49 protein-coding genes and 1 pseudogene (1 of these 50 only partly in view) are annotated in these 52,422 nt (G+C 62.7%); 29 read left to right on the top strand and 21 right to left on the bottom strand.

Annotated features, from left to right (window positions below; all coding sequences use genetic code 11):
* The 4 genes in view from ASG84_RS21530 to ASG84_RS21545 are tightly spaced (at most 35 nt apart) and all read left to right on the top strand, a layout consistent with a single transcriptional unit that may run on beyond the window.
* Positions 1-687, top strand: partial view of an MFS transporter gene (locus ASG84_RS21530; RefSeq protein WP_057479085.1) — the 3' portion only. It extends 519 nt beyond the left edge of the window; 687 of the gene's 1,206 nt are visible here — the last part of the coding sequence; its start codon lies beyond the left edge, outside the window; its stop codon occupies positions 685-687.
* A gap of 14 nt (positions 688-701) precedes the next feature.
* Positions 702-1,058 carry an ArsR/SmtB family transcription factor gene (locus tag ASG84_RS21535; RefSeq protein ID WP_057479010.1) on the top strand — a complete coding sequence of 119 codons (357 nt, stop codon included), beginning with the start codon at positions 702-704 and terminating at the stop codon, positions 1,056-1,058.
* Positions 1,059-1,089: 31 nt separating this feature from the next.
* Complete coding sequence (locus ASG84_RS21540) at positions 1,090-1,629, top strand: copper resistance CopC family protein (protein WP_082521127.1); 540 nt, start codon at positions 1,090-1,092, stop codon at positions 1,627-1,629.
* Between the two features lie 35 nt (positions 1,630-1,664).
* Positions 1,665-2,375 carry a TetR/AcrR family transcriptional regulator gene (locus tag ASG84_RS21545; RefSeq protein WP_057479012.1) on the top strand — a complete coding sequence of 237 codons (711 nt, stop codon included), beginning with the start codon at positions 1,665-1,667 and terminating at the stop codon, positions 2,373-2,375.
* A gap of 5 nt (positions 2,376-2,380) precedes the next feature.
* Here ASG84_RS21545 and ASG84_RS21550 read toward each other — a convergent pair whose 3' ends face one another.
* Both ASG84_RS21550 and ASG84_RS21555 read right to left on the bottom strand, forming a co-directional pair.
* On the bottom strand, positions 2,381-3,349 hold the full coding sequence (locus ASG84_RS21550) for an AurF N-oxygenase family protein (protein WP_057479013.1): 969 nt from the start codon (positions 3,347-3,349) through the stop codon (positions 2,381-2,383).
* A gap of 234 nt (positions 3,350-3,583) precedes the next feature.
* A complete protein-coding gene (locus ASG84_RS21555) occupies positions 3,584-3,901 on the bottom strand; it encodes a hypothetical protein (RefSeq protein ID WP_057479014.1) in 318 nt (105 codons plus the stop codon).
* A 127-nt stretch (positions 3,902-4,028) separates the two neighbouring features.
* Here ASG84_RS21555 and ASG84_RS21560 point away from each other — a divergent pair, with 127 nt between their 5' ends.
* Both ASG84_RS21560 and ASG84_RS21565 read left to right on the top strand, forming a co-directional pair.
* Positions 4,029-4,262 (top strand): type II toxin-antitoxin system Phd/YefM family antitoxin, encoded by a 234-nt coding sequence (locus ASG84_RS21560; RefSeq protein WP_057479086.1) that lies wholly within the window; start codon positions 4,029-4,031, stop codon positions 4,260-4,262.
* On the top strand, positions 4,259-4,657 hold the full coding sequence (locus ASG84_RS21565) for a type II toxin-antitoxin system VapC family toxin (RefSeq protein ID WP_200936651.1): 399 nt from the start codon (positions 4,259-4,261) through the stop codon (positions 4,655-4,657). Before ASG84_RS21560 ends, ASG84_RS21565 begins: the two co-directional genes overlap by 4 nt.
* 5 nt (positions 4,658-4,662) lie before the next feature.
* Here ASG84_RS21565 and ASG84_RS27175 read toward each other — a convergent pair whose 3' ends face one another.
* On the bottom strand, positions 4,663-5,067 hold the full coding sequence (locus ASG84_RS27175) for a hypothetical protein (protein WP_156399648.1): 405 nt from the start codon (positions 5,065-5,067) through the stop codon (positions 4,663-4,665).
* Between the two features lie 210 nt (positions 5,068-5,277).
* On the opposite strand from ASG84_RS27175, the gene ASG84_RS21575 reads away from it, so the two are divergent.
* From ASG84_RS21575 to ASG84_RS21590, 4 genes are all read left to right on the top strand, one after another.
* Positions 5,278-6,126 (top strand): GGDEF domain-containing protein, encoded by an 849-nt coding sequence (locus ASG84_RS21575; RefSeq protein WP_057479016.1) that lies wholly within the window; start codon positions 5,278-5,280, stop codon positions 6,124-6,126.
* A 94-nt stretch (positions 6,127-6,220) separates the two neighbouring features.
* Entirely contained in the window at positions 6,221-6,862 is a 642-nt protein-coding gene (locus ASG84_RS21580; RefSeq protein ID WP_057479017.1) for a class I SAM-dependent methyltransferase, read from the top strand.
* Positions 6,863-6,923: 61 nt separating this feature from the next.
* Positions 6,924-7,262, top strand: coding sequence for a VOC family protein (locus tag ASG84_RS21585; protein WP_268793501.1), 339 nt, complete (start codon positions 6,924-6,926; stop codon positions 7,260-7,262).
* Positions 7,263-7,356: 94 nt separating this feature from the next.
* Positions 7,357-7,995 carry a hypothetical protein gene (locus ASG84_RS21590; RefSeq protein ID WP_057479019.1) on the top strand — a complete coding sequence of 213 codons (639 nt, stop codon included), beginning with the start codon at positions 7,357-7,359 and terminating at the stop codon, positions 7,993-7,995.
* 42 nt (positions 7,996-8,037) lie between these two features.
* On the opposite strand, the gene ASG84_RS21595 is transcribed toward ASG84_RS21590, so the two are convergent.
* A complete protein-coding gene (locus ASG84_RS21595) occupies positions 8,038-8,652 on the bottom strand; it encodes a hypothetical protein (protein WP_082521131.1) in 615 nt (204 codons plus the stop codon).
* A 50-nt stretch (positions 8,653-8,702) separates the two neighbouring features.
* The gene (locus ASG84_RS21600) at positions 8,703-9,164 is read right to left on the bottom strand and encodes a GNAT family N-acetyltransferase (protein WP_057479020.1); all 462 of its coding nucleotides are present in this window, start codon (positions 9,162-9,164) and stop codon (positions 8,703-8,705) included.
* 122 nt (positions 9,165-9,286) lie between these two features.
* Between ASG84_RS21600 and ASG84_RS21605 the strand changes: the two genes are divergently transcribed.
* From ASG84_RS21605 to ASG84_RS21620, 4 genes are all read left to right on the top strand, one after another.
* Entirely contained in the window at positions 9,287-9,592 is a 306-nt protein-coding gene (locus ASG84_RS21605) for a hypothetical protein (protein WP_156399650.1), read from the top strand.
* Entirely contained in the window at positions 9,589-10,608 is a 1,020-nt protein-coding gene (locus tag ASG84_RS21610; protein WP_057479022.1) for a hypothetical protein, read from the top strand. Before ASG84_RS21605 ends, ASG84_RS21610 begins: the two co-directional genes overlap by 4 nt.
* Before the next feature lie 142 nt (positions 10,609-10,750).
* Positions 10,751-11,101: a hypothetical protein gene (locus tag ASG84_RS21615; protein ID WP_057479023.1), complete on the top strand. Its 351-nt coding sequence runs from the start codon at positions 10,751-10,753 to the stop codon at positions 11,099-11,101.
* A gap of 35 nt (positions 11,102-11,136) precedes the next feature.
* Positions 11,137-11,598 carry a hypothetical protein gene (locus ASG84_RS21620; RefSeq protein ID WP_057479024.1) on the top strand — a complete coding sequence of 154 codons (462 nt, stop codon included), beginning with the start codon at positions 11,137-11,139 and terminating at the stop codon, positions 11,596-11,598.
* Between the two features lie 34 nt (positions 11,599-11,632).
* Here ASG84_RS21620 and ASG84_RS21625 read toward each other — a convergent pair whose 3' ends face one another.
* Positions 11,633-12,661 carry an ABC transporter substrate-binding protein gene (locus ASG84_RS21625; RefSeq protein ID WP_057479025.1) on the bottom strand — a complete coding sequence of 343 codons (1,029 nt, stop codon included), beginning with the start codon at positions 12,659-12,661 and terminating at the stop codon, positions 11,633-11,635.
* Positions 12,662-12,836: 175 nt separating this feature from the next.
* On the opposite strand from ASG84_RS21625, the gene ASG84_RS21630 reads away from it, so the two are divergent.
* The 5 genes from ASG84_RS21630 to ASG84_RS21650 are packed head-to-tail and all read left to right on the top strand — an operon-like array spanning position 12,837 to position 16,292.
* Positions 12,837-13,808: a dioxygenase family protein gene (locus ASG84_RS21630; protein ID WP_057479026.1), complete on the top strand. Its 972-nt coding sequence runs from the start codon at positions 12,837-12,839 to the stop codon at positions 13,806-13,808.
* A 32-nt stretch (positions 13,809-13,840) separates the two neighbouring features.
* Positions 13,841-14,035: a twin-arginine translocase TatA/TatE family subunit gene (locus ASG84_RS21635; RefSeq protein ID WP_057479027.1), complete on the top strand. Its 195-nt coding sequence runs from the start codon at positions 13,841-13,843 to the stop codon at positions 14,033-14,035.
* Entirely contained in the window at positions 14,032-14,808 is a 777-nt protein-coding gene (tatC, locus tag ASG84_RS21640; protein WP_057479028.1) for a twin-arginine translocase subunit TatC, read from the top strand. The genes ASG84_RS21635 and tatC overlap by 4 nt, the downstream gene beginning before the upstream one ends.
* Positions 14,796-15,221: a hypothetical protein gene (locus ASG84_RS21645; protein ID WP_057479029.1), complete on the top strand. Its 426-nt coding sequence runs from the start codon at positions 14,796-14,798 to the stop codon at positions 15,219-15,221. Before tatC ends, ASG84_RS21645 begins: the two co-directional genes overlap by 13 nt.
* Before the next feature lie 48 nt (positions 15,222-15,269).
* A complete protein-coding gene (locus ASG84_RS21650; protein WP_057479030.1) occupies positions 15,270-16,292 on the top strand; it encodes a hypothetical protein in 1,023 nt (340 codons plus the stop codon).
* 216 nt (positions 16,293-16,508) lie between these two features.
* On the opposite strand, the gene ASG84_RS21655 is transcribed toward ASG84_RS21650, so the two are convergent.
* The 3 genes from ASG84_RS21655 to ASG84_RS21665 all read right to left on the bottom strand — a co-directional run bounded on the left by ASG84_RS21655 (position 16,509) and on the right by ASG84_RS21665 (position 23,247).
* The gene (locus ASG84_RS21655) at positions 16,509-20,486 is read right to left on the bottom strand and encodes an Ig-like domain-containing protein (protein ID WP_057479031.1); all 3,978 of its coding nucleotides are present in this window, start codon (positions 20,484-20,486) and stop codon (positions 16,509-16,511) included.
* Positions 20,487-20,962: 476 nt separating this feature from the next.
* Positions 20,963-21,526, bottom strand: coding sequence for an LppA family lipoprotein (locus ASG84_RS21660; RefSeq protein ID WP_057479032.1), 564 nt, complete (start codon positions 21,524-21,526; stop codon positions 20,963-20,965).
* Positions 21,523-23,247: an alpha/beta hydrolase gene (locus ASG84_RS21665; RefSeq protein ID WP_057479033.1), complete on the bottom strand. Its 1,725-nt coding sequence runs from the start codon at positions 23,245-23,247 to the stop codon at positions 21,523-21,525. The genes ASG84_RS21660 and ASG84_RS21665 overlap by 4 nt, the downstream gene beginning before the upstream one ends.
* Positions 23,248-23,335: 88 nt before the next feature.
* Between ASG84_RS21665 and ASG84_RS27180 the strand changes: the two genes are divergently transcribed.
* Positions 23,336-23,635 carry a WXG100 family type VII secretion target gene (locus ASG84_RS27180; RefSeq protein WP_057479034.1) on the top strand — a complete coding sequence of 100 codons (300 nt, stop codon included), beginning with the start codon at positions 23,336-23,338 and terminating at the stop codon, positions 23,633-23,635.
* A 1-nt stretch (position 23,636) separates the two neighbouring features.
* Here ASG84_RS27180 and ASG84_RS21675 read toward each other — a convergent pair whose 3' ends face one another.
* From ASG84_RS21675 to ASG84_RS21690, 4 genes are all read right to left on the bottom strand, one after another.
* The gene (locus ASG84_RS21675) at positions 23,637-24,248 is read right to left on the bottom strand and encodes a YveK family protein (protein ID WP_057479035.1); all 612 of its coding nucleotides are present in this window, start codon (positions 24,246-24,248) and stop codon (positions 23,637-23,639) included.
* 18 nt (positions 24,249-24,266) lie between these two features.
* Entirely contained in the window at positions 24,267-24,941 is a 675-nt protein-coding gene (locus ASG84_RS21680) for a hypothetical protein (RefSeq protein ID WP_057479036.1), read from the bottom strand.
* A gap of 116 nt (positions 24,942-25,057) precedes the next feature.
* Complete coding sequence (locus tag ASG84_RS21685) at positions 25,058-25,723, bottom strand: RES family NAD+ phosphorylase (RefSeq protein WP_442971013.1); 666 nt, start codon at positions 25,721-25,723, stop codon at positions 25,058-25,060.
* A complete protein-coding gene (locus tag ASG84_RS21690) occupies positions 25,708-26,307 on the bottom strand; it encodes a hypothetical protein (RefSeq protein ID WP_057479037.1) in 600 nt (199 codons plus the stop codon). The genes ASG84_RS21685 and ASG84_RS21690 overlap by 16 nt, the downstream gene beginning before the upstream one ends.
* 185 nt (positions 26,308-26,492) lie before the next feature.
* Between ASG84_RS21690 and ASG84_RS27630 the strand changes: the two genes are divergently transcribed.
* Together ASG84_RS27630 and ASG84_RS21695 are read left to right on the top strand one after the other, a co-directional pair.
* Positions 26,493-26,663 carry a hypothetical protein gene (locus tag ASG84_RS27630; protein WP_156399652.1) on the top strand — a complete coding sequence of 57 codons (171 nt, stop codon included), beginning with the start codon at positions 26,493-26,495 and terminating at the stop codon, positions 26,661-26,663.
* A 245-nt stretch (positions 26,664-26,908) separates the two neighbouring features.
* A complete protein-coding gene (locus ASG84_RS21695) occupies positions 26,909-27,904 on the top strand; it encodes a fumarylacetoacetate hydrolase family protein (protein ID WP_057479038.1) in 996 nt (331 codons plus the stop codon).
* Between the two features lie 18 nt (positions 27,905-27,922).
* Here the strand turns inward: ASG84_RS21695 and ASG84_RS21700 are convergent, their stop codons facing one another.
* From ASG84_RS21700 to ASG84_RS21710, 3 genes are all read right to left on the bottom strand, one after another.
* Positions 27,923-29,104 carry a PucR family transcriptional regulator gene (locus ASG84_RS21700; protein ID WP_057479039.1) on the bottom strand — a complete coding sequence of 394 codons (1,182 nt, stop codon included), beginning with the start codon at positions 29,102-29,104 and terminating at the stop codon, positions 27,923-27,925.
* Between the two features lie 101 nt (positions 29,105-29,205).
* Entirely contained in the window at positions 29,206-30,759 is a 1,554-nt protein-coding gene (locus ASG84_RS21705) for a class I adenylate-forming enzyme family protein (protein WP_057479040.1), read from the bottom strand.
* A gap of 5 nt (positions 30,760-30,764) precedes the next feature.
* On the bottom strand, positions 30,765-31,997 hold the full coding sequence (locus tag ASG84_RS21710; RefSeq protein ID WP_082521135.1) for a thiolase family protein: 1,233 nt from the start codon (positions 31,995-31,997) through the stop codon (positions 30,765-30,767).
* 389 nt (positions 31,998-32,386) lie between these two features.
* On the opposite strand from ASG84_RS21710, the gene ASG84_RS21720 reads away from it, so the two are divergent.
* The 3 genes from ASG84_RS21720 (at position 32,387) to ASG84_RS27635 (ending at position 34,424) form a co-directional block, all read left to right on the top strand.
* Positions 32,387-33,439, top strand: coding sequence for an alpha/beta fold hydrolase (locus tag ASG84_RS21720; protein WP_057479042.1), 1,053 nt, complete (start codon positions 32,387-32,389; stop codon positions 33,437-33,439).
* Between the two features lie 71 nt (positions 33,440-33,510).
* On the top strand, positions 33,511-34,137 hold the full coding sequence (locus ASG84_RS21725) for a nuclear transport factor 2 family protein (RefSeq protein WP_057479043.1): 627 nt from the start codon (positions 33,511-33,513) through the stop codon (positions 34,135-34,137).
* 125 nt (positions 34,138-34,262) lie between these two features.
* A complete protein-coding gene (locus ASG84_RS27635) occupies positions 34,263-34,424 on the top strand; it encodes a hypothetical protein (protein ID WP_156399653.1) in 162 nt (53 codons plus the stop codon).
* 10 nt (positions 34,425-34,434) lie between these two features.
* Here ASG84_RS27635 and ASG84_RS21730 read toward each other — a convergent pair whose 3' ends face one another.
* Both ASG84_RS21730 and ASG84_RS21735 read right to left on the bottom strand, forming a co-directional pair.
* The gene (locus tag ASG84_RS21730; RefSeq protein ID WP_057479044.1) at positions 34,435-35,313 is read right to left on the bottom strand and encodes a cyclopropane mycolic acid synthase family methyltransferase; all 879 of its coding nucleotides are present in this window, start codon (positions 35,311-35,313) and stop codon (positions 34,435-34,437) included.
* Positions 35,313-45,170 (bottom strand): non-ribosomal peptide synthetase, encoded by a 9,858-nt coding sequence (locus tag ASG84_RS21735; RefSeq protein WP_082521136.1) that lies wholly within the window; start codon positions 45,168-45,170, stop codon positions 35,313-35,315. Before ASG84_RS21735 ends, ASG84_RS21730 begins: the two co-directional genes overlap by 1 nt.
* Before the next feature lie 196 nt (positions 45,171-45,366).
* Here ASG84_RS21735 and ASG84_RS21740 point away from each other — a divergent pair, with 196 nt between their 5' ends.
* From ASG84_RS21740 to ASG84_RS28570, 4 genes are all read left to right on the top strand, one after another.
* Complete coding sequence (locus ASG84_RS21740; protein ID WP_057479045.1) at positions 45,367-47,142, top strand: DUF4012 domain-containing protein; 1,776 nt, start codon at positions 45,367-45,369, stop codon at positions 47,140-47,142.
* Positions 47,143-47,396: 254 nt separating this feature from the next.
* Positions 47,397-47,600, top strand: coding sequence for a hypothetical protein (locus ASG84_RS21745; RefSeq protein ID WP_156399654.1), 204 nt, complete (start codon positions 47,397-47,399; stop codon positions 47,598-47,600).
* Position 47,601: 1 nt separating this feature from the next.
* Entirely contained in the window at positions 47,602-49,029 is a 1,428-nt protein-coding gene (locus tag ASG84_RS21750; protein WP_057479047.1) for an O-antigen ligase family protein, read from the top strand.
* Between the two features lie 448 nt (positions 49,030-49,477).
* Positions 49,478-49,603: a hypothetical protein gene (locus ASG84_RS28570; protein WP_268793500.1), complete on the top strand. Its 126-nt coding sequence runs from the start codon at positions 49,478-49,480 to the stop codon at positions 49,601-49,603.
* Between the two features lie 87 nt (positions 49,604-49,690).
* On the opposite strand, the gene ASG84_RS21755 is transcribed toward ASG84_RS28570, so the two are convergent.
* The 3 genes and pseudogenes from ASG84_RS21755 to ASG84_RS27645 form a co-directional block, all read right to left on the bottom strand.
* Complete coding sequence (locus tag ASG84_RS21755) at positions 49,691-51,313, bottom strand: polysaccharide biosynthesis tyrosine autokinase (protein ID WP_057479048.1); 1,623 nt, start codon at positions 51,311-51,313, stop codon at positions 49,691-49,693.
* 340 nt (positions 51,314-51,653) lie between these two features.
* Positions 51,654-51,932, bottom strand: a 279-nt coding sequence (locus ASG84_RS27640; protein WP_162248367.1) for a dTDP-4-dehydrorhamnose 3,5-epimerase family protein, incomplete at its 5' end; no start/stop codon positions are given.
* Position 51,933: 1 nt separating this feature from the next.
* A pseudogene (locus ASG84_RS27645) lies at positions 51,934-52,338 on the bottom strand (dTDP-4-dehydrorhamnose 3,5-epimerase family protein); the annotation flags it as partial.
* Positions 52,339-52,422 lie beyond the last annotated feature (84 nt).

The raw sequence follows: 52,422 nt of genomic DNA on the forward strand, positions 1-52,422 counted from the left end.
GTCGTCTCCGCGGCGATGGTGATCGGAACTTGTCTGCCGAAATACGGCGCGGCCGAGCGCACCAGGCCGACCGACGGCATCACCACGTTCGTGAAAAACCATGAGCTGCAGGGACTTCTGGCACTGAACACCGTCGTCGCCGCAGCTACGGCGCTGGTGATCGTCAACTCCGTGGTCTATGTTCGCGATCTGTTCGGTGGTGGCAGCAGCTCTTTGGCCGTCGCGCTGGGTTTCTACGGTGCCGGTTCGATGGTCGCAGCACTGTTCATCCCGCGAGCTCTCGGATCCATCGACGACCACCGCCTCATGCTCACCGGAGCCGCGGTAGCCGTCGTGGGAACCGGCGCAGCAACAGGGGTCTCGACGCTGAGCGGAGGACTGCCGGCCTGGGTTGCTCTCGCCGTGACGTGGTCGATTCTGGGCATCGGAACCTCGATGATCAACACGCCGTCGGCCAGAATTCTGCGTCGTGAATCCGACGAGACCACTCGACAGTCGATCTTCACCGCGCAGTTCTCGCTGTCCCACGCCGCGTTTCTGATCACGTATCCGGTCGCGGGATGGGTGGGGGCGCAATTCGGACAGTTCACCGCAGCGGCGGTGCTCACCGGCTTGGCTACACTAGCGGGACTGTCCGCAGCACGCCTGTGGAGTCGCACCCGAGATCCGGTCGTCGCCTCCGCGTAGGGAGAAGACGTTCGATGCCACCGAAGAAGGAACCGCGCATCAGTCTCGACCATGCCGTCCACCCCGACACCGCCCGCCTGGCCACTGCCAGCGACACCTTCCGGATGCTGTCCGATCCCACCCGACTCCACATCCTCTGGCTGCTCGATCGCGGCCCCGCCGACGTCAGTGCACTCACCACCGCCACCGGAACGTCGCGTACCGCCGTCAGCCAACACCTGGCCAAGCTCCGATTCACCGGACTCGTGGAGACCCGACGCGAGGGCCGGAACGTCATCTACCGCTTGGCCGACGGCCACCTCGCCCGTCTCGTGCGGGAGGGCCTGAATTTCGCAGACCACAAGGTCACCGGCGAACCTCCGCACGAATGACCGGAAAGCACCGATGAAACGCCTCGCCACAATGACAGCCACGCTCCTCACCGCAACGGCACTGTCGATCGCTCCGGCGTCCGCGCACGCGTCTCTGCAGTCGAGCAATCCTGCCGAGAATGCCGTGCTCGACGCCGCACCGGACGAGGTGACCTTGACGTTCAACCAGTCCGTGCAACAGACCTTCGCCACCGTCACCGTTGTCGGATCCGACCAAAGCCAATGGGCAGCATCGGATCCCGTTGTCGACGGCAGCACGGTGACCGTCGATCTCGACGGGCTCGGCGCCGCGGGCGAGTACACCATCGGCTACCGAGTGGTCTCCGGCGACGGGCATCCGATCACCGGCAGCATTCCGTTCCAACTCTCCCAGGCGGCGGCCGCACCGCCGGTCGCAGAGCTCGAGTTCACCAACGAAGCGGTAGCACCCACTACTCAGGACACAGAAGCCCGAAGCGCAGAGAACATCGAGGACACCGACAGCGGCTTCCCATTGTGGACGATCGGGGCGGTAGTGGCCGTGGTCGGTGCGGCGGGTGTGCTGTTCGCGCTGCGTAAACGCAGCAACTGACGGCCTCGGCCGATGCGGACGTGAGAACATGCAGCATGAGTGACGGTGGCCCACGCCCGAAGTCCGATGGCCGTAAGCGGCGTTGGGAGCAGCACAACACCGATCGTCGACGCCACATCATCGAGGCCGCCATGACGGTGCTGGCCCGCGATATCGCCCCTGGTGAGCGGCTCACCACCGCCCAGATCTCCGCCGAAGCAGGCGTCCATCGCACTGGGCTCTACCGTCATTTCCGTGATCGCACCGACTTGGACACCGCCATTCAGCGGGCCATCTGCGAACAGTTGACGGCTGCTCTGGTCGCCTCGTTCGAGTTGACCGGTACTCCTCGCGATGTGGTGCACCGCGTGGTGAGCACCTACGTGCGGTGGGTTGCCGAGCATCCCGCGTGGACGCGATTCGTCGAGCATGACGTCAGCGCCGAATCGCCCACTCCCCTCGAAGAGACCAACGCGATGCTCGCCGAGCAGCTGGAAGTGAGCGTTGCCGCGTTCCTTGCGATCGTGAACGCGGATCTCTCGCCCGAGGACTGGTCGCTGGTGCGGCCGTGGGTGGCCGGACTGGTCTCCGGATGCATGGGCGCGGTACGCAGTTGGAGCGGACAAACCGAATCACGCACCGGCCTGGATCATTTCGCGACGTTCCTGGCCGACACCATCTGGCTTCAGGTCAAGGGACTCGGGGCATCCCGCGGCATCGCGATTCCCCAGGTCCCCCTCGAAACCGTCCCGCTCGATACTGCCTAGGAATCTCAGCCGAACGACGGCTCACTGCGGTAGCGCGACGGCCGTCCGTCGATACCGAGAGCGCGCCACACTCGCTTCGAGACTCGGTTCATCAGTCCCAGTTCGCCGGCGAGCATGCGGACGTCACCGAAGGTGTCGCGCAATGCTTTTCGTGACGGTTCGCTGTTCCACCAGACGGCGTCCACTACCTCGTCGGGGATATCGAGCTCGCGTCGCATCTGCTTGCTCGGCTTCATGATGACGTCGCACAGCAGTCGCATGATGACGGGCGTCAGGATCGAGATCGACGCCTTCTCGAAGCGGCCGAGGCGAGGGGCCTTGTACCGCAGGTACTGATGCGCGAAGCCGATGTGGCGAGCTTCCTCGGCGATGTGGATCTGCATCACGCGCTGAACCAGCGGATGACCGACGGCACCGGCGCGCAGCACGCCCTTCTGCATGTGGTCTATCGGCTCTTCTCCGGCAAGGACGCCGACGAAGAATCCGAACGGTGCCGACCGGCTGGCGAACACTGTCAGCATCGGAACGATCTTGCGGAACCAGGTGGGTCCGCCGGGCACGTCGATGCCGATGCGATTGACCAGTTCCTGGAACATCTGGGTGTGGTGGCACTCTTCAGTGGCCTCGTGCGTCGAGTACCGGAATTCCGGTGAGTTGTTGGGCAGCGTCAGGGCGTACTGCATGAGGCCGCTGATGAGGATCTGCTCGAACTGCAATCCCACCTTGACCATGCTGGCCTGGCGATACATACCGATGTGGATCTGCCGGTCCAGGGGAAGTGACTTGTACCAGTCGGTGTGTCCGAGTGGGTCGGCGTCGGGCAGCACCCAGCGCGGATCGTTGGGAACGATCGCGTACTCGGGCTCGTCCCACGGAATGTCGAGGAAGGCGTCGAAGTGCTGGTGCACCGATGCCGTCGACAGCGCATGCAAAGTGTCTCGGTAGAGCGTTCGTGAGTCGTCGACTGCAGTCATGGTGGTCCTTCCGCCTGCGTCCCAGCAACATGTACGAAGAATGTGTACGCAACACAGCGTCACACATAAAACTGGTTAGTGCAACGGACCGTCGCAGATACTTGAAGAAATTGTTTCGAAACGACGAAACCGGTCGACCATCCTTCGGTCGACCGGCCGTTCGACAGGCGCTCTGGTCGTGAATGAAACTTCGTAGAGGGCTACGAAGTTCCGTGCACGTGCGACGAAGTCGCTCTACAACACCATCGCAAGGAAGCCCACACCGACGACGATGCCGAGAATTCCGGTACCGATGGCCAGTGCCGCGTCGGTGCGTTCGGCGCGCTCCCCGGTGAGGTCGGGGGTGCGGTCGGCCCACAGCGCCGCGGCGACGGCAATGATGCCGGCGGCGATGCCGAGCCCGGCGGCCCAGAACGAGACGATCGAGAGGGCACCGAACATCACGGCGATTTCGGTCACCTGAGCGCGAGTACGGATGCGCCGATTCCACCACTTGGGCGGCATGTTTTCGTCCAACTCACGGGCCTCGAAGTTGGAAGAGGTGACGGTCACTGTCTGCTCCTTTCGAACAAGAATGTGCCTCCATTTTGGCACTCGGCAGCCGAGAGTGCCAAAACGCAGAGGGCTGACCACGAAGAAAAGACTATTCGGACCAGTCGTACTGGTCTAATCTGTGGTGGTGAAGACGATCACCAGTACAGAAGCCAAGACGCGGCTCAACGCGATCTTGGCCGAGGTCGAGCACACTGGCATCTCGGTCACGATCACCAACCACGGTCGACCGGTTGCTGTACTGACGCCCGCTCGACCGACACCGCGCGTGTTCGGCCAACTGCGAGATCTCGTCGTGCCGGATTCTTTCGACGAACCTCTCCCCCCGTTGGAACTGGCCGCGTGGGGGTCGCCGGAGTGACGTCATTCCTTCTCGACACCAATGCTCTGCTGCGGCTCGTCGCCGATCCGGACAGCATGCCCGGGGACATTCGCAAGACCCTCGCCGATCAAGGAAACGAGTTGATGGTCTCGGCTGCTTCGGCGTGGGAGATCGCAATCAAGACTCGAATAGGCCGACTGGACGGGGGGACCCTGCTGTCGACGTGGACCGAGGTGTTGACGGGAATGAACGCGACCGACCTTGCAATCGACTCCGCAGACACGTCGGCGGCCGGGCGGCTCGACTGGGACCACCAGGATCCGTTCGACAGAATAATCGTTGCCCAAGCCCTCCGTCGACACCTGACGATCGTCACGAGCGACCGAATCGTCATCGACGGGGCGTTGACGCCGACTCTCGACACCCGCGGGTGACCGCTTCAACCCCACAGAAGCTGCTGTCCCACAACTGCTTTCATCGGTCCGAGATCGAATGTCTTCGCATCGGAGATCACGTACGGGACGTGAATCTGCATCGCATACTCGCGATGTTCGAGAAGAACCTCGAGATGTGTGTTCGACGCCCCGTCGGCAGCCCCGTCGGACACGATGGCGTACGACCGCACATCGTCGGCGACGGCGCGCAACCGTCCGACGAGTTGTTCGTACACCGTCATGGTGGACGACGTATCCACCTCCACCGGGAGGATCATCTGCCCGAGAGAGACGTGGTTGACGACAGCTACCGGCTCTAGCCCCCAATTTTCACCGATGCGTTCGGCGGCGATCTCGACGCAGACGTCGAGCAGATCGTCGAAATCTTCTTGGCACTCGGCGCTGGTCACTTCTCGCCACTTCGTCATCATCGAAAACCCCCATCGTCGGCCGGCTACCCACCTCTTCGACGGCACCCGACGGCGATCGGTTCCCGAAAGTCGTACATTCGTACCAGTTTGTTATCTATCGTGGTGCGTCGACGTCGCGACGGCTCTGGGATCGACCCGACCTCGACTAGACTCCCGTTGAAGGAAGGGGAGAAAGCAGGTCGTTGCGTCGTGGAGGAACACCGGTACAGGCGCATCTTCGCCTCGAGCCCCGTGGCGCAAGCTCTCTCCGACGCCGAAGGATTGTTCGTCGACGTCAATGCTGCCTACTGCGAACTCGTCGGCCTGTCCTCCTCTGAACTGATAGGTCGGTCCGCAACGGTGCACACTCACCCGGACGACCTTGCACTTCATGGCAGCGTCGAGGATCTGATGGCCGCGGGCACGGCAGCTGGAAAGTCCGTGAAGCTCGAGGTGCGTTTCGTTCGACCGAACGACGAGATTCGCTGGGTTCTGCTCACCCTGGTTCCTTTTGTCGGCCCGTCCAACGCCGACTGGACACTCGCTGCCGTTCTGGACATCACCGAACGAAAAGAGATCGAGGACGGCGTCCTGCGTGCATCCCGAACAGATCAACTGACCGGGGCCCTCAACCGTCGCGGCTGGTCGGACTACGCGGTGTCCGTCGTAGACGACCATTCGGTCGACACGGTCGTTGCGGTTCTCGATCTGGATCACTTCAAACAGTTCAACGACAACTTCGGCCACGCTGCCGGCGACGCGTTGCTTCGCGACTTCGTATCGACTGCGCGCAGCTGCATCGGCGACAACGGACTCCTGGCACGTTGGGGTGGAGAGGAATTCGTGATCACTCTGCGTAACTGCGATCGTCGAGACGCTCTTCGATCACTCGAAGCTCTCGCAGCCGCGATCGCATCTTCGGGGGTAACGTTCTCGGCCGGATACACACTTCAGCGACTGGACGAAGGTCTTCGCAACACTCTCGACAGAGCCGACGCACTGATGTTCCAGGCGAAGCGCGCCGGTCGCAACCGAATGGTCACTGACGCACCTCACTGAGCCTTCACCCATTTGCCAATGCAGCAACATTACTTGCCAATCGCTTATCGGGGCTGCCATTCTGACGTCACACACCGCGACGAAAGGCCATGACATGACGCACGCTTTCGACAAGAACTACTGGGAGCAGCACTGGGATGACAGAACATCCCACTTCGTCGCGGCGAATCCGTATCTCGTAGACGAAACAGCCGCGATGACGCCCGGCACCGCGCTGGACGTCGGCTGCGGCGCTGGAGCGGAGGCAATCTGGCTTGCCGAGCAGGGTTGGCGGGTCACCGGTGCGGACATCTCCGCGGCCGCTCTCACTACCGCCGCAGGGCAATCCGAAGCGGCGGGCGTCGACGTCACCTGGATGGAAGCCGACCTGACCACCTGGAATCCCGACGAGCGATGGGATCTGGTGATGACCCACTACGCGCATCCGACGATTCCGCAACTGGACTTCTATCGACAGATCGCGCAGTGGGTGGCACCGGGCGGTTCGTTGCTCATCGTCGGTCACCTACATGATGGCGCGCAACATCATTCACACATGGGCACGCCGCCGGACGATGCCACCGTCACCGCGAAAGACATCACTGCCCTGTTCGACGCCTCCTGGCGCATCGAGACGGCGGCCGAACGTTCCAGGACCGTCGTTGGTACAGGTGTGCACTCGAAAACGTTGCGCGACGCGGTCGTTCGCGTGACCCGTCAGATCCGATCAGGCACCATTCTCGAGTCTCGGCAGTGAGGCGACCGGATCGTGGGTCACTTGGGAGGTCGGCGCATACGATGACGTCAGGATCGGACGCATAGACGAGGTCGTATTCGACTGCACGGAGCCGGCAGTGTTGGCGCAGTTCTGGGCAGGTGTACTCGGTGGGCAACCTGCGATGCGAGACGACTCATGGCATTTCGTCGATGTTCCAGGGTTCACTCGGCTGGCGTTTCAGCGAGTTCCGGAGGACAAATCTGGCAAGAACCGGCTTCATCTCGACGTCGACGTGCCGAGCATCGACGTGGCCGTCGAACAGGCCGTTGGCCTCGGTGCGACGGTGGTAGGGAATCGGCACTCCGATGCGGCCGGGTCCTTTCAGGTTCTTCGGGACCCCGAGGGCAACGAGTGGTGTCTGGTGACGCCGCCCAGCTGACCAGAAAGCGCGCGAAAGCCTACGCGGCGCTCCGCAGCCTCTGTTCATCGCTTTTCGGGCCGTCACCAACAGTGTGGGCCGATACGCTGACTCGATGGCGAGAATGACATCGCTCGACAGGTGGGTGCATCAGCAGCTCACGGGCGAGCAGACACAATCGAAGCCACCCGGTCCAATTTTGCTGACCTTCGTGACGGCTGCCGTCGGGGTGTGGGTCTGCGTCAAACGAAATTGGTGGCCATCGCCGTTCGGCGCACACACCTGGGCCGACCCGCTGCTTGCCCATCTGGTCGTGCTTGCGATTTTGGCCGTCACCGGCCTGGTGTGGGCAATCCGAACCCTCTACGTGCTCGGCCGCGACCAGCGTTGGTCCTGGTGGATACTCCCCGCGCCCGTCGTCGTCTCTGCCGCCTTCGCGTTCGTGGTGTGGGGGCCGAGCACGACCTTCCTCGACAAGCGCAGCGAGTTCGAGGCCATCGCCGTCGACATCCGGGAGAACCCGAACACGTCCCGCGAGAAGTTCGAGATCGGTCCTTTCGATATCAGTCGCGCCCTAGGCGGCGGCCCGTCGGGAGAGGTCTACTTCGTCGACAATTCGACCATCTTTTTCGGCTTCACGAGCGGGTGGGTGTACTCACCTGATCATGAAACGGGCGGCCGGGACGATGCCGATTCAACCTGGACTCACCTCGACGGCCCCTGGTACCGATACGAATCGGTGTACCGAGATTGATCTGCCGAACTCCGCGCTAGTGAGCGGGTACGAAAAGACTCCTCACGACCAGGTCCCAGCGTGGAACGCGTCCATCATGTCCTGCTCGATCTCGTCTCGCCGGCTGCGATCGTCCTTCCACGAGTCGAACAGTCGCTTGGTGGTGCCGATCATCGCAATACCGGGTACATCCGGCTGGTTCAACGGTCCGGGAATCGGCCACCCGCAGATCGAATTTGCAGCGAGAACAGGATGAATCAACCCATCCACGGCCCGCGAACTGATCACGCGGGTGAAAACGTTGATGGCCGCCTGCCATCGATCAGTAGAAGGTGAACCCAGGGGCAACAACATGTCCCAGCGAGCCTGCTCTCGGGACTCGCGTGTGACGGTCCGTCCGACGGCAATCATGTGCCGACCGACCCTGTCATCCATTTCTTTCGCCCAGACCTCAGGCTCGCGTTCGATGGCCGAACCGAACACCTGCAATTCTGCGAGTCCTGAGCGAGGCCCGGCCTCGCCGAGGGGATACGCACTGAGGTGAACGAGAAGGTTGTCCCGCAGATCCCGAACCACTGACCTATGCGGTGGATTCATCTGCAGCCATTGAGCTTCCGCGACGGTCACATATCCGGCAAGGATGTAATGACCGATATCTTCGCGCTCTCGTGGCATCATGGGGCACCTGCAGATGGTTTGGCGTGTTGTGACATTCGTGAATACTCCCGTCAACCGAGTTTCGGCGAGCTATCGTCCGCGTCATCCAGAATCTTCGCCATGCCCAGGGACTTCGGGGCCGTGTAGGTGAAACCGTGTCGTTCGTACAAGCGGCGGCCAGGTTCGTCGGCAAGCAAATTCACGAAAGCACCAGCGGGCGCTCTGTCGACGATGTGTTGCAGCAATGCAGTGAGTACGGCATCTCCCAGGCCCTGCCGTTGATGATCGGGTAGTACTGCCATGTCCACGATGTGGAAATACCAGCCTCCATCACCGATCACCCGGCCCATCGCAACAACTTCATCCGTGGCGACGTGCCTTACTCGGTAGGCGCACCAGCTGCCGGACAAAGCCGCAAGCGCCTGATCGGCATTCTTCGGCGACAGTCCCGCGCGGCTCCGTAGCGCAAGATACCGATCGACCGTCGGCACGCCTTCCTCCAATCGGTACTCGTGTAGTCGTGTATCACTCATAACGCGAACTTAACGCAGAGTCCTGCCTCCCGAGATCCACCATCAAGCCTTCCTGCCTATGAATCGACGACGCATCGAACGAGTTGGGGTAATGTCGCGGTCATGACACAGCAGAAAGGCGCATGAGCGCCCCGTCGTCCGAGCGCAGACTCTTGCACCCTCGAAGTATCCGTTTCGCGGCCCACCGACTGTGGGTGATCGACGAAACCCAGACTGCTGCAGCATTTCTCGAACCAGGATCCGTACAGACCGATCGAATCGCGTCCTGGCCGGAGATATCCTCACCGTCACCTGCGCAGTCCCTTGCGTCTCGTGACGACCGCTACGACGATGTAACTCGTTATGTTCCAACGGAATTGATGGATCAGGCAGACACTCGCGACTATCCGGATCGGTCGCACGCCATCGACGGGGTGTTGTACGTATGACGCATTGGGTAGAAGTGCTGCTGAAGATGGTCGACGGCCCGCAGCGTCCGGTCATGGGTATCGCGCGGGCAGCTCACGCCGACACCGGTCCACGACACGTCTACGACGCGCACTACGGCATCGTTCCGTCGTACGTGGGTTTCGGGCTCGGCGAACTCCGCCTGTTCCGTTTCGGTCGAAAGACACGCATGGAGTCCCTCGATGGGAAACCACTGTTCATCGCCGATGGCCACACGTGCTGGGTATTTCAAGCCGGTCACGATGATCCGATCGAAACGAACGAGCTCAACACGCGCATACCCGACCCTGGCCGCGATCTGATCGTGTCCCGCCCGGTCGAACACTGGGCGCGGCCAGGCCTCGCCCGACCCACGCGCCCTATCGAAGAGGTCGAATTCCTCGGACGGCCCTGCTGGAACGTGCAATTGAAGACCGGCAGCAAAGCCTCACCGATGGTGCTGACGATCGACATCGAGACCGGGACCGTGTTGAAGCAAGAAGGCGAGGAGGGCAGCGCGGAGTACATCGATTGCGCCCTGTCGGATGGATTGCCGGACTCAACGTTCACGTGGACCGGCCCGGTCAGGATGCCCCGCAACGTGTTTGCCGAGGATCGGGCACGCTCGATCGAACGATCGATAAGCAACATGCAATGGTTCCACGACAACGTCAGCGCGCAGCGGATACACGCGAATGTACTGGTCGACTTCACGCCGACCGAGGTGCGACGGGATCCCGAACATCCTGACAGCTTCGAGGCCTATTTCGAGAAGGGTGCCGGCCGATTATGGCGGCGCACAAGGTCCAGCGAAGACTGGTTGCTCCCCGTGAATTGGACGGGCAGGAACTACCCGACCCCTATCCGAGCATGGTCTACACAGACGTTCGACTGGGCATGCGCAATAGATCTGGGACCCGACAGTTTGACCGATGCGACGTTGGCCCAACTCCAAGTCGTGCTGCACCCGGGCCACGACGTTGTCGGCACACCCCCACTGAATCCGCCACCTCGGTGAGACCGCCGCGACGGGCCGACATGTGCAGTTCCGAGAGCTAGCCGTGTACAGGATCGATGGTGATGGAAAGATCGCGCGGTGCTGGGAAGATCTCTAAGCTGCATTACACAGTGAGCTGCTGGGTGGCGCAGAATTACGACTCATGTTCCAACACAATGACAACGAGTTCGAGTCAAGCGCTTTGCCCGAAAGCAAGGCCGTCTACGGCCAACCAGTTGTGTACACGGGACCGGACAGTGCCGAGGGAATCTACAGTGCGTCGGCCACGCCGAGAGTGTTGCGCAGGGGTCACCCGGGACGGATCGCCGATCCGACCCCGCAACATATTCGAGTGGAATGGGTCGGGCTGGAGAACGAACCCATCAGCTTCGCCGCGGGTTTTGTTCGAGAGCGCCCCGACCGGCCCGGCCCCAGCGGTTGGGTACCGGGCCTCGCCGCGATCAGCGAGGAGACGTACGAAGAGCTGGCGAGGAATGCCGAGCAGCAGTCTTGATCGACATCGCACTGCCCACGTGTTCTAGTGAAACAGTGGATTGGGTCGAGAAGGAACTGAGGGTCGCCGGTGTCATCGGTGCCTGCGCAGGCGCAGGTGTCATGCTGCCCCGGGTCCTCGAAGGGTCCTTGTCCTGGTTGGCGTTACTGGTGTTTCCTGCTTTCTGCGGTGCCGTGGTCGGGCTGCTCGTCGGCGTGGTCGCGGTCGGTGGTGGCCGTTATGCGCTGTGGTCGAACCGAGTCTGGCCCACACGATCACACCGCACGTGGCGACACCGATTCGCCGCGTGCACCGCAGCTGCGGTCACGCTGGTAACCGCACTGGCCTTGTGCTGGCTTGTCTTCGCCGCCGGGGAAATCTCCACCGCCACAAACGAATTTCCGACCTGGTGGATCGCACTTGCAGCAATGACGGCGTCGAGCTACCTCTTCGCCTACCTGCTCGCTCCTGCGACAGACCGCACCGCCCGACCACAACACAACCTCGACGTGTCGTGAAGGGCGTGTGCGGCCTTCCTCTTGCCGGTGATCGTCAGCCGTCGGTGTTCACCGCGGCAGCCAGCCCGTCGACCAAGGTCGGCAGGAAGTACGGAATCGACAGTGCCGTCGGGCCCACTGCAGCTCCGGCCTCCTGGCCGACGAATCCCGCCACTGCACCCGCGGAGACTGCCGGAATCTGGCGCGACACAGGTGAATCGACGAATTGCTGCAGGGCGTCGTCGGTGTCGACCTGAGTGAACACCACGTCGGCGTCGATTTTCGAGATGTTCTCGGCCGAGACGGTGGTCGAGTACGTGGCGTCGTCGGTCGCGAGGTCGGTCACCGATGCAGGCGAGACGAAGCCGAGGTTCTCGAGCAGCTCCACTCTCGGGTCCGACGGCAACAGTAGGTAATACACGTCGGCAGCTTCGGATACGTAGGCGATCGATCGGCCGTCGAATTCAGGGTGTCGATCGCCCGCCTCCTGAACCTGTCGGTCGAGATCAGCAACGAGATCGCGGGCCCGATCCGCAACGCCCAGAACATCTCCGGTGGTGGTGATGACATCGCGCCACGGCGTCGACCACAGTTCTTCGGGCGGGGCGACGACGGGGATTCCGGCGTCGGTCACCGCGTCGTACTCGGCCTGGGTCAGGCCGGAGTGCGGGGCCAGCAGCACGTCGGGATCGGCCGCGAGCACCTTCTCGACCGTCAGTGCATTCGTGACGTTGTCGAGCAGAACCGGTGCCATCTCGCCGCTCGCGTCGATGGCGTCGGAGATCCACGGGTACATCAGATCGTCCCCGCCGCCGTATTCGGCCGAGGGCATGGCCACCGGTACGACACCGAGCGCGAGTACCGCGTCGGTGGTGCCGAAGCCCCAGGTCGCAACCCGTTCGGGCACGGCGTCGAGGGTGGTCTCGCCGTACATGTGTTGCACGGTCAGCGGGAACGAGCCGGTGGACGATTCCGCGGTCGGAGTCTCCGCGGCATCGGAGGAGCTGCAGCCCGCGAGTGCGATGGACGCGGCCACCGCGGCGGTGAGCACGGCAGCGATTCGAGTAGTTGCGCGATGAGTCATGAATGTCCTGTATGTCGGTGAAGTCATAGGTTAGCCTTAGCTACCTCTCAGAGTAAAACCGACCGCCCCGGGGCTCACAGGAACCTCGCAGTGAGAGTCCAGGGTCCTCACCGGAACGTCCCAGAGTATTGGCACTACCGAAAAGAACCGATGCCAGCTCAGAGGAGATCCGAACATGACCCCAATTCCGGAGCCCACCAACACTTCTGCCGGACCGACGTACGAAGGACGACTGCTCGATCGCCCCACCGAAGAGGTGGTAGATCAAGGTGCCGGGTTCGACATCACCACCCTGATCACTCGTCGCCGCGTGCTCAGCATCGTCGGCGCGGGGGCCGGAGCGGTTGCGCTGGCCGCCTGCTCCTCGACGTCGAACGGCGCAAGTGTCACCAGCACAACCGCTTCCACGACTACGGCTACCGCGAGCGCAACGAGTGAAATCCCCCAGGAGACCAACGGTCCCTACCCGGCCGACGGCACCAACGGCGTCAACGTTCTCGAAGAGTCGGGGATCGTCCGCAGCGACATCACCTCGAGCCTCGACGGCGGCACCACGGTCGAGGGCACACCGCTCTCGTTCACCTTCACACTCACCGACATGGCGAACGACAATCGACCGTTCGAGGGTGCAGCCGTGTACGTGTGGCAGTGCGATGCCGACGGCCAGTATTCGATGTACTCCGAAGGCGTCGAGGACGAGACGTATCTGCGCGGGATTCAAGCGGCAAACACCCACGGCACAGTCACATTCGAGACCATCGTCCCCGGTTGCTACTCCGGTCGATGGACCCACATGCACTTCGAGGTCTATCCAGACGCGGCATCGGCAACCAACGCGGACAATGCTATTGCCACTTCGCAGGTTGCGTTTCCTCAGGACATGCTCGACGTGATCTACCAGCTCGACACCTACCCGAACTCCGCGAAGAACCTGGCCCAGCTCGGCAGCCTCGGCAACGACAACGTATTCGGCGACGGCTACGACCTCGAGATGGGGACGTTCTCGGGCGACCCCACATCCGGCTACGTCGGATCGCTGGCCGTGGCCATCGACACCGCCACCGAACCCGCTGCAGGAGGCGGCGGAGCACCCGGTGGAGGTGGCGGTCAGCCTCCGATGGGCGGCGGCACTCCCCCGACCAACTGATCTCTCTCACCCCAACCACCGAAGGAAACACCATGTTGCATAACCTCACTGGATGGCACGCCCTCATCGTTCTCGCCATCCTCCTGCTCGTGTTCGGCTCGACCAAGCTGCCCTCGCTCGCCAAGGGTGTCGGCCAATCGCTGCGTATCCTCAAAGACGAAGTGCGCGAGGACAAGACAGCATCGACGACGGACGACGCCACAGTTCCGTACCGACAGGCGTCATGACCACGGCCACCGCCGCGCGGGGCACCATGCCGCTGGCCGGGCATATGCGCGAGGCACGTCGTCGCGCGATCCGCGCGGCGGTGTCCCTGCTCGTCGGCATAGCGGTCGGGTTCGCTCTTTCCGACCAGATTCTGGACATCCTGCGCGCACCGGTCGAGGAACTCGCCCTCTCGCGTCAGGCAAGTCTCAACTTCGAAACTGTCACCGGTGCATTCGATCTCGAACTGAGGATTGCCCTGTTCACCGGCGTGATCGTGTCGAGTCCGGTGTGGTTGCGTGAGCTGTTCGCCTACCTCACCCCCGGTTTGACGCGTCGCGAAAAGAAGTACGTCTACGGCTTCTCCGCCGCCGCGGTCCCACTGTTCGTGGCCGGCTGCATGTTCGGGTTCACCATCTTCCCGCGCATGGTCAGCGTGCTTGCCGGCTTCTCCTCCGACGAGGACAGCACCATCCTCAACGCCTCGTACTACGTGGATTTCGTCATGAAGATCGTGTTGGCGACCGGTATCGCCTTCGTCCTTCCGGCCGTGCTGGTGATGCTCAACTGCCTCGGCATCCTGTCCGCACACAGACTGCGCAGCAGTTGGCGTCTCAGCGTCGTCGCCATTGCGCTGTTCAGTGCGCTGGTCACTCCCGCTGCCGACGTGCTGTCCATGTTCCTCGTCGCGTTGCCGATGGCGACCCTGTTCGGAGCAGCACTCGCGATCACCGAGGTACACGACAGACGCGCTCTCAAAACCCCGAAACCGGAGCTCACATCATGTTTGGCTTGACCTTCGAAAAACTGTTCCTGGTCGCGATCATCGCCGGCTTCGTTCTCGGCCCCTCGCGCCTGCCCGGATACGCCCATCGACTCGGACGAGCCGTGCGCTCTGTTCGACAGTTCGTCGACACCACTCGCAGTGCAGCGGAGGACGAGATGGGCGTTCCGCTGCGCCGCAGCCAGTGGGAAACGATGGACGTGCGTCAGTACGATCCCCGACGCATCGTCGCCGACGCACTGCGCGAACCCGACTCCCCATCGGAACAGGCCCTCGCGGAAGCAGCCCGCGTGAGACCCGGTCAGAAGTACCTGATCACCGGGCCCGCGTCGCATCCACGACGGATGCTCATCGATTCGCTGCCCCACAATGACCCGCGTCGTGTCGCGGCACAGGTCGACGGCGAGTACCGCCCTGCAGGTTAGAACGGCGAAAGAAGGACGTTGGGTGACACAGTCCTGCATGATGTAGCGATGACTACCAGCGTCTTGGCTGCTTCGGAGTCGGGTGTGTCCGCAATTGCGTTGTGGACCTTGATCGTCGTGGTGATCGCCGCCGTCGGTGCCGCGTGGGCTGCATTGAGCGTGCGCCGGGTCGGTGCGAACGAGGACGTCATCTCCCGGGAGGTGGCGGCACTGCACAATGCTGTCGATCGTCAGGTGCGCCAATCGAACGAGAGCGACTCGTGGAACCGCGACCAGGTGACCGCGCGGTATCAAGAGCTGCTCTTCGCGCTGTCGAATTTCGATCGTGTTGTGGCCGAGGATATCTCGGCCGCGGTGATCTCGACGCCGGTAGGTGATCTCGCTGCCGCAACTCGGGCGTTGAACAAGGCCTACGACCAGTTGAACCTCGCTCTCAGCGCAGCTCTGGTGGTTGCTCGTCGACGCGTCCACCCGTTGGCCTTGGAGTTGTCGACGGGCATCGATCGCCGTGTGTTGACTCCGCTGGCACCCGAAACCGGAATTGCCGGGCCCGCCTACGAACGCATGCAGAGCGAGCACGCCTACATCAAAAGAATGCATTCGCTGTTGCTGACGGCGATGCGCGCCGATCTGGGTCTACTCGATCCCAGCGCCGAGGCAACGCTAATCTTCACCACGAAGGAAGTGGAAACGGGTGTGCTGTCGGATCGGTCGACGGCAGCCGGCCGCAGTGGAGTGCAACTGATCAACCTGCTCGAGGATTTCGGTGTCACTCCGCTGCTCGGTGCGGAGGACGACTACGTGATGTCCGACGCGCTGGTAGCCCAGTGCGAGGTGCTCTACAGCGCGGTGAGCCCCCACTTCCAGGCAGTGTTGCGGCACATCGGCGACGAGATCCATCTTGCAATTCGGCCCGACCTCACCGATGAGCGGCTCTACGAGATCTACGAGATCGCAGTGCGTTTGGTCGAAGCCGGATTGCGCGGAAACATCCACCGCAGAGACGGGTTGGACGGCAGCAGCCTGTTCCTCATCGATCCGACACATCAGGCAGGGATCGACCGGGTGTAGCGGACCCCAGGGCGTAAGTGATGACGCGCACGGTAAGAACAACTCGACGCAGCGATCAGGGCGACGGATAAGGCAAAAGGCCGTTCCAATTCCTGCGAGCGCACGCCGAGCTATTCGACGGTTCAAAATCGCATCCTCGATGTGATGCGCGGCATTACTGCAGTCTCGACTGCTCCAGCGGACATCAGGTTGCCAAGCCGCGTTCCCCTCGCCCCGTCAGAATGCCGTTCCGTACAACACCGCCACGTCTCCGCTGATGTTCGTGGCGACAATGTATGAGCCGTTCCGGCTGGCAGTCACTTGCTGGTAATCGCTTGCGTTGTTGTTGATGTCGATGTTGCTGGCGTAGGGGGTGCTGCGTGAGGGGTCGTTCAAATGCTTGGACACATCGATGACGTAGAGCTTGCCGTGGGTGACAACGAAGGCCCGTTTTCCGTCTGCGGTCGTCGCGATCGAGTGCGCGTAGTCATTGATGTCGATGTAGGAAACTGCGGGTTGCGCTGCCTCGAGATCGACATAGGCCACGGTATTGCTGGTCGAGTGATTCGTGATCCAGCCTCTCGTCCCGTCCGCGCTGATTGCCATGAAACCGACTTGATCGTAGGAATCGAACGTGTCGGTGATCCTGATGGGTTCCAGTGTTTCGGCGACCAAATCGATGACGTCGACGGAACCATTGGCGTTGTAAACCATTGCGCGCGTTCCGTTCGCGCTGATGACGACCGACCGAGGTGATCCACTGACCGCCACTGTCTGCGTCGGTTGAGTCCCGCCTTCGTTGATGATGGTCACCGTGCTGGACTGGTAATTTCCAATGATGGCTTTGGATCCGGTCGCGCTGATCGCGACAGCCACCGGGCTCGTTCCGATATCGATCGGAGCGCTGACCGACGTTGTAACGCCATCGAAGTCGAGGACTATTGCTGTGCCGTTGGATGAGTCGACGACGATTGTGCGCCGACCATCATCACTGGTGGAAATGCGCGATGCCTGGCCACCGATGTTTACCGTCGTCCTAATCGGCACGCCGGTCGAGTAGTCGACGACGGTCACCGTTCCGGCCGACCCGTTGGCTACGTATGCGCGAGTACCCGCAGCGTTCACTGCGATGTCCGTCGCAGATGAAGACAGTTCGACCTTGACTACGTCGGGCTTCGGTGAAGCAGTCGTGTCTACGACGTACAAGGCATTCGTGCCATCGATGATGAAGGACTTCTTTCCGTCCGCAGAAGTCACGATGTCGATGGGTGCTTCGGACGCACCCAAGCTCGTCGACACCGACGCACCGATGCGGTAGTTGGTCGCAACGATTCCTACGTCGTCGAAACCCTTCTGCAGTGCTTGGATCTCGTCCACGCTGAAGCCCTGTGCTTTCGCGGAACCGATGATCGCCGAGCGGGCGTCTGTGAAACCTGAGGTGACACTGAGCTTGTACAGCGAATGAAGCACAACCCGTTGCCATTCGACGCTGGTGACGCCCTGGGTTCGATCGTCGGCCATTGCAGCGGATACCGCGGAGCTGAAGATCGTGCTGTTGTTGTACATACGCACACCTCCACCCGGCTTGTCTCCCTCCTCATTACCCTGCGATCCATCGAATTCGTCATAGTGGTAATGGAAATTGTAGCCCTCGCTCTTGACGGCTCCGGGCACCAGAATATTCCTGAACGCACACCTCGACAGAGCCTTCTGTTCACCCGAAACGTCATCGCAGACAGTCATATCCTCGCCAAAATCGAACCTGCCACGATCGTTCATTGGCTTGTTTTCGATGAGGTTGCCCATGAGGTCGGCGTAGGCCTCCTTCATCGCGTAGCCCTCGGGGTTGTAGTCAAACCCCGTACCGTTGCCAACGATCATCGTTTCGACGATGTGCGTGTACTCATGTGCGACGATGTCGCGAGCCGCCTCACTGCCGTACCCATACGCCATCAAACTTTCAGCCAGAGTCGTACCCGCACCAGCCGTTCTGTCGTACGTGGGGAGAACGTAAACGTGTGTCGTATGACCGGGATATGTGGTGGCAAACCCCAGAGCAGTGCGGTAGTGATTCGACACGTACTGCACGTTCTGGAGTGCGGTTATGCCTCGCAAGTCGATAGAACCGATCTGCGTCGTCACGGGCTTGTCGTTTTCAGGGTTCGGATCGAAGGTCACCGCATCGCCCTTATCATCGACCTGTTGCGTTGCTTTGTACACCCGCACTATCTGCCCACTGACCGGGTCTACGCCCTCGTACACGAGAGTGCTGCCCTCGGTTTTGATGCTGTAATTGAAACTCGTTCCGCCCCAGTTCCCCTGCCGGAAGGCGCTGGCACCTTCGAGTTCTACATCCTCGTCGATTATGGTTCCGCTGCTCGCTCCATTCGCGCTGACGAAGTACGTCGACACGGCACCCAGGCCAAACCTTCTCGTGTCGACTGCTGTTACTTGCCACGCGAGAGTCGGCCTCCCCGTGTTGGTATCAGGGACAATCACCTTCTCAGCGGTAAACGAGATCGAAGAAACGCCCGAGGCCGCTCCGGATGACTTGGCAGCGATTGCTGCCGTCACTGCGGTAATGGCTTCGGACACCTCGTCGATACTTTCCGCCGCGGCGGTGTCAACTGCGGTCAAGTCGTTGTCGTAGGTGCTGTACAGACCGGTAACGTCTCCGGACGCATTGGTCACCAACACAATCTGGGATCCGATCACGCGAATACCGTTCAGTGTCGGGCTGGCGTAGTAGTACGTCTCAGCGAAGGCTGTGCCGTCACGCCTCACCTGCTGCACAGTCTTCGAAGTAATGTGCGCAGTATCCGCAAACTGCGACGGTGCTCCTATCAACGCGGCGACACGGTTGAGTGTCGCGGCTGCGTCGGCCGCGTCTTTCACGCTTGCATCGATGAATTTACCTTCGATAGTGCGTATTTCGCCATCGGAGTTCTCGACCACGTCGATCTGCCCTGTTGCCACGAGCTGAGCCAACTCGGAAAGCTGTATCGATGATGCCTGAGAAACCTGTTTGGCAACGATAGGGAGTGTGACGACGACGCTGGCATCGAAGCCCTTGCCGTCTGTCACGGACACCGTGAATCCCGTGGCGTCCTCCGCCGTCGTCGCATAGGCGTCGTGACGCGCTTGGGCAGTCGGCGTGAAGACGAATTGACCGGTGGCTGCGTTGACGGACAAAACACCCTTCGTTGGGTCGACGGCCGAGACGACGGTGAATCGAAGTGGATCGGTGTTTGGATCGACTACGTTCACTCGTCCGATCACGACAGCAGTGTTCGGGTCGACGGTGTAGCTGAAGGCCGGTGTTGCCACTATCGGAGTGCCGTCGGCCGCGGTGATAGACACCGGCACAACCACACGCGTTGTACTACTATCGTTGAGCGGTATTCGCCCGCCGGACCATACGCTGAGGATGCGGTTGAGGAACCCCGACGGTCCATGGACATGCTCGGATGCGTTCGCTTCGGTCACTGTCACAGTGAACGTGTCTGTGCCACCTAACGCCGATAGCGCCTGATTCGCCGTATAGACATAGGTTCCGTCCGCATTCAACTGAATCGTTCCCTTTGAGGGTCCAACTGCAAGTGAGTACAGAAGCGGATCACCGTCAGGGTCGCCTGCTCCGATGCTCCCGGCAACGGTCCCGTTATTCGCAGACCCGGTGACGATCGGTGTCGCGTAGGGCGACTGATTGAAGAAGGTCGACTGGAAGCGCCTCGTGAGTCCCCACACCAGCGCGAAATATGGCGAGGCACCTGCCGGAGTGGTGGGGTTCGTCCCATTGGATGGGACCAAACCGAGCAGCGTCAGTAAGTTTTGCTGCAAAGTTGGTTCCGGTATCTGCGGGGCGAGATCCGCGTAGACCGACAGCGATTGCGGCGCAATCGTTGTCGGAACCGGTGCAGCAGCGCCGAACGCAATCTGCGGTGACCCTGACAATAAGTTGACCGCAACACGGGTATCAACACCGGAAGGGGTCCGCTCCACGGCAGATGCAGGTGCTGTCGACTCGGTTTCTTCCGGTTCCGCAGCCGCTGTAGTAGGCGGCTCCGATGTGGGTGCTACCGGCGTGGAGGTAGCACGCGCGCTGCCGCCCCGGTCGACATCGGGAGTTGCGGTCGGAACGGCCTCCTCGACTGAGCCTTCCTCTATCAAGGGGAACGACTGGCCGTCGTCACCCCCGATCGGATCTTCGGTCAACGGGGTCGAGCCCTGCGGTTCCGTCGTCGGTGCAGGGCTAGTCGATGGTAGAGGCGAACCCGAGGCAGGATCGCCCACGACTGGCGCTTCGACTTCCCCCACAACTGTCGTTGTGCTGCCGGAGTCCCCGTCCACCATCTCATCCGAGCCGGACGCTAGACCCTCTTCCCCTTCGTCGACATTGACAGAGTCAACAACTGCAGTGCTCGGTGATGCACCGGCTGTACCTTGACCGGTAACCAGGGCTGCGCCGACGCCTACGGTCAGGGCACCAACCCGAAGCCATTGCACGGTGGTCGGTTCCGGCCGCGCGACCCTATGACGACCCTTGGTCCGACGTGGCTTGCGAGGACTCGAAGCGGACATGGCATTCCCCTAGCGGCAGATATCCGCCGGAGCGCGGACCTCGGACAATGCTGGCTCTCACAAATTGATTTCGCTATCCACCGAATGGATGAACTACCGACCCGAACCAATTATCGTAAGTAGCACCCCGTGGTGATCGTCAGCGCTGTCCGCCCACCCGCGCCGAGGAGAATACGGCCACCATCGGGGTCACGGAAACTCACCTGACGACGTTCGGAATTCTCGCTGTTCAGGTCGGTGCCGTCGAACCCGTTGGCGACGGCGATGGCATTGACGGCCTCGAGCACGGCCCGCCACCGTTCGGCTGGGATCGGCGCGTCGGAACTGAACGGCACGAGCGTCACATTCAAGCCGGGCGTATTGGAATACGGCTCATCGCAGGGTGATTCGCCGCGTGTGCGGGTGGTCGACCATTCCAACCCTGGCACCAGCGTCGAGATCGCCGCCTTGATGTCTTCCTGCATCCGCTCGAACGCGGGCTCCACCGTGCTCTGCCGCCCCTCTCGCAGCTTCAACTCCTCGAACCGCACGGCGGTCTGCTCGGCAACGATCTCGGAGTCGGCCTTCTCACGCGGACGATGCTCCCCCTCGTACGGCTCCGGTGTGTTGTTCATGCATCCCCCCAGAAGTGCGACAGCGAGTACCGCTGCGCCCACGATCGACGTTCGCGTCATCGGGCTACTGCCACATCGGGAATGGCTGCGATCACGGCTGCTTGGTTGAATTGACTCGTGGTGTCCAGCTTGTAGTAGTCGCTGTGACTTCCCATCCGTTCGATGATCGGGCCGGTGAATCGATCGGTGGACATGAGCGCGACGTCGGTGCCGTCGGGCATCACCACGTCGGCGGCGCGAGTCGACAGATCGTGCACTCCGGCGATCTCGCGTGGATCGCCGTCGAATGCCGCCAGGGCCGCGACACCGTCTCCGCCGGATGCGAGGGTGTACGCGTCACCGGTGATGTTCAGCGCACCCAGGTTGTCGGTGCCGACACCGGGCGATCCCATGAACACCGCGTCGTCCACGCCGGTACCGTCCTGCAGCGCGAATCCTGTTGTGAGAGAACCATAGGAGTGTCCGACGGCGGTGAGGTGCGGATCGTCCGAACGCGATGCGTCGATGCCGTCGAGGAACGACGCGAGCCTGCTGCCTCCGGTCTGAGCCATGTCGTCGGACAACACCCCGACCTTCTGCGGGGCCTCGTATCCCATGTAGGCGACCGATGCGACGGTCTGTCCGGCGGCGTCGGGACTGTAGTGATCGAGTTGCCATTGCGAGAGTTCACGGATGTTCGCCGCGTCGTTCACCAGGCTGCCGAGCCCGTTGTGGACGGTGCTCGTAAAGCCTGGTGTGTGGACGGATACGTGATCGGCGGTGTCCACGTCTCCGACCGCGACGACGGCGGTCGCCAGCGTCCGTTCCGGCGAGGCGTCGAAGGACAGCAGGTGCCGATCCGGAACCGGAATGCGCTGTCCGTCCGTGCCCAGCACAAAGCTCCCGTCCGTTCCCTTCTCGAACATCAGACGTTCGACGGCGTCGAGCGACGTTCGCTTGTCGAGCGCCAGTTGCAGCCGCATTCCGTCCATCGCACTGCCGGTCTGGTCGAAGCGAGCCTGCGCCTCGTTGACCTGACCCTCGACGGAGCTGCGGTCGACATCCAACTGAGCGAGGTTGGCGCTCGACCGATCGGCCGCCGGAATGCCGTCGAGGTCACCGATCCACCAGGGCCGCTCTTCTCGTACGTAGCCGCGTTGATCGTCGGTGAGCGAATTCCACCATTGATTGTTCGCGGCCGGATGTCCCTCTGTCGGCGGTTGCGGGGCTTTCATCGCTCCCTGATCGCCACCGATCCCCGCCGCCTCACGCACATCGGTACTGTCGTTGTCGCTGATCAGGTTTCGGGTGGCCGCGACCATGATTGCGGCTGCGCTCTCCTCGATTTCTGTTCCGCGACGGACAATTTCGCCGACGCGATCGAGGAGTTCGACTTTCATACGCTGCCGGTCCGCGGCTTCGGCGTCGGTCTGATTCGGCGGCCGCTCGAAAGCCCATCTGTCCCAGAGCGTGTTGTCGTTGCACACGGCGAAGTCGTTCGCGAAGCCCAGCGACGACACGTCGGCGAGCGCACGCTTCAACGCCACGACGGAATCTTCGGTGTTGTCGGTCAGTCGCTTGATCGCTCCGACTTGCGCGGCGGAGTCGGTCAGGTGATCGACAACCGCGTCGAATGCCCGACGGGCCACCTCACTTGCCTCTCCCACCCAGCCGTCGATGAGCGCGAGGCGATCGAGCTGATCGCCCAGATCGATCAGTGTGCTGATTCTGCTGGTGAGTGAGCTAGTGAGCCGCTCGAGCCCCGCCGTGTCCCAGTCGTTGATTCCCCCGATGTCAACCACGCGGTCAAGGTACCAGCCTGCTGCCCTCTCGACAGGGTGTTACGTTCACCGTGGTGACAGGCACCAACAGCCTCGGGGGAGGAATGTGATGGGCGATCGTCTGGACGTCAGTGTGCCGGTGCTCCTCGATGCAGCGGGTAGAACCGACCTCGCGATCGAGATGGCATCCGACGATCTGGCCGTGGTGGCACGCGATATGTCGGCGGGTACAGCGTGTTGGCCGGGAGCAGCAGGCGAAGCTTTCTGGGCCCTGCTGTCTGCGTGGGATGCAGCCGATTCGACGCTGTCGACCGACGTGAAAGATCTTGCTCGAAAACTGCAGGCATCTGCACAAGAATATGCAGAAGCCGAGGCTCGAACCGAAGCGGCAATTCGCGGTATCGGCTGAATTACGGCCGGTTCCTTCCGAAACGGCGTTGTGCGAGTACCAACGCAACACCGACCAACAATCCCACTACAGCACCGATGGTGAGATATTGCGCAGTGTTCGGTCGGATCGGAGTAGACGAGGCTTCGGGCTGGTTGCGTATCCCGATGGCCGCCGAGGGAATCTCACCATCCTCGGGAGCCTCCAGCTCCGCAACCACCGCACTCAGTTCGATAGCCGTGGTGTTCGCGATGTCTCGCGCGAGCTCGGGAGAGGTGTCGGTGGCGACGATGTCGAACACGACACTCTCCACCGAGTACGACATCGTCACCTTCTGGGCCAGCTCCGCCGGACTGAGATCGAGTGCGAGCTCGTCGACAACTCTCGACGTGATCAGGTTGCCTTTCACCAGCTCCGCATACGCCACGAGCCGCTGCTGCGAAAACAGGTCCGCCTTGTACGTATCTTGTCTGAAGGTCTGACTTTGCGTGGAGACGAACATCTGAGCCCGCGATTCGTACACCGGCGTAACCAACAAGCTAACTCCGAATGCCGCGGCCACGAATACGACGACGGACACGGCGACGATTCGCCAGCCCGCCCTGACGATGTCTCCGAAGCTTTGCTTGCTCACCTCACGCCGTCCGGGTGATCAGCTTCCCACCGGCCGGAAGCCCGCACCCGGAGCACCCGAGGCGCTCAGCAAGCGCGTCGATTCCACCGCCGATGCGTACGCGGTGAGACTGAGCAACGGAGCGCCCGAGGCATGGCTGGCGATCCCGACGAGCGTGGTGCCGGCCACCAGTGGGGCTCCGGAGTCGGCCCAGACGGTGACGGCGTTGGACATGAGGTCGCTGCCCCGAGTGTCGATGATGGTGCCGCACGTCAATCCGCTGCCGAGCCCGCTCTTGCAGACCGGCTGGCCGACCGATCCAATACCGATGTCCGTCACGGTGATTCCGCCCAGACTCGACACCGGCGTGACCTTGGTGGGATCGAGGACGATGACGCCGTAGTCGGGTCCCCAATGCCCGACAGCCGTGGTGCCGACCGGGGCGGCGGGGGATCCGACGAGCGTCACGGGCAGGCCCGTCCGCAGAATGCAGTGCCCTGCGGTGAGCGCAACGAGGCGGCCCGCGTCGTCGTATCCGACGGCCGCGATGGAGCAGGCAGTGAGGTCGTCGACGCCTCCGGTGGTGACGAACCCACTGCCGGGTCCGACGACCGGAAGGGGTGCTGCAGCAGCGGTACCGGGAGAAATCGCGCTGACGACCATCACCGCGGCAGCGAACAGTCCACTGGCAAAACCGATTCGAGCCTTCTTCATGTGGGGCATCCTTGTCGACAAACAGTGGGGCAGGGTTTACGTGCGCGAATCGATCCTGGCATAGGTACGTCGTTCTCGTGCGGCGTGAATTGTCAGCCCTACCGCAATCGAGCCAACTACACGACTCCGTATCCGAGACGTTTCGCCGCACCGGCAATGCGGCTGGAAAGGTCGGGATGGGTCAGCGGTGCAGAAAGCACTGGACGGTCCGGCATAGCCGTAACCGCAGGTGCGAACAGTGCAAGGCAAGGAACCCCGGCGAAACGGCTGTTGTATCGCAATCCATCGAGGTCTGGATATGCCTCGACGATAGCGCGGGCCCACCGTTGAGTAACGGCATGCTGGCCGGTGGAGAGTGCATAGTTGCCACCGGCTCGCGTGGCCCACGCTCCCATGCTGTCGGTGCAGATGTCCAGAACCGTCAGTGGGCGACCAAACGACAGACCTGTGAGGAAGGGGCGATCGCGACTGCGGTCGATCGTCCGGTCGACCTGGAACGCTTCGGCCAGCGCGGCACCTGGTGTCGAAGCCCCGTACCAAATCCCGCGGCCACCGGGGTCTTCTCCCAGCGGTCGCTGATGAGGGTCGAAGCGTAGTAACGGACCGAACGTCCGCAACGCATTCCACGCGATCACATGGTCACCGTCGGTCTTGTGGACGCGCCACCACACTTCGGAGGGTGCGATCACGCGAGATTCCTCGGAGCGAATCTCGAACCTACGCAGCTCACGCGCGGAGGGTGGGTCGGACAGCATCGAACGTTCCGTCACACGGCTGCCCAGTCGTGGATCTCGATCAGCTCGAGCACCTTTTCGGGGGCTTCGCCATGCAACAACCACTGCTTGACCGACAGTTGCCGTCCGTTGATCTCCAGCTCGGGTTGTGGCGTGAGAAGGAAGCTGGCAACCGACGTCGGATGCAGATCTCTGGGTAGTAGCTGCTGCAGCACGCGATCCAGGCCCCGAACGAGTACGAGGATCGATGTATCTGCTTCGTTCTCGACGACGTCGAACTGCACGCTGGGAAACACCCACTTCCCACCGTCGTCGATCGCCCACAGCGTGTGATCCAAACGGCGCTGCCTTACACGAGAAGGAGTGACGCTCAACCCCTTCGAGACCTCGGATGCGGAATAGGACGTGTTGTACAGGCGACCCATGTGGGCTGTGATGTCGGCTGCGACTTCGGCGTACGCCTCGGGATCCTCAATGAGTCCAGCCGAGTCGAGCAGCATAGCCTCCCCGGCGGTCAGCCGTGTTGCCCAAGGCCTGTGAGCAGGCAACGTGCGGAGCGCGGCGATGAGATCGTCTCGATCCAGATCGAAACGATCCCGGAGCAACGAATCGAATTCGTCGATAGTGCTCATACCGAACCTCCCATTCACCTAACGGTGTCTAACACGACGGTACACCCGTTAGGGCAGTGGGGCAGTGATAGTACGCAGGCGGACACTCAGGCCCCACGCGCCACCATGCACCGACCGCAGGGAGCGAGTCGCGTCCCACAGGCATGTGGACAATCCACACCCATCCATCCGGCACTCCGCTACGAATGCGTGCCATGTGGTGGGTACTCGGCATCGTCGCCGTGTGGCTGTTGATCGGCGCAGTTGCCGCCGTGTGGATCGGCCGTGGCATTCGCCGGGCCGATGCCGAGGAGTCTGCAACCGAGTCGCCCCGCAGAACCACTGGCAAACCACCACCGGAAAAGGACGCCGCGTAATCGCGCGGCGTCACTGCGCAGGCGTGTCTCCGGCTTCGAGCGTGAACTGCACGACACAAGTAATGCGCGCCCGCGTCCCCGAGGCAGCGCACGTCTCCACAGCTCTGTCCCGTCGGACGAACAGGATCGCTTCGCATTGGGCGTGCGAACAGTGACACAGCGCAACCAGTGGTGTCGAATTCAGTACAGGCCGCGGCGACGAAACCCTTGCTGCGTCCTGCACTCCGAGGAAGGGATACGAACCGATGTTGCTGGTGACGTTCAGTGACGGCAGAGAGACCCGATTGGGAGCTGTGTCAGGAGACTTCGTCGTCGACCTCGCCCGCGCGAACGACGTCTTCGAGCCCACTGCGGTCCTGCCCGAAATGCGTTCGATGACAGCATTTTTCGAGAGTGGACCACGTGGCTTGGAGGCTGGTCGACGTCTGGTCGACTCTGCTGCGGCCGAAGGGCCCGAGGCAAACACACGGCAGCTGCAACCCGTGACCACAAGAATCGCGGACGTACGCCTGCTGTCTCCCGTGCCACGACCGCGCCGAGTACGCGATTATCTGACCCACATCGATCATTACACAGGCTCGTTCGGCCGGGATGCACCGCCACCTCTGCTCCAGTTTCCATTGAGCTACAACTGCAATCACGAAGCCATCTACGGACCCGAGGACACCATCCCCTGGCCCGCCTACAGTGATCAACTCGATTTCGAGCTCGAACTGGGATTCTTCGTTTCCAAAGGCGGACGGAACATTTCGAGCAAGAACGCGGCGTCACACATTGCTGGCATCTCGATCTTCAACGACGTGAGCGCTCGCGATATTCAGGTCTTCGAGATGGGTGCTCAGATCGGACCCGCTAAAGGTAAGAACTTCGCCAACGTGATCGGACCCGCCGTCCTCACCTTCGACGAAGTGAACGTCGACGAACTCGACGTGACAGCGAGAGTCAACGGCGAGGTGTGGGCCACCGGGGTCGCCGGTGCGGCCAGCTACTCTTTCGAGGAGGTCCTGGCGTGGTCGAGTTACTGCGAGGATGTCGTTCCCGGCGAATTCATCGCTACCGGCACCGTCGGCGGAGGGTGCGGACTCGAATTGGGCCGCTGGATCAACCAGGGAGATACCGTCGAATTGGAAGCCGAGGGTATCGGTGTCCTACGTAATCGAATCGGTGAACGAGAAATCGTCCCGGCCGATGCTGGATTGCCGACGTACGAGCTGTATCCGCCACGATTCGGATCGGCGTAGGTACCGAACTGCCGGTGCTCAGCGTTCGGGCGCGGACGGCATCGACGTTGCCGCTGCGACTTCCAATGCCCACGCCAGTTCGACGATGGTGTCCGTGGACTCCAATGAGACCGAGGTGAGTTCCTCGAATTTGCGGAGTCGGTATCGCAACGTGTTCTTGTGCACGAACATGGCGTCTGCGGCTGCTGGGATGTTGCGGTCGCTGGCCAGGTAGTACCGCACCGACTGCAAGAGCTGTTCCCCGAATTCACCGCGGTCCTCGAGAGGAGCGATGTATCGCTCGTGTAGGAGGCCCGATATTTCGACGTCACCGAGAGCGGTGATTCGCCAACTCAGGTCCGGCATCTCGAGCACGCCGGCTCGACCCAGCCGGACCGCAGCGTCGAGCACCCTGCTGGCCGTCGCGAACGACTGCGCGATGTGCGGCAGCGGCAACGGCGCACCGACGGCCACGACCGCGTCCTTGACGGCATGGGGCACCGCGGGAAGAAGACCGATGGCGTCACCGCGAAACGGGGAAACGACCGCGATACCGCCCGATCCGGCACCCTGATGTTGTAGGTCTCGGCAGATCGTCGACAGAGTTCCGGTACCTGCAGCGCGAGCACGAACAGCGTAGAAGGACCCGGCTGGATCCAGCCCACGCGTTTCGCACGCTCGTGTCATTTCGGCCATGTTGCCGGTGCCGAACAGCAGTCCTTGCAGGAGATCGGCTTTGGCTTGGTCGTCGAGTAGCGCCGATTCCACTGACAGCCGCTGATACTCCAATGCCACGCAGGTCATGAATGCATCACTCAACGACCACAACAGTCGCGACGACCGCAGGGCTTCTCGGGGGTCGATGTCCGCTTCCATGGCCAGTTCGATGAAGCGGTCGTTGATGACGGCGAGACTCGACCTGTAGGTCCGCATCATGTCCTCGACCGGTATGCCCTGTGCAATTCGGCGCCGCACGACCGTCTCGGCAAGTTCGGTGAGTCGGTGCCGCGACGGGAGTTGGTTCGCCTGCAAGGTTTCCACCGCGTCGGTGACGTTCCTGCCGATCGCCTCCGCCAACTCGGATGCGGACAGCGCGTCGTACGTCCCCAGTTCGCGAACCTGCCCGACAGTTCGCCGAATCACCTCCGGCACGTCCGAAGCCAGGCGGGCGAGCACAACCACCTGCTTCGACTCACCGTCCTGGACGCCTGGCTGGTTCATTCCGATCCTCCACTTCGGCGCGGCCGATCTTCCTGACCCGTTGTATTCCTGAACAATAGGACGTGGTGATTCGCCGGCGGAGCGCACACGCGCCACGGTAGTCAGATAGCCCGCCCGGAGTCTGCCCAGAATTGTGCCCGTACATCCTTTTTGAGGACTTTCCCGTTCACGCTTCGGGGGAGACTGTCCACGAAGAACACCCGCTTCGGAGTGCGTACGCCGCCGAGCTTCTGTCGGCAGAGCGCGATCAATTCCTCGGCGTCGACAGTGTGATTCGGCTTGAGTTCGACGACGGCGGTGACGCGTTCGCCCCAGTCGTCGTCGGGGGCACCGACCACTGCGCAGTCCTCGACCGAGGGATGGGTCCAGATGACTTGTTCGACCTCGTTGGGGTAGACGTTGAACCCTCCGGTGATGATCAGATCCTTCCTGCGATCGGTCAGGTGGAGATAACCCGTCTCGTCGAGGTGTCCCAAATCGCCGGTGTGCAGCCACCCGTCGACAATCGCTTCCGCGGTCTTCTCCGGGTCTTTGTAGTAACCCTTCATCACCAGATCACCCCGTACGCAGATCTCCCCCGTAGTTCCGGGAGCAACCGGCAGATCGGTGATGGGATCCACCACCCGTAACGAGACCAACGGATACGGCCGCCCGCACGACGACAGCCGGTCGTCGGGCGCGAGCTCACCGCCCACGAGATGTTCGGAGGGACGAAGGAAAGCGATCCCCGCGGGAGCCTCCACCTGCCCGTACAGCTGGAGGAACACCGAACCGAGCCGGTTCACCCCGGCCCGAAGCTTGTCCACGGACATCGGCGCGGCACCGTAGAGCAGGTACCGCAGAGACGAGGTGTCGGCGTCGCGGTGTTCGAGGACATCGAGTAGCCGATAGACGACGGTGGGAGGGAGAAACAGGTCCGTGACACCGAACTCGGAAATTGCGTCCAGTATCAGATCGGGAGCTGCACGTTCGATGATCGCAACTGTGCCTCCGCGTGCTGTCGTCTGCAACGTCAGCAAACCGGCCGTGTGGGTCATCGGAGCCGCGACGAGGTTGACGATAGGTTCGCCGTCGTCGTACGACAGTGCGAGCATCTGATGCACCACCATCACCGAAAGACTGCGATGAGTGTTCATCACTCCCTTGGGGAACCCGGTGGTCCCACCCGTCGGCATCAGGGCCACAACGTCGTTCAGGTTGTACACGACATCGACCGGGGTGTCCGGGGCGTCACCGATCCAGCTGTTCGACACAGCCGTGTCAGTGGACGTGTCCAAGGCGAATGCCCGGACGCGAGGATAAGCGGCCTCGATCGCTGCGACGTCGTCCGCGAGAGAGGTGTCGTAGAGGATGAGCTCGACGTCGAATCGTTCGATCAGAGCGGCGTTGTCGGCTGCGGGGCTGCCGGGGTTCAGCGGTACCCAGGCGGCCCCGGAGCGCCAGATTCCCAGTACACAGATCCAGGCCAACGGTGCGTTCGGCGACAGCACCGCAACAGGGGTCTCCTTCGTGATGCCCTCTCTGAGCAGAGCATGCGCGATGCGGCACGACATACGACCGGCGTCGTCGTACGTCCATGCTTCGTCAACGGTGCGGTACGCAACAGCGGTCGGTGCCGAAGCCCAGCCCTTGTCGAAGAAGTCGATCACTGCCATGGTTGCTAGCGCCTTCCCAGAATGATGATCGATGTCACTGCTTCTTCACCTCGGTGGAAGCCACCGCCGTTCTCGGCCAATGCAATTCGTGCTCGGTCGACCTGTCGACTACCGGACTCACCGCGCAACTGCTCGGTCAGCTCGAAGATTTGGCCCAATCCACTGGCCCCGATTGGGTGACCTTTGGATTCGAGACCACCCGAGGTGTTGACCGGTATTCGGCCGCCCAGCGTCGTGTCTCCGCGTTCGGCCGCCGCTCCGCCCTCTCCGGGAGGAACCAGCCCCAACATTTCGGTCTGCAGCACCTCGGCGAATGCGGTGGCATCGTGCACTTCGGCGACGTCGATGTCCGACGGCGCGAGTCCGGCTCGCTCGTACGCTTCCGCGGAGACCACCTGGCTGATATGGCCGTCGAATGTGGTGGTGTCTCGATCGGTGCCGGTACCGATCACCGATGCGAGCACTTCGACCGGCCGTTCACTGCCCAGTCTGCGCAGACCCTCGTCACTGCACACGATGACCGCGGCAGCGCCGTCGGTAACCGGTGCGCACATCGGAACCGTCAATGGATACGACAGCTTGCGCGCCGCCAACACCTGCTCGACCGACATGGCCTTGCGATAGTGGGCACGTACGTTGTCGATCGCGTGCACGTGGTTCTTCGCGGACACGGCAGCGATCTGCGCTGAGGTAGTTCCGTACAGCCGCATGTGCTGGCGCGCCATCGCGGCATAGATATCCATGAAGATCGATCTGGTTCCGACGTCGGAATCGTCTACCTCGCCGCCCAACCGACGCAGTGTCTCGTCGAGTAGCTCTGGTTTCGACTTGTCGTATCCCGAATCGAACAGCGCCATCGTCCTCGCAGCATCGCCGATGTGCATCTTCTCGGTGCCCACAGCCAATGCCACATCGGCATCCCCGGCACGGATGAAGGTCACCGCGAGGTTGAACGCAGATGATCCTGTTGCACAGGCATTTTCGACATTATGAATCGGTATTCGTTGAATGCCCATCTCGCGGAGCGCGATCTCACCCGAAATCATCCCCTGGTCGTGCAGAATACTGTTCGTGGTGGAGGCGAAGAAGGCCACATCGATGGTCTGCGGGCCCGTCCCCGGTCCGGTATCCGCCAAGGCGTCGCGCACAGCCCATTGGGCAAGTTCGTAATTGGTCTTGTCACGATGAATTCCGAACGGGGTCATGCCCACGCCCACAATCCACACTCGTCTTGCCACGCCGCTACCTACTTTCCGTCGATGCCGCACATCGCCGACCAGAGATGAACCGTCATCGAGAAGGATGATCGAACGTGCACCGGCTGGCTACGTCTTGTGCACCAACAGAATCGATGCGGTTTCGTATTCGGCGACAACTGCTGACGACATCGCGCTCCAGCAACTGCACGGCGCGCAGCACATCCGAGCTGGGTCCGAGAACCGGTTGTACCGGGATCCACCCAGAGGGGCGACGCGTTGTACCGCGCCACAGTGACACGGGCCACACCGGCGGGGAAGTATTGCAAGTGCCCACCCACACGACGCCCGTCGATGTGGATGCGGCCACCCAAGCCCCGTGCCGTTCGTAGCACGGGCATTGTGAACTTCGGAAGGGAGCGCCTCGCGCCATGGATCTTCTCCCCGGTGTGCGGTCGGCGACAGTAACCACCTCGCGGCTGCACATGCACTATCTCGAATCAGGGCCCTCGGATGGGGAACTGGTCGTACTCGTACACGGCAACCTGTCCACCGGGCGGTTCTACGAGCACGTGATGACCGAACTGCCCTCGCGCTACCGCGTGATCGCACCCGACATGCGGGGCTTCGGGCAGACCGAGCATGCTCCGCTCGACGCGACGCGTGGCCTGTCCGACTGGGCGGACGATCTCGTGGCCTTGCTCGATGCCCTCGGCGTCGACCACCCACCGCATCTCGTGGGGTGGTCCACCGGGGGCGGTGCCATCGCGCGATTCGTGATCGAAGGCCACACTGCTGCGTCGCTGACGTTGATCGACCCCGTTGCTCCCTACGGATTCGGCGGCGCGAACCCCGACGGAACACCGTGGTACGACGATTACGCCGGAAGCGGTGCCGGCATGGTCAATCCGACATTCCTCGAACATCTCGCCGCCGGAGACCGATCCACCGACAGCCCCTTCTCGCCGCGCAACGTCATGGCACCCACGTTCTGGGGAGGCGATCCTCTCGCCCCGTCGGAACAGTCGACGACGCTCTTCGAGGAATCGATGACCACCTGGATCGACGAGAACAATTTTCCCGGCGACGTCGAATCCTCGACCAACTGGCCGGGGTATGCACCTGGAACTCGCGGAATCCTCAACGCCCTGTCACCCAAATATCTGCATTGGAACGAGATCGTCGAGCTCGAGAACAAGCCTCCGATCATGTGGACCCACGGCGCACTGGACGCCGTGGTCTCGGACAACTCGACGTGGGATGCCGCGGTGCTCGGCGCGGCCGGTCTGGTGGCGGATTGGCCCGGGCCGGACGTCTGCCCCGCACAACCGATGGTCACTCAGATCCGAACTGTGCTCGACGAGTACGAGACTCGCGGCGGAACAGTTGTCCACAACTGGATCGACGGGGCGCATCATCTGCCGATCATCGGGGCCAAGGACGAGTGGCTCACCGCATTCACCGCGTTTCTCGCACAACGCTGACTGTCCACAATCACTGAACCACAACACATCACGACGACTATCACTTCGTGAATCGACAAGGAGTCAACACAATGTCCGATATCGAAACCAGACTCGCGACCCTCGAACGCGACCTCGACGATCTGCGCAGTCGCGAAGCCATCCGGGAGATTCTGCACCGTTACTGCCGCGGTGTCGATCGCCTGGACGCCGAGATCATGAAGTCGTGCTATCACGACGACGCCTATGACACCCACTGGTTCGGCAACGGACCGGCGCAGTCGTTCTCGGACTGGGTCATTGCCGAGGTTCTCCCGCACGCGCACACCACAGTTCACTCCATCACGAACGAACTCATCGAGATCGATGGTGACCGCGCGTTCGTCGAGAGCCACGTACACGTGCTTCACGAAATGGCAGTACCCGGCCAGAACCCTGACAAGCCCTACCTCCATCAGCTGGTCGAATGCCGTTACGTCGACATCTTCGAGCGGCGGGACGGAGTGTGGAAAATTTTCTACCGGCACGTGGTCGCCGACAACACCGTCGAATTCGAGGTTCCCGTGTACCCCGTGCAGCTCCCCGAGGAGGCGGTGGGCAAGCGTGACAAGACCGACCCCGTCTACACAGGATTCGACGTGCTGAAACTCAGGCCGGCGGACATCCGGGTGAACTTCTTCGCGCCGTTCGTCGAGCGGAATACAGCCGCAGCCGAATAGCCACCAGGCTCCTCGACGGCTCGGTCCCCACGCTCTGCACGCCGGGAGTGGGGACCGAGTTGCGTCCGAAAAGTGTGTGGACAATTCGCACCCATCCACCCCACACTCCGGGACGAATACGAGTCATGATGTGGATACTCGCTATCGCTTCCGTGTGGTTGTTGATCGGGGCTGTCACCGCAGTATGCATCGTTCTCGGCCTTCGGCGTGTCGATGCCGAGCAAGCCGCAGCCGAGTTGGCGCGCGGTCTCACTGTCGCCGCACCACCGGGGCAGATAGCCGCATAATCGAGCGGTGTCACGGTGCACGTGTGTCTCCGGCTTCGAGGGTGAACTGCACGACGTCGATGCGTGAACTCTTGAATCGATCCGACGAGCCGGTGAGGTATTGAACGTACTTGTCGTACGTTGCCTCCGAGGACACGGCAATGGCCTCGTCCCGGGACGCGATCAACTTCTCGGCCCACGTGTCGAGTGTCCTCGCGTAGTGCAGCCTCAAAGGGTGCTCCCGCAGCAACTCGAAGCCCGCCTCGGCCGCCTTGGACTTCACCACCTTGACGAGCGTCAACTGTCCGCCGGGAAAGATGTCACGCAGGATGAAGCGCGAGAAGTGTGCATCCTCGCGCGTCAATCCGCCCCCACCCGAGGCAGGATCGGGCGGCGTGATGACGATGGTGTGCAACAACATTCGACCACCCGGCTGCAATACCGAGCGGCACTTGGCGAAGAACGCCGAATATCGGTTCCGCCGGAAGTGCTCGAACGCGCCGATACTGACGATCCGGTCGACGGGCTCGTCGAATTCTTCCCACCCCTGCAACCGGATGTCGACGGTGCGGTCGGTCGACAGTCCGGCGACAACGGTGCGGCCGTGCTCGTACTGGTTGCGGCTCAACGTCAGACCGATGACGTTGATGTCGTACTTCTCCACTGCCCGCTTGGCGAGAGCGCCCCAGCCGCAACCGATATCGAGCAGCGTCATCCCCGGCTTCAGGTCGAGCTTGCCGAGCGCAAGGTCGATCTTGGCAGTCTGAGCTTCCTCCAGCGTCATGTCATCACGCTCGAAGTACGCGCAGCTGTACGTCATACTCGGATCGAGGAACAGAGCGAAGAACTCGTCCGACAGGTCGTAGTGCGCTCGCACGTCATCGACGTACGGCTCCAATTGTTCGCTCATCACGCCACACCTTTCCCCACCGCATCGGTTCCGATCACTCGGCCTAGTGCACGGGCGCCCTGCTCGCCCAGCATGTCTTCGTGTTCCGCATCCACCCGGTGAACCGAAATCCGGCCGTCCACGAGGTCGGTCCAGTGCTCGGCACCATGCGAGCCGCGAGCGGCGAAGTAGTGCACGGGCCCCGCGAACACCGTCGGCGTGTACGACGCCACCCAGGTGGGAGCCATCACAACGGGTCGATACATTCGCTGCAGGTGATCCACCGTGAGAAACGCCAGCTCGCTTCTGTTCTCGCGCAATCGATCCACGACTGTCTCGAAGGAGTCACCGTCGACCCCGAGCTGACGGGCGAGATCCTCGATGCCGAACTCCGTCGCGCCTTCCGGTGCAGCGAGCCGCGCGTCGACGAGCGCGAGCAGCGCGACGTCCTCACCTTCGGACTGCAAATGCGTCGCAACGGCATGCGCGATCACGCCGCCGAGCGACCACCCGACCAGGTGATACGGACCGTGCGCCTGAACACGTCGGATCTCACGCACGTACCGCTCGGCGAACTCCTCGATCGAGGCCGGCGACGCTTCACCATCGTTGATGCCCGGTACCTGCAGCCCGTACAGCGGCCGATCGGTCTCCCCGAGCAGCGAGAAATAACTCCAGGCGATTCCAATGGCCGGGTGCACACAGAACAGCGGCGCACCCACACCCTCGGTTCGGAGCGGAAGCACCACATCGAAGACCCTGTCGACGCCATCCACGCCGGTGTCGAGTTGCGTTGCCAGAGCGGAGATCGTCGGATGCACCAGGAGCAGGCTGATGGGAAGCCGACGGTCCAGCCGGTCCCCCAGCGCATCCATCACCTGCACCGCCGAGAGGGAGTGCCCGCCGAGATCGAAGAAGTTGTCGTCCACCCCGATGTCCTCGCCGGCCACCTGCAGTACCTCGGAGAACACGGCGTGCACCAACACTTCGTTCGCGGAAACCGGGGCCCGGCGTTCGGTAGACATCACCGAGGGCTCCGGCAGCGCGCTCACATCTACCTTGCCGGACAACGTCATCGGCAGTGCATCGACGACGGTCACGGTACTGGGCACCAGGTACGCGGGCAGCGTCCTGGCCAGGAAGTCACGAGCCTCCCGCGGTTCGACGCCACCCACCACATAGGCGGCCAGGGAATCTCCATGACCGATCACGCTGGCCTGAAGCACATCCCGGTGACGCAGCAGCGCCGCTTCCACCTCGGACAGCTCGACGCGATGGCCGCGAACCTTGACCTGTGAATCGACTCGACCCAGATATTCGAGTTCGCGATTGCTGCCCTGAACGACGTTGCCCCGAACGACCCAGCGCACAAGATCACCGGTTCGGTAGAGCCGACCGCTCCCGAAGGGATTGGCCACGAAACTGCTTGCCGTCGTTCCGCTCTGCCCCACATATCCTTCGGCAAGGCCGGCCCCGCCCAGGTACAGCTCCCCGACGACGTTGTTTCCCACCGGGCGTAGCCGGGCATCGAGGACCACCGTGTCGAATCCGCGGGTCGGTCCGCCGATGGTCACCGGTGCCACCGACTGGCCCCGCTCACGCTGATCGGTGGTGCAGGTGCTCATGACGGTCCCCTCGGTGGGGCCGTAGGCGTTGAAGACCGAACGATGACGTGACCATCGCTGCAGCAGAAGAGAATTAGCGGCTTCACCCGCCATGACAACCACCCGAAGTGACGGCACGGCGTCGGCGTCGGTCACCTGCAGCACGGTCGGCGTCAGGCATGCGTGGGTCACCTGGTGTTGCTCAATGAGCGCTTCGAGCTCACGCCCGCCGTGCACCTCAGCCGGCACGATCACCACACTGGCTCCCGCACCGACGGCCATCAGTGTCTCGAAGATCGACGCATCGAAACTCGGGGAGGCGAACTGGAGCACCCGCGAACCCGGCTCCACACCGAACAGATCTCGTTGGCTCTGAACCAGATTCGCGATACCGCGGTGCGTCACTCGCACACCCTTGGGCACCCCGGTGGAACCGGAGGTATAGACGACGTAGGCCACGCTGTCCAGCTGTACTGCGGAAACATCGACCCGGTCGAGCTCGTCGCCGGTGACACTCACCCAGTCACTACCGACCGAATGGAAGTCGGGAGCCGAGATTCCCGTGACCGGGGCTGCACGATCGAGAATCTCCTGCACTCGGGCGACAGGTTGAGAGGGGTCGATGGACAGAAAGCCGGCACCGGTCTTGGCCACGGCCCAGATCGCGACGAGGTACTCGACGGATCGAGGATAGGCAATCGCCACCAGAGTGCCGGGACGGGCACCTGCGCGTATCAGGCTGTCTGCCAGTGCATTCGACTGCCGGTCCACCTCGCGGTAGGTCAACGATCGTGACCCGTCGATCACCGCGGTATTGTCCGGCCAGCGTGTCACTGCCTGCTCGAACACTGCCGCCAGTGTGCATTCGGTCGCGCTGCCGTGTTGGGACGCCACGGCCGACGGCGCATGCCCGAAGTCCGCGCTGCCGAGCCTGGTCTCCGGCTGCAACCCGACCATGGTCAGAACCTCGGCCAGTCGCTCGGCGAGTCCCAGAATCACCGATCGCGAGAACCGTGCGGGTGAGTATCCGAGATGGCCGATCAATCCGGCCTCGGACTCGTCGACCAGAACTTCGAGGTCGAACTGTGTGGCCGTGATGTCCACGCGCCGCGGGGTGATCGACGTCGACTCCAGTTCGATTGCCGGAGTTGCCGTATCACCGAAGGCGAGGAGCACCTGGAACAGCGGATGGGTATCGACGGCGCGAGTGGGCGCCGCCGCGTCCACCACCCACTCGAACGGGACGTCCGAGTTCGCGAAGGCGTCGAGATCCCGGTCGCGGACCGCGGTTACGAACTCCTCGAACGTCGACGCAGGATCGACCTCCGTCCTGAGCACCACGGTACCGACGAACATGCCGACGAGGTGGTCGAGAGCGGGGTCGGATCTACCCGCCACCGGCGTCCCGATCGCGATGTCCTGGGTGCCGCTGGCTTCGGCGAGTACAGCGGCGAGCGCTGCGTGGACGACGACGAACACCGTTGCACCCACGCGATGCGCAAGTGACCGCAGCCGCGTCAGGGTGTCCGCATCGACGGAGAACTCGACGGCGGTGTCGGCCACGAGATCAGGAGTCCCGGTCGGCAGGTCGAGGAACTCCGGCACGCCAGCCAGGGTGTGTCGCCAGAATTCGAGCTGATCCGACGCCACGGCGTCGAGAACACCCCGCTGCCACACCCGGTAATCCGAGTAGTCGACGGCAAGAGAGTCGAATTCCGGTGCAGAGCCCGAGATCCGGGCCAGCAGCGCGATCTCGACGTCTCGGGCGAGGGGACGAAGCGAAAGACCATCGATCGCGATGTGGTGCGCAACGACAGACAGCACCCGCTCGCCGCCTCGTTCCACCAAGCCCAGTCGTAGCGGTGCTTCGAGGGTCAGATCGAAACCGTGCAGGGCCGAATCGCTCAGCCCGGCATGAGCGTCGTCCATCGTCGACAGCACGATCTGCGGGTCGAGAACAACGGTGACGGGACCGTCCGCGGTCGACGGGTACATCGTGCGCAGCGGCGTATGCCGTTCCAGCACATCCGCTATCGCGGCCCGGACCACATCGAGATCCAGGTCTGACGGAAGCGGCACCTCGAAGGCGATGTTATACGCGGCCGATGCCGGGTCGTATCGATTCTGCAACCAGATTCGCCGCTCGGCCGGGGCCAGGCCGGGGTACGACCGCGCGTCGGGATCATGAATCAGAACCGGAAGCGGGGTGTAGTTCTCGGACAGCAGCGCGATCGCGGACGCGAGCTGCTCCGCGGTGGGTGACTCGAAGATGGTCCGGACCGGCACCTGGGTACCGAGTGCCGCACTGATGCGGGTTGCGGCACGCGTCGCGAGGAGAGAATCCCCGCCGAGCACGAAGAAATTGGCGTCGACGGCCGGATTGTCGATGCCCAGCAGGTCGGCGAAGATTCCGAGCACCACCTCTTGCGCCAAGGTGCGTGCTTCCGCCGAATCCCTGCCGGGCAGCGTCTCCGAATACAAGACGGCGAGATCGACTTTGCCGTTACCGGTCAGCGGAATACCGTCGATCCGGGTTATCACGGCCGGCTGCATCGACAACGGCAACCGGTCCAGTAGCCACTGGGCCGCGTCGTGGCCGTCGAGACCCACCACCCATGCGTGAATTCTGTTCTCACGCATCGCTACTACTGCCCCACTGACGTCGGGATGCGCCGTCAGGGTGCTCTCGATCTCCCCCAGTTCGATGCGCACGCCGTTGATCTGGACCTGATCGTCCCGGCGTCCGCGGTAGTCGAGCAGGCCCGAGAGTTGCTGCCGGACGAGGTCACCGGTCCGGTACATCCGGGTGCCGCCGGGTGCCGCCACGAAGCGTACAGCGGTCGACGCCGGATCTGCGTGGTAGCCGCGAGCCACGCCTGAGCCCGCGAGGTACAGCTCCCCGACGCCCCCGAGCGGCACCGAGTGCAACCGGTCGTCGAGCACGAGCGCTCCCACATGGGCCAACGGCCGACCGATGGTGACCGGCTCACCGGCTCGAAGCGACTCGGCCAGCGTGGCCACGACCGTCGCCTCACTGGGCCCGTAGGCGTTGAGCATCGACCGCCCGGCCGACCAGTCGTCGACGACACCGGCACCCAACACGTCACCGCCGACAGCGACGGTCTCGATCCCCGGGGTCGGCGGCACGGTGGCGAGCACCGCGGGCGTGGACAGGTAGTGCGTGACGCGATGCGCGGTCAGGAAAGCCGACATCTCGTCGCCGCCGAGAAGCTCCGGCGGTGCGATCACCATGGTTGCCCCGGCCCCGAAAGCCAGCACGAGCTCGAGCACCGCGGCGTCGAAGTTCACCGAGTAGCCATGCAGCACGCGCGAATTCGATGTCACGCCGTAACGGGGAACGACCTGCTGCGCGAGTGCATACACACCCTGATGCGTCACTACGACAGGCTTGGGTGTTCCCGTGGAACCCGACGTGTGGATCACGTAAGCGGGGTGCTCGGGCTGCAGCACTGCCACGCGGTCCGCGTCGGACAGGGGTAGGTCGCTGAGGTTCTGAGCCTCGGCCTCGTCGAGCCACTGCACCGACTCTTCGACGCCACCGAACCCGATCTCGATGTCCTTCAGCATCTGTTCCCGACGAACCGCGGGGTAGCGCGGGTCGACGGGGACGAACGCGCCGCCCGCCTTCACCACGGCCCACAGCGCAACGATGTACGCGGCCGAGCGTTCGAGGGACAGAGCGACCAGCGTTTCCGGCTCGACGCCGTGTGCGATGAGCAGTCGCGCAATCCGGTTCGAGCGAGAATCGAGCTCGGCGTACGTCACCGATTCCAGGCCGTCGATCGCGACGGTCTCACCGGAATCCCAGTCCACCACGTCGAGTAGCGTTCCGTCGGAAGTCGAGGCCGGCAGTGCCGGCGTCTCGGCAAGGGCCAGATCGCCGACGACAACGGTCGGATTGGCAACGGCCGCATTCAGGATGGATAGAACCACCGAGGCGAACTGTTCGACGGTGGATTGCTTGTACAGGTCCAGCGCGTACTCGATCTGGCCCGTCAAGGCCGCCGAATCGTGCTGACCCTCGAGCACCAGGGTGAGGTCGAATTCCGAGGTGCGGGTGGGGATCTCCAGCACCGAGACGGGCAGGTCCTCGACGGATCGGTGCGGCGCATTGTCGAATGCCAGCATCACCTGGAACAGCGGATGCCGGTCGAGGGATCGATCGGTGGCCACGGCGTCGACGATGCGCTCGAACGGGACGTCGGAATGCGAGAAGGCATCGAGGTCTGCGGCACGCACTGCATCGAGCAGGGACGCGAAGCTCCCCGACGGGTCCACCGTTACCGCGAGTGGCAAAGTTCCGACGAACATGCCGACCATCTCGTCGAGTGCTTCGTGACCTCGCCCTGCGGTCGGAGACCCGACCACCACCCGGTTGGATGTTCCGAACCGACTCAGGGCGGCGGCCACGGCGGCATGGACAACCATGAATGTGGTCGAGTTGGTCGAGCGGGCCAGCTCACGAATACCCGCGTGCAGAGTCGACGAGATCTCGAAGGGAACCGCGTCCGTCATCATCGATTGCACTGCCGGCCTGGGGAAGTCCGCCGGTAGCTCCGCCGATGCGATATCGACATCACCGAGAATCGAAGCCCAGAACGAGAGTTGTTCGTCGGCAACCGAATCCACCATCGACCGGTTCCACACCGCGTACTGGCCGTACTGCGCGCGCAGGCGTGGCCAGGTGGGCGCGTGACCTGCTCCACGAGAAGCGTGGGCGAACGCGAAGTCGCGTACGAGTGGGTCGACCGACCAGCCGTCCATCGCGATGTGGTGAACCACCACCACCACGACGGTGTAGCCGGATTCTCGCACGCTCAGAAGTGTTGCGCGGATGGGAACTTCGGCCGACACATCGAACCCCTCGGCCGCGACCGCAGCTACGGCAGCGTCCAGATCACGCTCGGACACCGTGCGCTCAGGGACCTCGACCAGGACGGTATCGGTGGGCCGCACCACCTGCCGCGGACCGTCGTCGTCGGCCGGGTAGTACGTACGTAGGGCTTCGTGGCGCTCGATGACGTCGCTCAGAGCCGTCAGAACCATCGGTGCATCGTCGCCGGCTCGCACTCGCACTGCTACCGGCATGTTGTACGCAGGCGATGCGGGATCGAACTGGTTGAGGAACCACAGCCGCTGCTGCGCGTACGACAGCGGGATACGTTCGGGCACAACGGTATCGAGCAGCTCGAGTGATATCTCGGAAGCAGCGGACGAGTCGATGGCCGCCGCGACTGCGCGGACCGTGGGGTCGGCGAACAGTACGGTCAGCGAAATCGAGGAACCGAGGCGTGCAAGGACTCGCGTGGCGCTGAGCGAATCACCGCCGAGCTCGAAGAACGAGTGCTCACGCCCCACCTTCTCGACACCGAGGACGTCGGCGAAGGCAGTCGCTACGGCATGTTCCGTATCGGTCTGCGGCGCAACGTATTCGGTCGTGACGAGTGCGACGGGGGCCGGCAGTGCACGACGGTCGACCTTGCCGCTCGCCGTGATGGGCAGTGCATCCAGCACGACGACGGTGCTGGGAACCATCCAGGCGGGCAGCCGACTGCGGAGATGACTGTCCAGGTCCGCCGAACCTCCGGTGACGTAGAGGACGAGTCGATTGTCGCGCACAACAGCCGCAGCGGCGGTCACTCCCGTGCACGTCGTTGCCGCGGACTCCACTTCGCCGAGTTCGAGACGACGACCGTGCAGTTGGATCTGCTGATCACTGCGGCCCAGGTACTCCATCGTGGAACCGTCGAACGAACGGCGGACGATGTCTCCCGTGCGGTACAACCGAGCTCCGGGCACCCCCGGGTCTGCAACGAACCTCGTCGATGTCACGCCCGGCTGCCCGCTGTATCCGCGGGCGAGTCCGTCGCCGCCGAGATAGAGCTCGCCGACGCCTCCGCCCGGAGTGGGCCGCAGGTGCGCGTCGAGCACCAGCCCGCGGACACCCGGCAGCGGTGCGCCGATGGTCACCCGTTCGGCCGCGCGCATCGCGTCGGACAGCGTCGCCAACACTGTCGCCTCGGTCGGACCGTAGGCGTTGTGCATCGCCGCATCGGCAGCAACGAACCTGTCGCGCAACGCAGGAGGGCACTCCTCGCCGCCGACGTCGAAGACCTCGACGGAGCCGAGGTCGTGAGGGTCGAGAGTGGCCAGCACCGTCGGCGAGGTGATCAGATGCGTGATCTTCTCGCGGTCCAGTACGTGGGCCAGGGCGGGACCGGCATACACGTCGGCCGGGGCGATCACCAGGGTGGCACCCGCAGCGAACGCGGCGAGGATCTCCTGGATGGACGCGTCGAAGACCGGCGAGGCCGCGTGCAGCACGCGAGAATCGGGGGCGACGGCATACTTTTCGACGACGTTGGCAGCGAGTTGCGCGAGTCCGCGGTGAGTGACGCTGACGGCCTTGGGTTTACCGGTCGATCCCGAGGTATGGATGACGTAGGCCTCGTTGTCGACGTGCACGGCCGGCGCAACGAAGACACGCGGGTCGGCGTCGAGCAGATCTTCTATGTCGAACCACTGAGTCGAATCCGGAAGTTGTTCCAGCGCAGCCCCGGTGGCGATCCCGAATTCGACGTCCGCGTCGGCGATCACGGCAGCCAGTCGCTCGGCGGGCTCGGTGGGGTCGAGGGGAACGAACGATGCGCCCGAGAGCGAGACTGCCCACGACGCCAGCACCGATTCGTAGGAGCGTTCGATGGCGACGGCGATACGCTGCTCCGGACCTGCACCCAGAGAAACAAGTTGCGCAGCAATATGTTCTGCGACCCTGGTGAAGTCGTCGCTGGATTGGTCGACCCCGGTGGCACGGACAACAGCGCCGGCCGTCAGCAGCGAGGGCAGCAGCGCAGGGGTTGCGGTCGCCGTTGCAGATACGCCGAGTAGCGCTGCCCTCTCGTCGACACCGAGCACCTCGAGCTCGGACACGGCGAGGCCCTCGGGGGCATGAACCACCTCACCGACGAGCGCGAGGAAGCGTCGATGGTGGGCTGCGAGCTCATCGGTGCTGTAGAGCGCCGGGTTCCCGAGGAAGTCGACGCGAGTACTGGTGCCAGCGACCCCGGGGTAGACGTTGACCATCATGTCGTCGATCGGTCCGCTGGAGAGCACGCGGTATTCGCCGATCACGTCGCCGAGCCGAATTGTGCTGTTGTACATCATGATGTTGACCGTGGGACCGAACACTCCGCGTCCCGCGGCGGCACTACCGGTGCCGTCGCCGGTGGCCCGCTGCATGTCCTCGACGCGGAACCGCTGATGACGTAGTGCGCCGGTGAGTTCCACCTGAATCCGGCGAAGGAGTTCTTCGACGGTGACTCCCGGTTCGACACCGATGCGCAACGGCACGACGTTGGACATCATGCCGGACGATTCGCGCAGTTTGGTGGTCGCTCGGCCCGACACTGGCAAGCTGAGCATAACGTCTTCGGTGTCGGTCATGCGCGCGAGGTAGAGCGCGAACGTGGCGAGCACGACGGGAACGTCGGAGGAGTTGTACCGATGTGCCACTGCTGCAACGGCTTCGGTGAGTTCCTCGTCCAGCACAGCACCGACACTCACCGTCACTCCGCTGGGAGCGGCAGGTGCACTGGGGCTACCGGCCAGCCTGGGGGCCTCGAGGTGGCCGTCGAGTCGACCGAGCCAGTACTGGCGGTCGGTCTCGTAGCGGGAGGAGCTGGGGTAGGCGGCCTCGTAGTCGTAGATTTCCCGCACTCCGATAGCGCGGGTCTTCGGGATCTCGGTGCCCTCGATCAAGGCGGTGTACACCGCAGCGGTGCGCTCCTGCACCGAGATTGCGCCGAGTCCGTCCATCACGATGTGGTGCGCGCGGCTGTACCAGTAGTAGTGACTCGGGCCCACCTGGATGATCTCGGAGGCGATGAGTTGATCGCGCACCAGATCCACCGGCTGCCGGTACTGCTCGTCCATGTACCGCTGGGCGTCCTCGATGGGATGGTCGCGGTCGGTGAAGTCGCGGTAGATCATGGCGTACGGCACCCGGAGGTCCGACCATTGGTACGGATGGCCGTCCTCCACGCCGATCCGTACTGCAGGCGATTCGAGCCGTCTGCAGGCGATGTCGGTCGCACGAATCAGCAGGGCCGGATCGATGTCGCCGCGGATCTCGACGTACTGCGCGATCGTGAACGGCACATCCGGTGCCAGCTGCTGAGCGAGGTAGATATTCATCTGAGCAGCCGACAGCGGGAAGCGGCCATCCTCGAACCGCTCACCCGACTCTGGCGACACTCCCCGACCTCCTCAACGCACTCGGCTTCGATTCGGCCGGCGCGCCGCTCATCGACGTCGATCTTTCATCGCCCATTACAAACTAGTCGACCGGGTGTGAATGCTCTACCTGGATCGAACGACAGGTACGCCAGATCGGCCACTCCCCTTTAGGCTGTGCACTCGAATACATTCCTCGACCGAGAGGCCACCGACGATGGCAACCACTTCCACCGATTCCCGCGGTCGGAAATCGGGTAGAAAGCGGCCGATTCTCATCACGGTGGGGGTATTTCTGGTCATTGTCATTGCTTTTGTGGTGTGGCTTGGTTACGAGTCCTATTCCGCGCAGTCGAGTTTGACCGCCACTCGCGACTCGGCCACTCAGGCCAAGGACGCGTTGCTCGACGGCGATTCGGCCGGAGCCGAGGCAGCAGCGGCGCGCGCCTCCGAATCTGCGGACGATGCGGTCTCGGCGACGACGTCCATCCCGTTTTCCATCGCGAAGGCCGTTCCTTATCTCGGTAGTCCCCTGAAATCGGTGGCGCAGATCAGCGATGTGGTGCAGGGACTGGCTGTGGACGTGCTTGCCCCCGCGTCGGCCGCGGGTGCCAGCCTGAATCCGAGCAGTCTCGTCGAGGGCGGTGGCAAGGTGGACACCGCGGCCCTGCGCGATGCGCAACCGGTACTGCAGCAGACCTCGGCAGCGGCCGACGAGCTGAGCGAGCAGGCCCAGCAGGTGGACGAGCCCGCCTTCCTCGGCGTGGTGGACGAGGCCCGCACGTCGTTGATCGATCAGACGCACGAACTCGCAAATTTGCTCACCAACACCCGTATCGCCAGTGAACTGCTGCCGTCGATGCTCGGCGACAACGGCCCGCGCAGTTACTTTCTCGCGTTCCAGACCAACGCGGAGGCTCGGGGCACCGGTGGGTTGCTCGGTGGCTACGGCATCATTCGGGCAGAGAACGGCACTGCCCGCGTCGATACTCTCGGTGCAAACAACGAACTCGAATTCGCAGAACAGCCCATCGATCTGGGGCCCGAATACAACGCTCTGTGGGCTCCGCGGAACACCACCACCGACTTCCGCAACTCGAATGCGAGCCCGCACTTTCCGTACGCCGGCCAGATCTGGTCGTCCATGTGGACAGAGCAGACCGGTGAGGTGCTCAACGGCGCCATTGCTACCGATCCGATTGCGTTGAGCTACATCCTCGGTGCCACCGGCCCGGTCGCGTTGGCCGACGGCGAGCAGATCACGGCCGACAACGTCGTCGAGATCACGCTCAGCACGGCGTATGCCAGATTCGGCGACGACCAGTTGGCCCGTAAGGCGTATCTGCAGGAGATTGCCGCGGCCGTGGTGCAAAAGATGACCACGGGCGCGGCACCCACCAGGCCTCTGCTCGACGCGGTGGGCCGCGCCGGCAGTGAGGGTCGCATCTCGATATGGAGCGCCGACCCGGCCGAGCAGGCAATTCTGGCCGGCACCAAAGTAGGTCACGTGTTGCCGGACAGTCCGGCCCCGTACGCCAACGTGGTGGTCAACAACGCCGGCGGCAACAAGCTCGATTACTACCTCACCCGCGACATCACGTACTCGGCTGAATCCTGCACAGCCGGTACCCGCAAGTCGACGGTGACGGCCACGCTCACCAACAACGTGGATCCGAACGGCCTGACGCCCTACGTGGCAAGCACATTCCAGCCGACGGCGGAGTACGGCACCAATGAGTCGATCGTGTACCTGTACGGCACTCAGGGCGCGAAGATCACGTCCATGAAGGTCAACGGCATCACGGGATTCTCCATTCAGGCCGGCACCGAATTGGGCCGGCCGGTGCAGGCTGCGTACCTCACCATTCCGCCGGGCAAGTCGCAGACGGTGACGTGGGAACTCGAGGAGCCTTCGGCTCCGGGTGAGGCGACAGTGCCCGTGCAGCCCTTGGTGGATGAGCCGACGGTGAGCATCGACGTTCCGCAGTGCTGATCGCACCGTAACTCGCCCACCACTCTCGCCGGTCCGAATACCGGACCGGCGAGAGTGGTGGTCGGAGTAATTCAATCGAATGAACTTTCCAGTGACCTCAGGTCTGGTGACGGTCGAAGAAAGCGCACGCATATCTCGCGTTATGCGCCCCGATTCAGACCGGCCGTTACTGCATAAATTAGTCGTCATTCAGACAGATGACCCAATTTCGTTCGAGTAGCAAGCCAACCGTCCGGTCCGGCACAATGCTCGGCATGCGTCCGCTGGCAATACTCTCCGGGGCGGTTGCCATCGTCGCCGTCGTACTCGCGACCATCGCCAGCCGTGCATTCGGCGACGTCGAGACAGCCACCTCCGTTCTGACTTTCGCGTTCGCGGCGGCTGTGATCTGTGGCGGCTGCATCTATGCCGACAAGAGGCAACCGCACTTGAGCTACACCGACGATCGGGATCACTGACATGAGCATCCGCGACCAAGCTCGAATCAACGGATGGCGGCACTACGCACTATCCGGATTAATTACCCTCGGCGCGACCGTCGCAGCGTTCGCGATGCTGACGCCCGATAGCCTGAACTACCCGCTGGCGCTGATCTACCTACTCGCGATGATCGCATTCGCCAACCTTCGGTTCGAGATCGTCATGTCGACCATCGTCCTCGCGGCGATGTGGACAGGCTTCCAGCTCCCGGTGGCTGGAATCAACACGCGCCTCGACACGCTGCTGATGCCGGCGGGGATACTTTCGGCACTGCTGAACGGGTACACCCCGCAGATCAAGAGCGCACTTCGAGAGCACGTCGTTCTGTTGCTCATCGCATTCATCGGCCTCAACGCGGTGAGTAGCGTCTTGTTCGCTGCCGATCCGGGCCAGAGTTTGCGGATCGCTATTTGGTACGCGTCGAACCTCGTGATCTTGTTGCTCGCTCTGGCCTGCTGGGCGAACAGTCGACAGCGGCTGTACCGCCTGCTGTTCATCGGCGCTGTCGTCAACGTCTTCGCGGGCCTGTTCGGCTGGTTCAACATCTCGTCCGGCGGAACGTGGGGCGGTTACACAGACGGCATCTACGGTGCGCGCACCAGCGGCATTGCGTTCGAAGCGAACATCCTCGCGGGCATCTGCGCCCTATGGCTACTGATCGCAATCACCTCCCATAAAAAGATGCATTGGTTCGTATGGGTGACGATCCTCGTGGGCGCGGGCGTCACCATCATGACCAACACCCGCGCCGCTGTGATCGCAGTCGTCGTCGGGGTTCTGCTGTACTTCGCGTTCCGAGGCCGCAAGACACTACGGGTCGTCCCAGTGGTTGTCGCGGTGGGAATCGGTGCATACGCAGTGAAGCTGTTCGACCCCGAGACGTACGAACAGATCGTCGGGAAGCTGGCGAACGTCCAGTTCAACAACGACACTGCCGTCTACCGCTACAACGTATGGGACATCGCATCGAGCGAACCGCAGGGCTGGTCGCTCCTGTTCGGAATGGGCACCAACTCGTACGGACAGCGCCACCTCGACCCAACCGACCTCACCAACACCAAGGCCGCGTACATCGGCAATCTGCCGTTACAGACGTACTACGACGTCGGCATCGTCGGAGTGGCCATCCTCGCTGTCGCAGTGTTCCTGGTGTGGAGGCGAGGCACCCGCCACTCGCGTCAACGACGCCTCGCCATCCTTACCGGATTCCTGATCATCTCGACCGCGTGCAGCCCGTTCTTCTTCGCCTACTTCTGGCTGATGATCGCGCTCAGCCTGGCGAAGGATTCGCCTCTAGCTGACAGCCCCCTTGAAGTACAGGCAGCCCGACGAGTTCCCGATGCCGACCGCACGGGTCCCCGGAGCGGAGAACGCACCAGCAGTGGAGTCGGCCACGTACGTCGGTGACACCTCCGTGAATGCTCGGCGCGAACCGGAGCTGAGTACCGGCGAGCAATTCCTCGGTGAGGATGCGGCCCGTCTTTCCTACTGGAATCGGGTCGATCGCGACTCCTGCGAACATCGAGGCAGGGTGGTTGGTTGCCATTACCTGCACTCCCCCCCCGACGAACTTGACCGCCGAGCTGCGGGGAGGCGCACTAACCCACCCACGGCGTCGGACGCACCACGTGTGTGATCAATTCGGGGGGCGGCGATGCCCGCGCGGTCGAGCACAGCTTGCACCGCAGCATCGAGCGCTGCCTTCTCGATGCCCGAAACGGGCGCATAACGTGTGTCGAGTGTCCCTCGGAGGAGCTCATGCCGCATGAAATCCTCTGTAGCAGAATATCTTTCACGCATAGAAGCCGTGTAGCTTCGGGTTCCCAGACAGCAAGCCACAACCCTGGAGTTACACATGGCCAAGAAGAAGATCGACCCCAGCATGAGCGACAGGCTCACTGCAGCTATTCAGCTACTGGCCGTAGTCGTCTCGGTAGCACAGCTTCCCAACGTCTCGACGCCACTACTACTGGGGCGATGACCCTCGCGGGGATTGTCATCGGCGCAAGCGGAAGGCCGAAGCCCAACTCCCTACGTTCGGAGTGAGTGGGCTTCGGCCGTCTAACAACTACTTCCGCAGTCGGGGGTTCTCCAAGCCGTTTCTGGGCGGAGTCTCCGAACGACGGGGTCGAGCGTAAGACTCGGTTTCCTGGGGTGCCTCGGCGGTACGCGGCCCTGCAGCAGGCGATGCAGACGCAGACCGAGGGGAAGGCTGCGGCGACGGCGGCGCATGCACCGGTGCGGGAGTGGGTGGGGCCACGGGCGACAACGAGGCCGCGGGTGCCTGAGGTGCCGGCGCAGGCACCGGCGGTGTCACCTGCTTGGGCAGGTTGGTATCGGCGGCGTAGTTGTACGAGTAGCTGTACATGTCACCCTTCTTCGAGGGCGTCAATGCCAGCACCACACCCAGAACGTGCGCGCCGATCGTGTCCAGATTGCCGATGGACCTGGACAGTTCGTTGCTCTTCGTATGTCCGTAGCGGGTCACCAGAAGGGCGCCGTCTGCGTGGGTGGTCAGCACGGCCGAGTCGGTCACCGGCAACAGTGGAGCTCCGTCGACGATCACGTAGTCGAACTTCGAGCGCAGTTCCACCAGCATGGCTCGAGAGGCTTCCGAACCCAGCAGCTCGGACGGGTTCGGCGGAATCGGGCCGGACGCCATGGCTTGCAGACCTTCGTACTTGGTCGGCTGCAATACCTCGTCGACCTTCGCCTGTCCGGCAAGCACGGTGCTAACACCCACCGAACCGATAAGGCCCATGTACTTCGAGATGCGCGGACGCCGCAGATCGCCTTCGACGAGAACGACGTGGTGGCCGGCTTCGGCGAGCGAGATCGCGAGATTCAGCGCAGTGGTCGTCTTTCCCTCACTCGGAATCGCACTGGTGACGACGATGACGCGCGGTGGATGATCGACTTCGAGGAATTGCAGGTTGGTGCGGAGCTCACGGAATGCCTCGGCGCTGGCCGACTGCGTGAGGTCCTGGAAGTCGACAGCCGGATGCACCTTACGTTCCTTGTCGAACGGAATCGTGCCGACGAGCGCCTTACCGGAGATCGCTTCGATCTCCCGACGACCCTTGATGGTGTTGTCGAGGCGGTCGCGCAGAACCGCTAGCGCGATTCCTAGCAGCAGGCCCACGGCCGCACCCAGTGCGAGATTGCGCGTGGTCTTCGGACTGACCGGAGTGGACGACGCCTCGGCCTGCTGGAAGGTTTTGACACCTGCTGCGGGGTCCCCGCCATTGGCCGGTGTCTCCAGTTCCCGGACCTGCTCGGTCAGTTCGGTGGCCAAAGCATTGGCGATGTCACGAGCCCGTTCAGGCGACGGATCTGTCACCGTCAAATTGAACAGAACGGTGTCGGGAGTCGATGATGCCGTCACCTTCGACGCTAATTGAGACGAGCTCATTCCCCCGAGTGGCAGGACATTCAAGACACGAGCCGCCAGGGCCTCGCTGGTTGCCAACTCCGAGTACGAAGCCACGAGCTGCTGTGAGGTCAGGTTGCCCTGGTAAGTCTCACTCACCGATGCACCACCAGAGGTGGAAACGAACATCCTTGCGCTCGACTCGTAGAGCGGAGTCGTCAACAAAGACGCGCCCAGGGCTCCCAAAATCGCAACGATCACGGTGACGGCGATGATGATCCACCTCGCCTTCAGGATTCGCAGATAATCCTGTATCTCCATGCTTCGTGCTCCTTGTTCGTTTCGTATCAGTCGTAGCGTCTCACCGCGTGGCTCAATCGTTACATAGCTGGATGCTTTCCGTGCACTGGATGAGCCCAGGCCTAACGCGATTCAATTCATTCGTTCGATATACGGGCTCAATTAAGTCAATTGCCGGTTGTGATGTGTCACCAATGCGACCGAGCCCAATTCATGAGCGGGAGCTCCGCCGTTAGGCATGGTTTTTCCACTATGGACACGCTCACATATGAAGCGACGATAAACAAAGACCAGTCGCCCACGTCACCTCTGGTAATAACTGACACCCGCTGATCCCGAGCTGCTGTCAGCTATGGACAAACTACTGAAGTAATGGGAGGTTGTCTGCTGCGTAGGCCTCGGCGAGGGTGGGGGCTGCTGTGTCCTTGTCGGAGAGCTCGTAGGTCAGAGGCGATCCGTCGCGTCCGGTGGTGGGCCAGTCGATGCCCAGGGCGGGGTCGAGGGGGTTGATGTCGCGGTCCAGTGCCGGGGTGTATTCCAGCGAGCACAGGTACATGACGGTGGAGTTGTCTTCCAGCGACAGGATGGCGTGGCCGAGTCCTTCGGAGAGGAACACTGCTTTGCGGTCGATGTCATCGATNCGAGCACAGGTACATGACGGTGGAGTTGTCTTCCAGCGACAGGATGGCGTGGCCGAGTCCTTCGGAGAGGAACACTGCTTTGCGGTCGATGTCATCGATCAGCACGCTGTCCCATTGCCCGAACGTCGGGGATCCGACACGCAGGTCGACGATGACGTCGAGGAACGCTCCGCGGGCGCAGGTGACGTATTTCGCCTGCCCGGGCGGGTTGGTGGTGAAGTGGATCCCGCGCAGCACTCCGGCGGCGGAGACCGAGCAGTTCGCCTGCTTCAACTCCAACWCCCGSCCGGTGGTCTCCTCGAASAGGCTCGCTTTGAACCATTCGAAGAACACGCCGCGGTCGTCGCCGAACTGGCGTGGGGTGTATTCGTAGGCACCGGCGATGCTCAACTCACGAAAGGTCATCGGTTCCCTCGGTCGATCAGATCCAACAGGTAGGTGCCGTAACCGGATTTGACGAGCGTCTCGGCCCGCACGCGGAGTTCGTCG

Source organism: Rhodococcus sp. Leaf278 (assembly GCF_001426085.1).
GTDB lineage: Bacteria > Actinomycetota > Actinomycetes > Mycobacteriales > Mycobacteriaceae > Rhodococcoides.

What these genes read in the sequence shown, in the direction of transcription:
- ASG84_RS21535 (WP_057479010.1), top strand. Translation starts at nt 702, where the DNA reads ATGCCACCGAAGAAGGAACCGCGCATCAGTCTCGACCATGCCGTCCAC.
- ASG84_RS21540 (WP_082521127.1), top strand. Translation starts at nt 1,090, where the DNA reads ATGACAGCCACGCTCCTCACCGCAACGGCACTGTCGATCGCTCCGGCG.
- ASG84_RS21545 (WP_057479012.1), top strand. Translation starts at nt 1,665, where the DNA reads ATGAGTGACGGTGGCCCACGCCCGAAGTCCGATGGCCGTAAGCGGCGT.
- ASG84_RS21550 (WP_057479013.1), bottom strand. Translation starts at nt 3,349, where the DNA reads ATGACTGCAGTCGACGACTCACGAACGCTCTACCGAGACACTTTGCAT.
- ASG84_RS21580 (WP_057479017.1), top strand. Translation starts at nt 6,221, where the DNA reads ATGACGCACGCTTTCGACAAGAACTACTGGGAGCAGCACTGGGATGAC.
- ASG84_RS21590 (WP_057479019.1), top strand. Translation starts at nt 7,357, where the DNA reads ATGGCGAGAATGACATCGCTCGACAGGTGGGTGCATCAGCAGCTCACG.
- ASG84_RS21595 (WP_082521131.1), bottom strand. Translation starts at nt 8,652, where the DNA reads ATGATGCCACGAGAGCGCGAAGATATCGGTCATTACATCCTTGCCGGA.
- ASG84_RS21600 (WP_057479020.1), bottom strand. Translation starts at nt 9,164, where the DNA reads ATGAGTGATACACGACTACACGAGTACCGATTGGAGGAAGGCGTGCCG.
- ASG84_RS21605 (WP_156399650.1), top strand. Translation starts at nt 9,287, where the DNA reads ATGAGCGCCCCGTCGTCCGAGCGCAGACTCTTGCACCCTCGAAGTATC.
- ASG84_RS21610 (WP_057479022.1), top strand. Translation starts at nt 9,589, where the DNA reads ATGACGCATTGGGTAGAAGTGCTGCTGAAGATGGTCGACGGCCCGCAG.
- ASG84_RS21615 (WP_057479023.1), top strand. Translation starts at nt 10,751, where the DNA reads ATGTTCCAACACAATGACAACGAGTTCGAGTCAAGCGCTTTGCCCGAA.
- ASG84_RS21625 (WP_057479025.1), bottom strand. Translation starts at nt 12,661, where the DNA reads ATGACTCATCGCGCAACTACTCGAATCGCTGCCGTGCTCACCGCCGCG.
- ASG84_RS21630 (WP_057479026.1), top strand. Translation starts at nt 12,837, where the DNA reads ATGACCCCAATTCCGGAGCCCACCAACACTTCTGCCGGACCGACGTAC.
- ASG84_RS21635 (WP_057479027.1), top strand. Translation starts at nt 13,841, where the DNA reads ATGTTGCATAACCTCACTGGATGGCACGCCCTCATCGTTCTCGCCATC.
- tatC (WP_057479028.1), top strand. Translation starts at nt 14,032, where the DNA reads ATGACCACGGCCACCGCCGCGCGGGGCACCATGCCGCTGGCCGGGCAT.
- ASG84_RS21645 (WP_057479029.1), top strand. Translation starts at nt 14,796, where the DNA reads ATGTTTGGCTTGACCTTCGAAAAACTGTTCCTGGTCGCGATCATCGCC.
- ASG84_RS21650 (WP_057479030.1), top strand. Translation starts at nt 15,270, where the DNA reads ATGACTACCAGCGTCTTGGCTGCTTCGGAGTCGGGTGTGTCCGCAATT.
- ASG84_RS21660 (WP_057479032.1), bottom strand. Translation starts at nt 21,526, where the DNA reads ATGACGCGAACGTCGATCGTGGGCGCAGCGGTACTCGCTGTCGCACTT.
- ASG84_RS27180 (WP_057479034.1), top strand. Translation starts at nt 23,336, where the DNA reads ATGGGCGATCGTCTGGACGTCAGTGTGCCGGTGCTCCTCGATGCAGCG.
- ASG84_RS21680 (WP_057479036.1), bottom strand. Translation starts at nt 24,941, where the DNA reads ATGAAGAAGGCTCGAATCGGTTTTGCCAGTGGACTGTTCGCTGCCGCG.
- ASG84_RS21690 (WP_057479037.1), bottom strand. Translation starts at nt 26,307, where the DNA reads ATGAGCACTATCGACGAATTCGATTCGTTGCTCCGGGATCGTTTCGAT.
- ASG84_RS27630 (WP_156399652.1), top strand. Translation starts at nt 26,493, where the DNA reads ATGCGTGCCATGTGGTGGGTACTCGGCATCGTCGCCGTGTGGCTGTTG.
- ASG84_RS21695 (WP_057479038.1), top strand. Translation starts at nt 26,909, where the DNA reads ATGTTGCTGGTGACGTTCAGTGACGGCAGAGAGACCCGATTGGGAGCT.
- ASG84_RS21700 (WP_057479039.1), bottom strand. Translation starts at nt 29,104, where the DNA reads ATGAACCAGCCAGGCGTCCAGGACGGTGAGTCGAAGCAGGTGGTTGTG.
- ASG84_RS21705 (WP_057479040.1), bottom strand. Translation starts at nt 30,759, where the DNA reads ATGGCAGTGATCGACTTCTTCGACAAGGGCTGGGCTTCGGCACCGACC.
- ASG84_RS21720 (WP_057479042.1), top strand. Translation starts at nt 32,387, where the DNA reads ATGGATCTTCTCCCCGGTGTGCGGTCGGCGACAGTAACCACCTCGCGG.
- ASG84_RS21725 (WP_057479043.1), top strand. Translation starts at nt 33,511, where the DNA reads ATGTCCGATATCGAAACCAGACTCGCGACCCTCGAACGCGACCTCGAC.
- ASG84_RS27635 (WP_156399653.1), top strand. Translation starts at nt 34,263, where the DNA reads ATGATGTGGATACTCGCTATCGCTTCCGTGTGGTTGTTGATCGGGGCT.
- ASG84_RS21730 (WP_057479044.1), bottom strand. Translation starts at nt 35,313, where the DNA reads ATGAGCGAACAATTGGAGCCGTACGTCGATGACGTGCGAGCGCACTAC.
- ASG84_RS21740 (WP_057479045.1), top strand. Translation starts at nt 45,367, where the DNA reads ATGGCAACCACTTCCACCGATTCCCGCGGTCGGAAATCGGGTAGAAAG.
- ASG84_RS21745 (WP_156399654.1), top strand. Translation starts at nt 47,397, where the DNA reads ATGCGTCCGCTGGCAATACTCTCCGGGGCGGTTGCCATCGTCGCCGTC.
- ASG84_RS21750 (WP_057479047.1), top strand. Translation starts at nt 47,602, where the DNA reads ATGAGCATCCGCGACCAAGCTCGAATCAACGGATGGCGGCACTACGCA.
- ASG84_RS28570 (WP_268793500.1), top strand. Translation starts at nt 49,478, where the DNA reads ATGGCCAAGAAGAAGATCGACCCCAGCATGAGCGACAGGCTCACTGCA.
- ASG84_RS21755 (WP_057479048.1), bottom strand. Translation starts at nt 51,313, where the DNA reads ATGGAGATACAGGATTATCTGCGAATCCTGAAGGCGAGGTGGATCATC.